The organism is Desertimonas flava, from assembly GCF_003426815.1.
Lineage (GTDB): Bacteria > Actinomycetota > Acidimicrobiia > Acidimicrobiales > Ilumatobacteraceae > Desertimonas > Desertimonas flava.
In genome coordinates this window covers 1-56,913 of the sequence record NZ_QKYK01000021.1, presented here as the reverse complement: position 1 = coordinate 56,913, position 56,913 = coordinate 1, and the positions used below count along the sequence as shown (strand labels likewise).

Genomic DNA, 56,913 nt, shown 5'->3' with positions numbered 1-56,913 from the left:
GGTCGAGGAGCGCTCGCGCCAGCCGTTCACCCTCGTCGCGGCTCGGGACGGTGCCGAAGTCGGCGCCGCTCACCAACTCGACCCCGGCGTCGCGGCACGCGTCACGGAAGCCCTCGTGGCGGGCCGTGAAGTTGCCGATGTCCATCGGGCCGCGGAGCTCGGCGAGGCGGGTGTGGCCGAGCTCGATGAGGTGACGGGCCGCCAGCGCGCCGCCGGCGCGGTCGTCGTGGAGCACGTGGGGGAGCGGACTGCCCGGCAGGCCCCGGACGGCGACGACCACCGGGGTGACCGTCGACGCGGCCTCGAGTACCCGGCGGTCGCCGAACCGCGCGCCGGCGACGATGATCGCGTCCACCCGCCGGCTGAGGAGGTGGTTCACACCCCACGCCAGGCGCTCCGAGTCGTCCTGGGTCTCGAAGATGAGCGGCAGCATCTGTTCGGCGGCGAGGGCGCGGGCGATGCCGTGGATGACCGGGGCGATGAAGGGGTTGGCGAGGTCGCCGACGACCACGCCAACGGTGGCCGTCGCCCGTCGCCGGAGCGAGCCGGCGACGTGGTCGCCGCGGTAGCCCAGGTGTTGCGCAGCGGCGCGAACCCGATCGACCGTCGCCGCGTTCACGAGGTGGGCCTTGGCGGGATCGAGGGCGCGCGACACCGTGGAGGCGTTCACGCCGAGGTGCTCGGCGACATCCTTGAGGGTCACGTCGGCGATGGTGACCCGCCTTCATCGCCTGCCGGCTCTCCCGCCGCCTGGCGGAGGTGGACGGCGACCGCACCCATGTCGGCGGGGCCCATGCCGGCCGCCGCCGCGGCGCGCATCGCCTCGCGGTTGGCCGCCACCTGTGGCAGCGGGGCGCCGACCTCGGCGCCGAGGGCGAGCACGAGGTCGAGGTCCTTGATGGCGAGGTCGATCGTGAACGTGACGGGCGCCGACTCGGGCTGCTCGAACACGGCGCGGCGGTAGTGCACCACGGGAGCGGCGACCGCTGACGAGGCGAACACGTCGTAGGCCACGGAGCGTTCGATGCCCGAACGTTCGGCCAGCACCAGCGATTCGGCGATGGCCTGATTGATGGCGAACAGCACGGAGTTGACGGCCAGCTTCATCGCCGCGCCGGCGCCGGGTCCCCCGACCGTGACCACCCGGTCGGAGATGCCCTGGAGGACCGGGAGGGCGATCTCGAGCGGCGCCTCGTCGCCGGCCGCCATGACCAGCAGCTGACGGCTCTCGGCCGCGGCGACGCTCCCCGACACGGGAGCCTCGACGAGGTGCGCTCCGACGGTACGCAACAGGTCCCGGGCCTGCCGGGTGGCGTCGCTGCCGGACGTGCCCATGTCGACGACGACATCTCCCGGCGTGAGGCCCGCCGCCAGTCCGTCGTCGCCGTCGATCAGGCCGAGCAGAGCCTGACCGTCGGCGACCATCGTGACGACCACCGAGCAGTCATCGGCCAGCTCCCGAGGCGAGGCGGCGGCGGTGGCTCCGGTGGCCGAGGCGAAGGCCTCGGCGACCGAGTGCGTGCGGTTGTAGACCGTCAGCGGGCCGGTACCGGCCAGTTGGCGTGCCATCGGGTGGCCCATGCGGCCGAGCCCGGCGAAGCCGACATGGTGCGTCGTGCGCATACGTCCCCCTGTGAGCGTGCAATCGATTGTAGCGAGGCGAAGGCGACAGAGCCAGCACTCGCGCCCCGTTGGCCCCACGGAGCGGAGGCTTTTCGGCGAGTTTCTTGCATTCGATTGCACGGATGTGTATCAATGATTCCTGAGCCGGTCGCGGGGGTGACCGACGGACGGGTCGAGCAACCCAGGGGGCGAGGCGATGATCGAACGACGCCGCGTGGCGACGGACTGACGGCTGACGATGGCCATCCGTACCTTCGGGCCGAACAACGTCGACTGGGAGGTCCGCGTCGACATGGAGCGCCTGCGGACCGGGCGCCTGGACCGCCTGCGGGCCAGTCTCGACGCGTCCGAGCTCGGCGCCCTGTTGTGCTTCGACTTCGCCAACATCCGCTACGCCACGTCGACCCACATCGGGACGTGGGCCATCGACAAGCTGATCCGCTTCGCCCTGATCCCTCGGGGCGGCGAGCCGATCGTGTGGGACTTCGGCTCGGCGGCGCGGCACCACCAGCTCTACAACCCGTGGCTCGGCCACGCCCATGACGAGAGCCACGCCCACGCGGGCGCACCGGGCGAGGGGTGCCGGGCGCACGGCTCGCGGCCCGGCCTGTCGACGCTGCGCGGCGCCATCCCACCCGGGGCCGGGCTCGCCGACGACGTGGCCACCAAGGTCTACGACGTGCTCGCCGAGCACGGCCTCGAGAACGAGCCGCTCGGCGTCGACATCGTCGAGATGCCCGTCCTCACTGCCCTCGCCGGCCGGGGCATCCGTGTCGTCGACGGTCAGCAGGTCTTCCTCGAGGCCCGCCGCATCAAGACGGCCGAGGAGATCCTCCTGCTCACGCACGCCTGCTCGATGGTCGACGCCGCGTACGAGGAGCTGTACCGGCACCTCCGACCCGGGGTGCGCGAGAACGAGTGCGTCGGGCTCGTCTCCAAGACGCTGCTCGACCTCGGGTCCGAGTACGTCGAGGGGGTCAACGCCATCTCGGGCGAGCGCTGTTCGCCCCATCCGCACGTGTACTCCGACCGCATCATCCGGCCCGGTGATCCGGCGTTCTTCGACATCCTCCACAGCTACAACGGCTACCGCACGTGCTACTACCGCACGTTCCAGGTGGGCAGCGCGTCGGTCGCCCAGCGTGACGCCTACAAGCGCTGCCGCGAGTACATCGACCGGGCGATCGCTCTGGTTCGGCCGGGAGCGACCACCGCCGACATCTGTGCGGTGTGGCCGGCGGCCACCGAGTTCGGATTCGCCGACGAGATGGCGGCGTTCGCCCTGCAGTACGGCCACGGCGTGGGCTTGTCGATCTGGGAGCGGCCGATCTTCAGTCGGATGATCTCGTTCGACCATCCCGAGGTGCTCGAGGAGGGAATGGTGTTCGCCCTCGAGACCTACTGGCCGGCGGCCGACGGCTGGTCGGCCTCGCGCATCGAGGAGGAGGTGGTCGTCACCGCCGACGGCTGCGAGGTGATCACCCGCTTCCCCGCCGAGGAACTGCTCGTGTGCGGCACTCGGTACTGGACGTTCGACGGACCCCTGTCGACACTCCGCGAGTCGCAGTCGCACCTCAACACGGCGGAAGGGCAGGGGGCCCGATGACCGCCGTGCTCCCCGAACCGTTCGATCCGGCGATCGACGACGCGGCGATCGATCTCGACGTGCGGCTCCAGCTCTACCGCTGCCAGCAGACGATCCGCCAGCTCGAGAAGCGCCTGCACGACCTCTTCCTCCAGAACCTCGTGAAGGGGACGAGCCACCTGGCGACGGGGATGGAGGCGACGGCCGCAGCGTTCGGCGCCGCCCTCCGGCCCGACGACTACACGTTCGCCACCTACCGCGGCCACGGTCACACGGTGGCGCGCGGGGTCCCGCTGGGCCCCATCGTCGCCGAGATGCTCGGCCGGGGAAGCGGCCTGCTCGGGGGCAAGGGCGGGTCGATGCACCTCACCAGCGTCGAGCACGGGATGATGGGCAGCTACGCGATCGTGGGCGCCCACCTGTGCATCGCCAACGGCGCCGCGTGGTCGGCGGCGTTGCGCGGCACCGACCAGGTGGCGGTGGCGTTCTTCGGCGACGGGGCCACCAACATCGGGGCCTTCCACGAGGCGCTCAACTTCGCCGTGGTCTACAACCTGCCGACCATCTTCGTGTGCGAGAACAACCTCTACATGGAGTACACCGCCATCAGCGCGGTCACCTCGGTGGAACACCCGGCCGCCGGTCGGGCACCGGCGTACGGGCTCGACCCGGTCGTCGTCGACGGCAACGACGCCGACGCCGTGTACCTGGCAGCCGTGGCCGCCATCGACCGGGCCCGGTCGGGCGGTGGGCCTTCGCTGATCGAGTCGATGACCTACCGGCACGGCGGCCACAGTCGGGCCGACCCCGGCACCTATCGCCCCGACGACGAGGTGGCCGCGTGGCTCTCGCACGACCCGATCCCGATGTACCACCAGCGTCTGTTGCGCCTCGGGGTGTCGGAGGAAGAGCTCGCTGGGATCGCCACGGCCGTCGCGGCCGAGGTCGACGCCGCCACGGAGGCCGCGAAGGCGGCGCCGCCGCCCGACCCGGCCGAGCTGTACACCAACGTGTGGGCGGACGGGGGGTGGCGGTGGCGGAGCTGACGTATCGAGAGGCCGTCGCCCGGGGCATCGCCCAGGAGATGCGCCGCGATCCCACCGTCGTCTTCCTCGGCGAGGACGTCGCCGGGGCGGGCGGTGTGTTCAAGACGACCAGCGGGCTGCTCGACGAGTTCGGGCCGCGGCGAGTGGTCGACACCCCGATCTCGGAACAGGCGATCCTCGGCGCGGCGATGGGCGCGGCGATGACGGGCATGCGCCCGATCGCCGAGATCATGTTCGCCGACTTCTTCGCCGTGTGCTGGGACATGGTCGCCAACGAGATCGCCAAGGCCCGGTACATGACCAACGGTCAGGTGGACTGCCCGCTGGTGATCCGGTCCGGCGGTGGGGGATCGGTGCGCTTCGGCGCTCAGCACTCCCAGAGCGTCGAGAACTGGGCGATGGCGGTGCCGGGCATCAAGGTGGTCGCACCGTCGACCCCCGCCGACGTCATCGGGCTGATGGCCGCGGCGGTCAGAGACCCCGACCCCGTGCTCTTCTTCGAGCACAAGGGCCTCTACGCCTCGAAGGCGGACGTGCCCGACGGCGACATCGTCGACGAGCTCGGCACGGCCAAGGTGCGTCGCGACGGCGGTGACTGCACCATCGTGGCGCTCGGCATGATGGCGACTCGTGCCCTCGCGGCGGCGGAGCGGCTCGCCGAGGAGGGGATCGCCGCCACCGTCATCGACCTGCGGAGCCTCGTCCCGCTCGACATGGCCACGGTGCTGTCGTCGGTAACCGCCACCGGACGGCTCTTCACGGTGGAGGAGAACCCCCAGGCGTGCGGCTGGGGCGCCGAGGTGGCATCGATCGCCGCCGACGAGGCGTTCTGGGACCTCGACGGCCCGATCGTGCGGATCACCACGCCACACCTGCCGTTACCGGCGGCGGGCGACCTCGAGGACCTGGCGATCCCGTCCGTCGAGCGCATCGTCGCCACGATCCGCGAGTCGCTGGGCTGAGGCTGGGCGCGATGTCGGCTCACGTGGTGCGCAAGGCGGCGGACATCCACTACCGCACGCCGCCCGAGTTCGTCGGCCGCAGCACCGGGTACGGCGGCGACGACGTGGTGAACGAAGCGGCCGGCGCGGTGCAGATGGGGTTCCGGGTGTCCCGGCTCGACCCCGGCGGATCCGTCGACACGCACGTGCACTCGTGGGAGGAGTCGATCTACGTGTCAGAGGGGTCCCTCACGGTGGACACCCCCGAAGGATCCGTCGCGATGGTGGCCGGCGACTACGGACTGTTGCCGGTGGGGGTCACCCACGCCTTCCGCAACACCTCGGACGCGCCGGTCTGGATCTCCGAGATGAAGGCCCCACTCCCGCGCGAGCGCTACGCGTTCGACACCCAGTTCCCCGAGCCGCTCCCAACCAGCCCGCCCCGCACGGTGGACGTCCGCGATCCACGCAACCGTCGCTTCGGCCACATCGACGCCGAGTCGATGGACCCGGCGAACCAGACGCAGGACCGCATGCAGGTCAGCGCCAGCATGCGCACCGCGCTGCTCGTCTACAGCGGCATCACGGTGAAGATGATGGTCGACTCCGACCTCGGCGCCGACCTCTCGACGATGTTCATGGTGCAGTACGAGCGCGGCGGGTTCGCCGGCGCGCACGACCACCCGCTCGAGGAGACCTACCAGATCCTCGACGGCGAGGTGGAGGCGTTCTTCGACGGCAACGCCTACCGCCTCGGGCCCGGTGACGTGGCCTGGGCCGGGGTCGGCTGCGTGCACGAGTTCCGCAACGTCGGCAGCGGCCGCGTGCGCTGGCTGGAGACCCAGGCTCCGCAGCCTCCGGGACGCCACTCGTACCGCTTCGCGAGGGACTGGAGCTACCTCGACGATCTGCTGGCGTCGGCGCATGCCGACCCCGGCCACGCCCACGGTCACCATCATCACCCGCACGGTGATCCGCCGAGCGAGGTGCGCCCGAGCGATGGGTAGCACGCTCATCAAGGGTGGCACCGTCCTGTCGCTCGATCGGGCGGTCGGCAACCACCTGACGGCCGACGTGTTGATCGACGACGGCGTCATCGCCGAGATCGGTCCGTCCCTGCGCGCCCGGGGAGCAGAGGTGATCGACGCCGGCGGGACGATCGTCATGCCCGGCTTCGTCGACGCCCATCACCGCGTGGCGCTCTCACTGCTGCGCAGCAGCGGGCTCGCCGACCGCGACGAGGGGGCGCTCTCCGCAGACGACGTCTACACCGGCACGCTCGTGGGCCTCCTGCAGGCGCTCACCGCCGGCGCGACCACGGTGGTCGACTGGAGCATCGGCGCGGATGACCCGGCGAGCCTCGCCGCGGCGCGGGCCGCCCACGTCGAGGCCGGTGTGCGCACGGTCCTGGTCGTGGACACCAGCCGGGGCGGCGACTCGCCGGGCCGCTCCGAGGCCCACCGCTCGCCGGACGTCGCTCCCGATGCGATCGACGCCATCGCCGCCGATTGGGCGCAGGCGAGGCGCCGCGGGTGCCGGATCCACGCCCGCGCCGGCACGGCGGCGGCCGATGTCGGGTCGGTGGCCGAGCTCGGTCGTCGGGGCCTGCTCGGCCCCGACATCACCCTGGCCCACTGCGTGCATCTCAGCGACGCCGACGTCGACGCCATCTCCTCGTCCTCGACCGCTGTGGTGCTCACGCCGGCGAGCGACATGGCGGCCGGCCGGGGCAACCCGCCGATGCAGCAGCTCATCGAGCGGGGCATCAGGCCCGGGCTCGGCGTCGGCGACGTCCGTCTCGCCCCCGGCGATGTCTTCGCCCAGATGCGCGCCGCGATCTCGGTGCAGCACGCCGTCCTGTTCGATCTCAAGCTGGCCGGCAAGGGCGGGATCCCCAACCTGCTCGGCACGCGCGACGTCATCCGCTACGCCACGGTGGACGGGGCGACAGCCGCTGGTCTCGGCGACGTGACCGGGTCGCTCACGCCGGGCCAGCGGGCAGACGTCGTCGTGCTGCGCGCCGACCGCCCCAACATCGCACCGGTCAACGACCCGATCGGGGCGGTGGTGTGGGGCATGGACACGTCGAACGTCGACTGGGTGTTCGTCGACGGGGTGGCGCGGGTCGCCAACGGCGAGTTGGTGGTCGATGCCGCCGACGTCCGGCTCCGCGCGTCGAGCGCCGCACGCCGTCTCGCCGGCGCCGCAGGGCTCGGAGCGATGGCATGAAGCCGTGGTCGACGTCGACGCTGCTGACGCGGTTCGTCGTCGCCTCCCGGTTCATGCCCGTGTACCTGGCGCTGATCGTGCTCGTCGTCGTCTGCGCCATCTGGGTGCCCGAGACGCTGAGCCCCGTGGCGCTCTCGGCGATCGCTCCGCTCGCCGCCCTCCTGGCGATCACGGCGATCGGTCAGATGCTCGTGATCATGACCGGCGGCATCGACCTGAGCACGCCGGGCACGTTGACGCTGTCCGCGATGATCGTCGCCGGTGTCGGCAAGCAGTCCGACGGCCGGATCTGGATCGCGATCGCGACGGCCATCGGTATCGCCGCCCTCATCGGTCTCGTCAACGGCATCCTCATCGGCGGACTCAAGCTCAACGCCCTGATCGTGACGCTGGCGTCGGGGCAGATCGTCGCCGGGATCGTCAGTCGTTACGTGAAGACGTTCCCCATCCAGAGCGCCGTGCCGCTCGGTCTCTCCGACTGGGCGTCGTCGAGGTTCCTCGGCATCAGCCCGATCTTCTGGATCGGCGCCGCGGTCACCGTGGCCAGCATCGTGATCCTTCGCTACACGACGATGGGCCGGCGCTTCCAGGTGGTCGGAGCCAACCCCGTCTCGTCGCAGGTCGTCGGCGTGCGGGTGACGTTGACGCAGACGATGGTGTACGTGGTCGCCGCCATGCTCTACGCCGTCGCCGGCATCGCCCTCGCCGGGCAGCTGCGCAACCCGGGAGTCAACATCGGCACGCCGTACCTGCTCGGCCCGATCGCCGCCGTCGTCATCGGCGGGGCGTCGCTGGCCGGCGGCCTCGCCAGCCCGCTCTCCACGTTCGCCGCGGCATTCTTCCTGACCGGGCTCAACCAGATGATGCGCTCGCTCGGCCTCGCCACGTCACTCCAGTTCCTGGTGTTCGGCCTGGTCATCATCGGCGGGATGTTGGTGTCGGGCGACCGCATCATCAAGGGCGTCGAGGCCGTCGCTCGAGAACGACGGCCGCCTGCGAGCGCCGGAGGCCTGCCGGGTCCGACAGGAGTCGGCACCGGTTGAGAGCGGTGGGGACGCGCCACACACAGACCAGCCACACACAGACCAGCCACACACAGACCAAAGGGGGAGACCATGGACATGAGGAGAATCCCGAAGGGGAGCATTTCGAGGAGGACCGGCGTCGCCGTGCTCGTCGCCATGGCGGCGGCCGTGCCCGCTGCCGTCGGCTCGGCATCGAGCCCACCCGGCTCGGGCGGCGGCGAGAGCCCGCTCGCCGCGTACGGCGAGGATCCGTCGGCGGCCGACCCGGCCCTCGTCGAGAAGGCCCTCGGTCCCGTCGAGCCGTCGGCCGCCGAGAGCTGGGACATCGTGCTCGCCGCCATCGCCCGGGCCGATCAGGACCTCGACCAGGCGACGATCGACAAGGCGATGGAGTGCTGGAGCAACCAGGAGTGCGACACCGGTTCGGGCGGTGAGCTGGTGATGGGGTACGCCGACGGCGGTGGAGACACCGTCAACGTCTGGCGGGGGGTGAGTCACATGGAGGCGATCCTCCAAGCGCTGACGTATCCGGAGATCGGAAGGATCGTCTCGACGGCAGCCGACTTCAATGCCGACCCCGAGGTGCACGCCAACGACATCAGGTTCCTCATCCAGAGTGGAGTCGACTTCATCGTCGGCTATCCCGACGTCGGCGTGGCGCTCGCTCCCGCCGTACTGGAGGCCGAGGCGGCCGGGATCCCGTACCTGTCGTTCTCGGCCGGCTACGTGGGATTGCCCGGTCAGGACGGCGCGCTCATGCCGGGCGAGGACTACACCAGCGTGATCGGCGAGGACCTGTGTGCCCTCGGCGACAGCTTCGCCGCGGTGCTCAACGAGGGCGTCGGTGAGGGCCAGGTCGGCATGCTCGGGGGGACGCCGGGCAACGCCTTGAGCCTCGGCTGGCAGCAGTGCACGGTCGCGGCACTCGGTGACGGGATCGAGCTCGTCAACCCGCCGGCCAACGAGAGCTCGACCACCGGCGACACGTATTGGGTCAACACGATGGCGCTCGACGCCGTGCGCGGTCTGCTCACGACGAACCCCGACATCAGGGGGTGGGCGTACGAGTACAGCGATGGGCTGTACACGGCCCTCCAGGCGTACGACGAGCTCAACATCCCGGTCGAGAACCTCACGATCGCCCTGCGAACGGACGAGCAGACCCTGTTCTGCGACTGGGTCGACCGCGCCGAGCCGAGCTACAACATCTGGTACTCCGCCGGTGGCAACTTCCAGTCCCGTGTCGGCGTCACCGCGGCGATGCTCGTGCTGCAAGGCGCGGCGGTGCCGGGCGAGGTGGTCGTGCCCCATGTGATGCGTCAGGTGACCGAGGCCGATTGCGATCCCGATCGCGTCAACCCGGTGGTGTCGGGCACCTCGCTGGCGCCCGACGCCGTGCTCGCGGCGATGTTCGCGGCGTGACCGGCGCCTGACCGAGCGATCGCAGGGACCCGGCGGTGACCGACGAGCTCGTGCTCGAACTGGCGGGAGTGTCCCGCCAGTTCGGCGCGGTCCGCGCCCTGCGGTCGGTGGACTTCGACTGCCGCGCCGGTGAGATCCACGCCCTCGTCGGCGAGAACGGCTCGGGGAAGTCGACGCTGCTCGGGGTGGCCTCGGGTTTCGTCGACCCCGACCGCGGCACGGTGCGCATCGGCGGCCGCCCGCTCACCCGGGACTCTCCGACGCTCGCCCGCCGGCTGGGGCTGGCCATGGCCTATCAGGACGGCTCCGCGGTCGCCGCCGAGCCGGTGAAGAACAACCTCTACGTGGCCGCGGGGAGGGGGTTGTCACATCGGCCGCCGTACCATCGCCGCAAGCAGTGGGCCCGCCAGGTGCTCGTCGATCTCGACCTCGACCTCGAGCTGTTCCCGGACGCTCCCGTCGGCTCGCTGTCGATGGCCGAGCGGCAGCTCTTCGAGGTGGCCAAGGCCCTCGTCACCGATCCCAAGGTGCTGCTCCTCGACGAGCCGACGACCGCACTCGGACCCGACGAGGTGGAGACGCTCCACCGCGCCGTGGTCGCGTGCGCGCGTCGCGGCGTCGGCGTGGTCTACGTCAGCCATCGCCTTCCCGAGGTGCTGGAGGTGGCGCATCGGATCACCGTGCTCCGCGACGGACAGACGCAGGGCACGTTCGACGCGGCGGGCACCACCGAGTCCGAACTGGTCGAGCGCATCGTCGGCCGGCCGTTCGAGGTCGCCTTCCCGACGGCTGACGAGATCTCGCCCGAGGCGGACGTGGCGCTCGACGTCGACGGCTTGCAGGGCCAGTCGTTCGGTCCCGTCAGCTTCGGGCTGCAGCGTGGCGAAGTGGTCGGCGTGGCCGGGGCCGAGGGCAACGGCCAGGCACAGCTCTTCGACTGCCTCGCCGGGCGGACTCCTCCCCGGGCCGGTCGCGTCACGTGCGCCGGCCGGGATCTCACGTTGATCTCGACCACCGAGGCGGTGCGGGCCGGGATCATGCTGCTCGCCGGCGACCGCAAGCGCGAGGCCCTGATGGGCGTGCTCGGCGTGCGCGTGAACGCGACCGTGCAGTCGCTGCGGCGCTTCAGTCGCTTCGGACTCCTGCGCCGTCGGGCCGAACGGGCCGCCGTCGAGCAGTTGATCGAGCGGCTCGAGATCCGCACGCCGTCGCTCGATCAGCCGGTCGAGTTCCTCTCGGGCGGCAACCAGCAGAAGGTGTCGATCGCCCGGACGTTCCTCACCGAGCCGGCGGTGATCCTCGCCTACGAACCGACCCAGGGCGTCGACGTCGGTTCCCGCCACGACATCTACCGCGCCCTGCGCGCCCGCGCCGCGGCCGGCGCGGCGATCCTCGTCAAGTCGAGCGACCCGATCGAGCTCTCCGGCCTCTGCGACCGCGTGTACGTGATGTCGCGCGGCACGATCGTCGAGGAGATCCCGGGCGACGAGCTCGACGAGGTGCGCATCGTCGAGGCGATCGTGCGGGGACCCGGCATGTCCAAGGCGGCGCGCTCGCCGCTCGGCGTCGCCATGCCGAAGTCCCCGGGCCGCCACGTCGACTCGCCGGAACCGTCCGTGTCGAGCGCGCGATGACGGTCGCCCTCGAACCCACCACCGTCGACCGCGCGCGGCGCTACACGCGCAAGGTCTTGCGCAACGCCCGGGACAAGAACGAGTGGCGCAAGGTGATCAAGGTCCGCCTGTGGATGCCCGTCGCCCTGCAGGTGCTGTTGATCGTCGCCCTGCTGCTCTACACCGAGGCCCGGTTCGACGGGTTCATCAATCGCGCCAACGTGACGACGATCCTGCTGCTGGCGATGCCCCTCGCCCTCGCCGCCATCGCCCAGACCCACGCCATCCTCGTCGGCTACCTCGACCTGTCGGTCGGGGCGATGATCAGCCTCGGCGTCGTGATCGGCTCGTTCCTGATCGGCGGCGACGCGTCGACCGGCGGGATCGTCGTCGGGGTCATCGTCGTCCTCGCCGCCGGTCTCGGCCTCGGCGTCGTCAACGCCGTGCTCGTCCGGGGCTTCAAGATCCCCTCGCTCATCGCCACGCTGGCCACGCTCAGCATCCTCGACGGCATCTCGCTGACCAAGCGACCGACCGCGCAGGGCGCGATCAGCGACGACCTGGTGACGTTCCTGCGCCGGAGCATCGGTCCCGTCCCCGTCGCCGTCCTGGTGATCGTCGCCGTGGCCGGGCTGCTCGACCTGTGGTTGCACGCCTCGGGCTCGGGCCTCGAGGTGCGCTCGGTCGGGTTCGACGAGCGGGCCGCCAAACGCGGCGGGATCCGCACCACCAACGTCAAGGTGCGGGCCCTGCTCCTGTCGGGCGTGCTCGCGGCGACCGCATCGCTGTTCGTCATGGCCCGCTCGCCGATCGGCAACGCCCAGATCGGCAGCTCGTTCGCCCTCAACAGCATCACTGCGGCCGTCCTCGGCGGCGCCGCCCTCACGGGCGGGCGGGCGACGTTCCTCGGCAGCACCGTCGCATCGGTGCTGCTCGCCCTCATCATCACGGCGCTGCCGTTCCTCGGTCTGTCGCCCACCGACGGGTCGATGGTGATCGGCATCCTCGTGGTGGTCGGCATCGTGCTGTTCCAGGTGGGCGACCTCAAGGAGCTGACCAAGCGCACCTTCCGGCGCGCCCGGCGCCTCGTCACCGGGAGCAAGGGTGCCGTCGCGGCCGAGCTGCCGACCTTCTACCCCGAGGGGACAGACTTCGCGGTCACGCCGACCGATCGCAAGCTCATCCGCGGCGGGCTCGTGCTGAGCCTCGACCCCGATGTCGAGCGACGGCTGGCAGGCCTCGATCGTTGCGACGTGCTGATCGACGGGTCCCGCATCGTCGCCGTCGGGCCCGACCTCGATGCCGACGCCGACGTGATCGACGCCACCGGCATGATCGTCATGCCCGGCTTCGTCGACAGCCACCGCCACATCTGGGAGGGCGTGCTGCGCAACATCGGCACCGACGTGCCGCTGGAAGGACGGGCGAGCTACATCTCTCACGTGCTGCACAAGCTGGCGCCGGCGTTCCGGCCCGAGGACGCCTACGTGGGGGACCTCGTCTCGGCGCTCGGCGCGCTCGACGCGGGCGTCACCACGTTGCTCGACTGGTCACACATCCAGGGCTCGCCCGAGCACACCGACGCCGTCGTGCAGGCGCTGCGCGACTCGGGGCTGCGCGCCGTCTTCGCCTACGGGTTCCCGTGGTGGGGCAAGTGGGAGGAGCGCCAGCCGAGCTGGTTCGTGCGGGCGGCCACCGAGCACTTCTCGTCATCGGATCAACTGCTGACCTTGGCCCTCGCCGCTCCGGGTCCCGAGTTCACCGACTTCGAGGTGACCCGCGATCACTGGAAGCTGGCGCGTGAGGCCGGGGCGCGGATCACGACCCACGTCGGTGTCGGCTCGTACGGCCTCGACGGCAAGCTCGAGCGCTTCGGGCGCGCCGGCCTGCTCGGTGCCGACACGACGTACATCCACTGCACCACGCTGAACGACACCGAGATCCAGATGATCGTCGACACCGGCGGCACCGTCTCGCTGGCCGCTCCGGTCGAGATGATGATGGGCCACGGCATGCCGCCGATCCAGAAGTTCCTCGACCGTGGGCTGGCGCCGAGCCTCAGTGTCGACGTCGAGACGAACGTGCCGAGTGACATGTTCAACCAGATGCGATCGGTGCTCGCCCTCCAGCGGTCGCTCGCCGCCGCCAGCGGCAAGGCGCCGATCACGGCGAAGGACGTGCTGCGCTACGCCACGATGGAGGGCGCACGGGCCAACGGCCTCGACACCAAGGTGGGGTCGCTGTCGCCCGGCAAGCAGGCGGACGTCATCATGCTGCGCACGGACCGGCTCAACGTGACACCGCTCGGCGATCCGGCCACGGCCGTGGTGACCAGCATGGACACGAGCAACGTCGACACCGTCTTGGTCGCCGGGCGAGTGATGAAACAGAGCGGGCGGCTGCTCCACGTCGACTGGCCCGCCGTCGCCCGCCGGGTGGCCGCGTCGCGCGACGCCGTGCTCTCCCGGTCGGGATTCAAGCCGCCGAAGCTCTAGAGCTGCGGCCGCGCTCGCGTCACATCAGCATCCAGCCACCGTCGATGGCGAGGTTGATGCCGTTCACGGACCGGTTCTCCAGCAGGAACACGGTGGCGTCCACGACGTCGGCCATCGTGACGAGGCGGCCCGTCGGTGTTCGCTGCAGCACGGCGTCGAGCGGCTTGTTCTCCCAGAACGGGCTGTCGCCGACGATGCCCGGATGGAGCGCGTTGAAGCGCACGGGCGCGAGCTCGATGGCGAGCGTGTGGATCAACGAGCTGATGCCGCCGTTGACCGTCGTGACAGTGGTCGAGCCGGGATAGGGCCGGTCCTTGGCCCGGCCCCCGAACAGCACGACCGAACTGTCGGCCGACAGGCGGTCGATCAGCGTGTGCACGACAGCCGTGTACCCGACGAGCTTCATCGTCGTGAGGTACACGGCGTCGGCCACGTGGTAGTCCCGGATGGGGTTGTTGTCGCGCGCGATCGACGCCAGCACGAGGCGGGACACGTCGCCGACGCCGCTCAGCGCGCCGGCGATCGTCTCCGGCTCGGCGAGGTCGAAGGCGATCGCGCCGACCCCCTCGCCGAGCTCGGCCGCCACCGCCTTCGTGCGTTCGGGGTCCCGCCCGGTGATCGTCACGTCGTGACCCTGCTCGTGGTAGTGCCGCGCGACCTCCTTGCCGAGCCCACCCGTGCCGCCGACGACCAGAACCGATCCGTTGCCCATCGCAGACCTCCCCCTGTGTGCATGCAGCTTAGTGCTGCGTCAGACAGCGTTCTGCCTGGTGAGAACGCTGGCCGAGCGGCCGCGAACTGTGACGTCTCGGTACCGATCTCTGCCTCGACAGCTCACAGTTCCCCGATTGGAACGCGCCCCGAGTGTCCGGTCCGGAGTCGTTCGGTCACCACAGCGCCGACGTCCCCCGCCCGCCCGACGTCGCCTACGGCTCGACGTGGGCCGCCAGGTTGGAAATGTCGGGTCCGCACCCAGCCGAGCGGCCACAGAGCGGCAGGTTGGGGGCCTCCTGCTCCGGCGCGTCGGGCACTGCCGCAGCCGGGCGCCGGCCGCCCTTGAACCAGAACGCCGATCCCGGTCTGCGGGCCTCGCGTCGCAGCGACCACAGCGTGCTCCTGCACACCGCCTCCTTGATCGGGGCGACGAGGCGACCGGTGGAGGACAGATCGATGGCGCGGTCGTCCTTGTGGGCGAACTGGACGATGCCCGATCGACGCCCGAGACTGACGCACGCACCGAACGATGCCTGGTCGATCACCGCCGGTGTGGTGCCGGCGACGCGGCTGAGGACGGTCTCGGCGGCCGTCATCCCGAGTGGGCCGGCCATCTGGCAGCTCATGCGCAACGGCACACCGGACGGAGACGCGGAGTCGCCCGCGGCCAGCACGCGGTCATCGTCGATGCTCGTCAGTGTCTCGTCGGTGAGGAGCCGCCCCACGTCGTCCGTCCGGAGCCCGCTCGCGGCGGCGAGGGCCGGGACCGCGAATCCCGCCGTCCAGATCGTCACTGACGTCGGGTGCTCGGAGCCGTCGGAGAGGACGACAGCGTCCGCCGTCACCTTGGTGACGGCCGGCGCCTCGAGGATGTGTACGCCAAGCTTGCGGAGCACCTTGGCGACAGATCGACGGCCCCGCGTGCTGAGGTACGGCCCGAGTTGCCCACCGCAGACCAATGTGACGCGATATCCGTTCTCGGCCAGCTCGGACGCCGTCTCGATGCCCGTCAGCCCGGCGCCGACGACGGTGATCGCGGCACCGGGGGGCAGGTCAGCGACTACAACGCGCAGGCGCCGGGCGTGCTCGAGCTCGGCCACCGGGTACGCGAACTCGCGGGCACCAGGGATCGATGCCGGTGGCTCGGCCGTGCTACCGACGGCGTAGATCACGAAGTCGTAGCTCAACGGCGCTCCGTACAAGAGCTCGACGACTCGGCGGTCGGTGTCGATACGGACGGCCGCGTCGACGATGAGCGCGATGCCGGCGCCGAGCAACTGGTCATAGTCGGCGACGGCGTCGTCGTTGCCGGCGACGAGTTGGTGCAAGGGGATGCGCTCGACGAACTCGGCGCGCGGATTGATCAGCGTGACGGCGATGTCCGCGCGCGTCCGGAGGCGATTGGCCGCCATCGTTCCGGCGTAGCCGCCGCCGAGGACGACGACGCGGGTGGACGCAGGGCGATCCGTCAAGTCTTCCAAGACCGGACGCAAGACGCCGATGTGACAGCAGTGGGTCAGAAGTGAGGCATCGCTGGAGCGCTCGGGTTCGCCTCGTCGAGGGCCGGATCGTCGGCCGGCAGCGTTCCGTCGAACCAGGGATCACGCTTCCAGTCCGGCACGGGCGGCGGCTGGTCGCCGCGCGGGACGAAGACCGACGGCTTGGAGTCGGCGTGCGTGTGGACGTAGCGGCGGCAGTTGGGGAACACGGCGCGTGTGCGCACGCGCACCACGAACAGCGCGCCGGGGTAGTCGGCCATCAGCGGGTCGTCGGGATCGATCGACGCGTCGCCGTTGAGTCGCAGCCGCGTGCCGTCCTCGAACGACATGAACAGCAGGCCCACGGACGGGTGCTCCACCATGTTGCCCGCCGTGAGGAACATCCCGTTGCCGTCGTAGAGCGGGAAGGCGATCGTCGACGAGTCGACGACCCGGACGAACCCGGGGTCGCCGCCCTTGTACGAGCACTGCGGCTGACCGACCGAGTCGGTCGTGGCGATGAAGAACATGTCACGCGCCTCGATGAAGTCCCGGAATCCGCTGAGATCATCTCCCGCGACGCCGGCCAGACGGTCGGCGAGGCGTCGCGTGTCGAAGCGATCCTGCAGCTGACGGTGTGAGTCCCCGTAGTCCATGCCGCCCCCTCTCGAAGTCTGGCGACCTTAGCCCTGCGCAGCGGGGGATTCGAGGGCTTTGGCGCCGTGATCGTCGTCACGGGTGGGGGAGCAGCTCGACGTTGAGCCACACCTCGTAGGGCAGCTGATCGAGGCGCTCACGGACGGCCGTTCTCACCTCGTGCTCCTGGAACACGGTGACGTCGGGTCGGACTCTGGCGTCGACCTCGACGTACAGCTTGGGACCGACCTTGGTCATCCTCACCTCGTGCTGATCGATGTCGAAGAGCCTGCGGACCTCGTCGATCGCCGCATGAACCCGGGCCTGCACGTCGGCCGATGGTGACCCTTCGAGCAGCTCGACGACGGCGTCGCGGACCATCCGCACCGGGATGCGGACGAACGCGACGCACGTGATCAGCACCATCGCCGGATCGAGGTATGCCGCGGCGCCGTCCCATCGTGAGTCGAGCAGGAGCAGCATGATCGTGAAGCCGACGACCATCCCGACGCCGCGCATCGCCCCGAGGCCCCACGCGGCCGCTTCGGCGGTGAGGAGATCGGAGTGCTCCGCTCGCCGACGGAGCCAGCGCCAGGTCACCAGCGACGCCGCCGTGGCGATGGCTCCGTAGAGGATCGCCCAGCCTGGTGTGATGTCGCTGCCGCCGGCACGCAGTGTGTAAACACCTTCGACGGCGGCATACGCAAGCGTCGCGGCGAGGACGAGACCTTGAATTCCGATCACCAGCGGCGTCGCCGCGTGCCGTCCGTAGTGGAAGTCCGTCGTCGGGCCTTGCTCAGCCAGGCTCGAGGCCCGGATGAGCAGCCACGACAGCACGATGCCGATGAATCCGTAGGCGCCGTCGAGCAGGATCATCTGCGAGCCGGCGGTGATGCCCCAGACGATGCCGAGGATGCTCAACGCCGCGGTCACCACGATCGACACGCGTAGCGCCGACCGTTCGCGCTGGGCCCGCGGTGCAGCCTCGATCACAGCAGCAGCTCCCCGGCCACGTAGCTGACCGCCATCGTCAGCACGCCCACGACGAGGGTTCGCGCCAACATCCGGCGGGTGATCAGCTGCCCGGTCCGTGACCACAGCAGCGACGACAGGATCAGGGTGATCGCCACCGCTCCAAGGATCGCCCAGGCCTCGATGGCCACGGGGGCGAAGTACGTGATCAGCAGCGGGACGAGCGCACCGAGCATGTAGGCGACTCCGGCACCGACGCCGAACCACAGCGGGAACGTCGCCGGAACCGGCTCCTCGAAGTCGTACTCCCATTCGAGCTGGGCGGCCAGGGCGTCGCGCTCGGTCAGCTGCCGAGCGACCTCCCTGGCCGTCTCGGGGGTGAGGCCCCGCCCTTCCCAATAGCGAGCCAGCTCCTCCAGCTCAACGTTGGCATCGATGCTCCACGACCGGTGCGTCGATGCGTCGCCCAGGCGCGCTCGCAGGTCCGCCCACGGCCCTGCCATCGAACTCCACGACATCGCGACCCCCGAACGTCTTCGCAGAGAGTACGGCGCGCAGCCCACCGTCCGACGGACCACCACTCTGGAGCCGAGCTCGTCAGCGGGCGTTCTGGACGTCTTCGGTGTGGACTCAGTTCGCTGCGGATACCCTAGGGGGTATGTGCAGACAGGTGACGTGCCGGAGATGTGGGAAGGCGACATGGGCAGGATGCGGCGCCCATGTCGAGCAGGTGCTCGGACACCTCGCGCCCGAGGACCGCTGTGACTGCGCGTCGGCGCGGGCGACCGCCGGCGACTCCCGGTCGTCAAGCTGGTGGCAGCGCCTGCGCGGGCGTTGAGCGTCGGTGCGCCTTGGCGGGTCGGCCGCCGGCGCTGACGGAATACGCCACGCCCACCGCTCGTTATACCCCCATAGGTATCTGATCAACATCGAAGAAGGAGTACCTCGTGACAACCGTCAACCTCACCGAGGCTGAGTTCGAAGCAACAGTGCGTGCCGAAGGCATCGTGCTCATCGATTGGTGGGCGTCCTGGTGCGGCCCGTGCCGCATGTTCGCTCCGGTGTTCGAGGCGGCCAGCGAACAGCACCCGGATGTCGTGTTCGCCAAGGTGGACACGGAGAAGGAGCAGGGCCTGGCGGCTGCCGCGGGGATCATGTCGATCCCCACGCTCATGGCCTTCCGCGACGGGGTGCTCGTCTTCTCGCAGCCTGGCGCCCTGCCTGCTGCCGCGCTGGAGCAGGTCATCGCCGCCGTGCGGGACCTCGACATGGACGAGGTGCACCGGCAGCTCGAGGAGCGGCGCACGGCGCAGTCCGCGTGAGCGACACCACGGTGGTCCCGCCGACCGGCGGGACCACCGCGCTGGACGGGGTCACCGCCGGGCACGCCGAGCGTGGCTGTTGCCGTGCATCGGGCCGAGCGGCTGCTCGCCATGTCGGCCGCCCATGCCGCTGCCGGCATGCGGTCCCATGATCTCTCCGAAGTTGTCCTCCATCGCGTCGTGGAGGCGGGTACGCAGCTCGTCTCGGAGCTCGTCCGGGTCCGTCACGCCCTCCTGCTCGAGCTGATCGAGGATCTCGGCACGGAGCTGGTCACGGACCGCCCAGTGCTCCTCCCGCTGCTCGTCGGTGCAGATGGGGTTGGGCTCCGGCGGCGAGCTCTGCGCGACGGCGAGGCCCACAGGGACGAGGATCGCCGCGGCAACGGTGCCCGCCACGAGCGCCTTGTGCAGCTTCCGCATCGTTGGCACCTCCTTCCTTTCTCGTTCTGACAAGGTCATGGTGCGCCAGACGGATGAAGCGCGCAGCGTCGCGGCAGTGAAGCTTGGATGAAGCACGTCGGCGAGCTCACGTCGCGACGGGCGGGACCGCGGCCGGGAGCCGCAGCGTGAAGGTCGCGCCCCGACCCGGTCCCTCGGAGAACGCGACCACGTCGCCGCCGTGGGCCCGTGCGAGGGAGCGGGTGATGGCAAGACCGATGCCGCTGCCGCCGGGTGGCCGCGTGACGCCCTGCACCCGGTAGAAGCGCTCGAAGACACGCTCCACGTCGTGCGCCGCGAGCCCGATGCCGGTGTCGGTGACGGTCACCGTCGCGGTCGTCGCGTCGGCGCCCACCTCGACGGTGACACGCCCGCCGGCGGGCGTGTACGTCAGCGCGTTCGAGACGAGGTTGCCGACTGCCTGGACGAGTCGGTCACGGTCGCCGCGCACCATTGCCGGCTGGCCCGCGAGGCGAAGGTCCACGCCCTGCTCCACGGCGCGACGGCGGAACGAGTTGACGACCGCAGCGGCCAGCTCGTGCATGTCCACCGGCGCGTCCGAGAACGTCAGGCGACCCTCGTCGGCGTTCGACAACGCGCTCAGGTCACCGGCCAGACGCTGGAGGCGGTCGACCTCGGACAGCATCGCGGTGAGGACAGCGCGTTCGGGCGCGATGACGCCGTCGAGCATCCCCTCGGCATAGCCACGGATGGTCGTGAGCGGGCTGCGGAGCTCGTGCGCGACGTCGCCGACGAGCTCGGCGCGACGCTGTTCGGTGTCGGCGAGCGTACGCGCCAAGAAGTTGAGATCTTCGGCGAGCGCAGCGAGCTCGGCTTCGGCGGGCGGGTCGATGCGCCCGTCGTAGTGGCCGGCCGCGAGGCGTCGCGTCGCGGCGCGCACGCGCTCGATCGGGCGGAGGATCTGGCGGGCGACGACCGCCGCGATCACCGCGGCGGTGGCGAGGCTGGCGACGAGTGCGACGAGGAGCGCCCGATCGAGCGATGCGACGAGGGCGTCGTGCGTGGCGTGCCCGGGATGGTCGCGTCCGGAGCCGAGCCCGGCGCCCATCCGGTCGTCGAACATGCGAGGGACCAGCAGCCGAATCGTGACGAGGAGCACGATGGCACCGGCGCCCGCGACCGCGGCGTAGGAGATGAACAGCCGCGTGCCGAGGCGCCGCCACCAGCTCACGCCGGGGCTGCCACGAACTTGTAGCCGACGCCGCGCACCGTGGCGACGATCGAGGGCGCCGAGGCGTCGTCGCCGAGCGCGCGGCGAAGGTTGCGGATGTGGACATCCACGACTCGGTCGTCGCCGACGTAGTCCCAACCCCACACCTGCTCGAGCAGTTGGCGGCGGGTGTACACCCGCCCGGGTGATGTGGCGAGGGCGACGAGCAGATCGAACTCCAGCGCCGTGAGGTCGACGGCTTCCCCGTCTCTCCGCACCTCCCGCCGCGCTGAGTCGATCACCAGCCCGGCGAACGACATCGTCTCGTGGTGGTTCGACGGCGGGGCGTCGCGCTGGCGGCGCAGGACGGCGCGAACGCGGGCGACCACCTCCCTGGGGCTGAAGGGCTTGGTGATGTAGTCGTCCGCGCCGATCGACAACCCGACCAGCTTGTCGAGCTCTTCGGCCTTGGCGGTGAGCAGGATGACGAAGACATCGGAGGTCGCGCGCATCCGACGCAGCACCTCGAGGCCGTCGATCCCGGGCATCATCACGTCGAGGATCACCAGGTCTGGGCACCCGCGCTCGAGCTGGCGCAGCGCATCGTCGCCGTCGGCGGCCTCTGTGACCTCGAACCCTTCGGCGGTGAGATAGCGGCGCACGATGTCACGAATCGTCGCCTCGTCGTCGACGATGAGCACGCGTGAGGCTCGCATCACCGGTCCGTCGTCATGGCTGCGCCGTGTCGCCGCGTCCGCGCCGGCGTCAACCGCGGGCACATGACGCGCCGAGTGCACGGCGATCGCCCGTCCCTGGGCTGCCGTCGAGGTGGTAGTCGCCGGTGGTCGAGTCTTGGCGGTAGGTGACCGGTGCCGGCCGCCCCGATGCGATGTCGGCCACCGCGGCGGCGAAGCGATCGATGTCCGCCAGCGAGGTGGAGATCCCGGCGCTGGCTCGGACCGCGCCGGGCATGGCGTGGCGGTCTCCGTGCCGGACGGCGTCCCAGTGCGCAGCGATCGCCTGTGGGTCCAGGCCGAGCAGGCGGACGAGGTAGGGATGGGCGCAGAAGCAGCCGTGGCGGACGCCGATGGCGTGCTCGTTGCTGAGCCGGGCGGCGACGAGTGCGTGCGGCACACCTGCGACGGTGAACGTGGCGAGTGGCAGCGCGGCGTCGGGGAGGTCGGGGCCGAGCACGGTCACGCCGGGGATCTCGGTGAGCGCGACGTGCAGACGGCGTTGGATCGCCCGGTCGTGCGTGGCGATCGCGTCCCAGCCGATGCCGCCGAGCGCGTCGATGGCGGCGTGGAGGGCGACGGCGCCGATCACGTTCGGCGAGCCGGCCTCCTCCCGGTCGGGTGGATCGGTCCACGCCACCTCGTCGAGACCGACGAGGTCGACGGCGCCGCCGCCGGCAAGGAAGGGATCGCCGTCGGTGAACGCGGCGCGAGGACCGACCAGGACGCCGGCGCCGAACGGCGCATACATCTTGTGACCGCTCCAGGCGACGAAATCGGCGCCAGACGGGAGCGGCCGGTGCGCGGCGAGCTGGGCGGCATCGACGAGCACGGGCACGTGGCGTTCGTGGGCGGCGTCGATGATCGCGTCGATCGGTGGTATCCATCCGGTGACGTTCGACGCGGCGGTGATCGCGAGCAGCCGAGGTCGCGCGGCGTCATCGAGGGCGGCGGTGACGTCCTCGATGGTGAAGGTGCCGCGTCGGTCGCACTCCACGTACCGGCGTCGGCACAGACGAGCCCACGGGAGGAGGTTGGCGTGGTGCTCGGCGACGGTCGTCACGACGACGTCGTCGGTCTCGAGGCGGAGGCGGTAGGCGAGGTGGTTGATGGCTTCGGTCGTGTTGCGGCAGATGATCGCCACGTCGTCGCCGCCGGCTGGGCGTCCGGCGAAGCACAGCGCCGCCGTGCGGGCGGCCTCGTACGCGTTCGTCGAGCGCTGCGACTTGAGGCCGGCGCCGCGGTGGACGCTCGAGTACCAGGGGAGGAACTCCTGGACGGCCTGTGCCACCGCGGGCAGCGCACTGGTCGAGGCCGCCGCGTCGAGGCTCAGGTACGGGCGTTCCCGACCGTCGATGCAGGCGCTGGGTAGACCGTCGCCTACCAGGGCGGCAAGGCCGGCTCGTGTGGTGAGCTCAGTCGTCATGGGTGGTCGCGATCGCCGATCAAGGGAGGTTGACGTAGCCGTGCTGCGCCTTCCACAGGAAGTACTTCTCGAACGCGAGCTTCATGAGGTGGTTCTGCGGCCCGGGGATCAGCACGCCGTGCTTCCGTGGCGGCAGCATCTTGTCTGCGAGGATGAGCACGCCGTTGTTGCCGGCGTCCATCACGCAGACCGCCGGGATCTCACCGAACGACTTGTGGACATTCGGCGCCTCCCCATTGATCTGGGCGACGATGTTCTTCGCCGCGACGTGCGCCTGCTGCTCGGTCGGCAGGCCGGTCTTGGGGATGCCGACCGCGTGCGCGGTCTGCCACGGCGCGGCCACCGCGGCCGCGATGCCGACCGCGTAGACGTCGTCGTACGGCTCGGTCTGGTAGGTGTCGCGGACCTTGACGTAGCCCTTCGCGTCGGCGATGTCGGTCGCTTTGGCGATCACCGGCTGGCCGAGGAACGGCGGGATGATCATGGCGTAGGCGAAGTCGATGCCCGTGCCGTCGGCGAGCACGACGCGACCGTCGTCGACGTGGCCGATGGCGGTGTCGACGACGGATGCGATGTGCTCCTTCCGCATGAACATCCCGAGCAGCGTCTCGCCGTGAGGGAGGCCGCCGATGCCGAAGTGCCCGAGCACCGGTTCCGGTGTGACGTACGTGAGCTTGACCTTGCTCTTGAGCCCTGCCTTGCGCAGCTGGTGGGACACGTTGAAGAGGTACTCGTACGCGGCGCCGAAGCAGCCGGCACCCTCGACGGCACCGACCACGACGTCGCCCGGCTCGTCGAGGAACTGCCACCACGCGCGACCGGCCCGCTCGGCGTCCGCCAGGGTCGTGATCGTGTGGGCGTTGCCGCCCGGTCCGATCCCCTCGACGGCGTCGAAGTCGTTGCGGTAGCCCGTGGCGATCACGAGGTAGTCGTAGTCGTAGGCGCCAGCGGTCGTCTCGACCTTCTTCGATCGGAGGTCGAGCTCGGTCGCTTCGGCGTGGACGAAGTCGATGCCGTGGCTGTCGAACGTCGGGGCGAGCGGGAACGTGATGTCGGCTGCGGTGCGCTTGCCGAACGGCAGCCAGATCAACGACGGGTTGAAGAGGAAGCGGTCCGAGGCCGACACGACCCGGACGTCGACGTCACCGTGCAGTTCGTGCTGCACGGCCAGCGCGGCCGTGAGCCCGCCGAAGTTGCCGCCGAGAACCAACACCTTCTTGCGCGTCATCGCACGCTCCTGTCCGTCGTCGTCACCTGTGTTGTACGCCTCGATCCGGCGGAGCGACAGGGACCTTGGCCCCTTTTGGCCGGGGCGCTACAGGAACGGAGAAGGGAAGGTCCCGACGGGCGTCCTCGATACCGGAATCATGAGGCGACGAACTCGCGGACGATCGCGGCGACCATCGGCGCGTCGGACTTGTGGGCGAAGTGGCCGTGCCCGTCGAGGACTCGGATCCTCGCGTCGGGGATCGCCGTTGCGGCTCGCTGCGTGGCCCCGACGATGTCGGCGACACTCTCTGAACCCGTGAGCAGCAGTGTCGGCGCCGCGATGCTGTCGAACTGTCGGCGACGGTATGTCCAGTCTCGCTCGACCCGACACTCGCGCGGCACGGTGGGCGCGGCCGCCAGCCGCACGGGCCACAGCGGGTCGGCGCGAAGCGCGTCCACATCCTCGGCGGTCATCTCGAGGATGTCGGTGAGCACGGTTGCGATCACCGCGTCGTGGTCGCCATGGGCGAGCGCGGTCTCGACGCGCTCGATCGAGCCGGGTGGGTAGGACAGGCCGAGGCTCGGCTCGTACACGACGAGGTGGCTGATGTTGCCGGTACGGGCGGCGCCACCGATCGCACAGTTGGCCCCGTAGGAATGGCCCCACAACACGACCGGCCCGCCCGTGCGCGCCGCCACGGCATCGACCACGGCGGCGACGTCCGCGAAGTCGAGCTCGATCGTGTAGTCGTCGACATCGGGGGTGTCGCCGAAGCCGCGGCGATCCATCGCGTAGGTGGTGAAGTGGTCGGCGAGCACGGCGACGAACGAATCGAACGTCGTGTGGTCGGCGATCGAGCCGTGGACCATCACGAACGCCGGTCCACGGCCAGTGATCCACACGGCGATCGGTGTGCCGTCGACGGCGGTGACGTCGAGTCGGTCGGTCACCATCGGAGTGCCCCCGGTGGGAACGATTCCTCGAGGAGGCCGACGGCGTCCTCGGCTCGGCTGTCGGGTCCCGTGTCGGCGGTCTCGTCGTACAGGTCCACACCGTTCAGCTGCGCAGTCGCCATGGTCGCTCCTCTCGACTCGTCGAGGACCACCATGACCAACGCCGCTTGTTCCCGCATCGGGTGTTTGCCCGATGCGCCGTCGGCGCAACGGCTCGCGGTGGGATCAGCCGACGAGGTCGTGCTGCATGGCGAACAAGGTCGCGGCCGCCCGGGAACGGACATCTGCCTTGACATAGATGTGTTCGATGTGAGCGCCCACGGTCTTGACCGAGACGCGCAGCGCGCTGGCGATCTGTCGGTTGGTGAGACCGCGCGCGAGCAGGCCCAGCACCTCGCGTTCTCGCTCGGTGAGGCCCGCCGGGCGATCGTTCCGCGTCCGCGGTGCCTCGAGTCCGGCTGCCTCGAGAACCGAGTGCACGTCGCGCCGGCCGAGTGCCCCGGCGTCAGCGAGGGTGGCCAGTTCGGCGGCCGCGCCCGCCGTCTGGCGTGGATCGTCGATCGCCGCGATCTCGTCGAACAGGACGGCGCACGCGAGCAGCCCGGAAACCCGGCCCTGGTCTCCGATCAGCCCGAACGGGTAGCCCGAGCCGTCCCACCGCTCGTGATGCTGGCCGGCGACCAGCGCGACGCGCCCGAGGCCCACACAGCGACCGAGCACCCTCGCGCTCCAGTGTGGATGGAGCCGCACCAACTCCGATTCCGCATCGCCTGCTCGCACTCCGCCCCGCCAGACACCCACTGGTACCGCGACCATCCCGACGTCGTGGACGAGCGCGGCCCGGACCAGGTCCTCGGCCTCGTCGCCGTCGAGACCGGCGACCTCCGCCGCCGCAGACGCGAGTCGGGCGACCCGCCGGGCGTGTCCGGTGCGCTCGGGCAGTTTCAGATCCGCATAGTCACCGAGGGCGGCGAATGCCCGGCGCAATGGCGGACCCGAGAGCCACCGCACCGCTCCCGGCTCCCGGTCCAGAACCGCTTGCCAGAGCCCGCCGCCGAGGTCGCACAGACGGTCGACGCCGACGCCGAGCGCGGCGTCGATCACCGCCGGGTCGTAGGCGCGGCCCCGCCGCTGCGCGAGAACCTGGCGGGCGGCGTCGTGTCCGGTCTCGCGAGCCCACAGCTCGATGTCACGGGCCACGATGGAGACACGGATCGAGACGGGGATGTCGTCGCCGGCGAGCCCCGCTGGTACGCCACGTCCGTCCCACCGCGCGTAGGCGGCCTCGAGCGCCGTCGGAACGCGTTCGGGCAGGCTCATCTCCGTCGCCAGACGGGCTCCGACCTCGCAGTGCGCGCTCAGCAGTCGCTCACCGCCCTTCGGGTCGGTCAGCGCCCTCGCCAGCGTGCGCAGGCGCCGCGGCCACCGCTGGCCGGAGCCGACGAGACGGACCATCCGCGCGATCTCCTCCCGTGGCGAGCCCATCGCCACAGGAGCCATGCCGGCCAGGAACCGGACGTCGTCGCCGCCGGCCATCGCCGCCAGCTCCCCAGCGTCGGCCGTGCAGCCGAGGAAGCGCAGCAACGACACGTAGAACACCTCACCACGGGCCGCCGCATCGAGGTCCAGCGCATCGGCCAGCCGCATCGCCACGAGGCACGCGCGCAGGCCGTGCTCGGTCGGCTGCCCGGTCCCCAGGTCGGTGAACAGCGACGTCGCCGCACACAACTCGGCCAAGCGCACACGCTCCACGACGAAACGCTAACGACATGGCGACGGCCCCGAATCGTGAGCTTCTCTCTCCGCTGGTCGTGTCGCCATCATGCCGGCTCGACGCGATGTGCCTGGAGCTCACCGATCGGATCGCTGCCGATCACGTGCGAGGGGCGGACGTGACGTCCCAGGGGGTCGGAATCTCGGGTCGGTAGCTGCAGTACGTACCGGTGTTGACGGCATGCGTCAGGTGGGCGCCGAGCTGGGGATGGAGCTTGGCGACCTGGCGGAGCGTGGCCTTCACGCGGTGCGTCACAGCGGAGCGGGCGCGTTCGGCGGAACCGCCTGCACGCCGGGTACGCCCACCGTGGCCGGTCGCCGCGGAAAGGTGTTCGATCAGTTGATCGAGCTCGGCCTGATGACGGTACGCACGCTCGAAGTCCGAGTTGGCCTCCGCCTCGTCGATGTCGCCCTGCAGGTCGCGGATCCGCTGCTCGTAGCGGCGGCGAGCCGTGGCGTCGATCGTCTCACCGGTCGACGGCTCCTGGACCGTCGCCCCGGCGAGGTCGAGGCAGTGCACTTCGGCTCCGTCCGCCTGGATCAGGCGCACGATGTTGGCCAGCCCCTTCGTCGCTCGAACTGCGACGGTCCGGCCGAGGTAGGCGAACTCCCAGACGTCGCCCAGCTGCCTGATCGAGGCCGGCTGCGCGGCGACCGCGGCAGTGGCTCGCGCCGGTGCGGCCGCGGCTCCGGTGGCTCGCAAGTCGTCGACGACGTGCCGGACGGTCGCGACCACGGCGTGTCGTGGCCACGGCTCGGTCGACGTGGCCGGCAGCGGCACCAACTCGTAGTGTGCGGCGACCAGCGTGGTGATCGGTAGGGCGCGAGCCGTGGACGTGAGGCGTTCCCACGACGGGTGGCCACACCGGTAGGCGGCTGCTGCGGCGACGTCGGCGAGCAGGCGGAGGTTCGACAACGCACCCCGACGCACCAGCTCGTCGGTCAGCTCGCCGATCGTCGCGACGGCGTCGTCGAAGCGACCTTCGAGCAGGTCGGCGAATGCCCGCGAGCGCACGCCGACAGCGATGCCGATCGGATAGTCGATGCCACGGGCTTCCCCCAGCGCCTGGTCGATCACAGCCCGAGCGGCTGTCACATCGCTGCGGAGCAGAATCCAGCCGAGTGAGGTGCGGGCCCAGCTGGTGCTGACGACCGACGCCATCTCCTCGGCTCGTTCGAGCACGGCTCTGACCTCGTCGATGGCCTGGTCGACGTCGCCGAGGTCCGCGGTGACCAGTGCCGCCGCGACGTCGAGCTCGAGGGCCATCGCCGTCATCCCGAGCCGATGCCCGATGCTGGAGCCCGCCCGGAAGGCGGTGAGCGCGCCCTCGTGGTCGCGCAACGCTCGGCGGGCCTGCCCGAGCGAGCGGCGCAGCGTGATCGACGCGACGCTGGGCCGCTCCTCGGCGGCGATCGCCGCCTCGGTGAGTTGGACGGCCACGGCAGGGTGACCCGTCGCGTACTCGGCCGTGGCCAGAGCAGCCACCGTGCGGGCGGCGGCCGACGAGCCGTCGGCCGGCCACCGACGCAGCGTCCGGCGGCACAGCCCCACGATGTCGTCGGCGTGGCCCTGATGGACGATGGCCCACAAGATCCCGCAGAGCCGATAGGCGCGGTCGGGGGTCTCGTCATGGGCGATCACGTGAGACAGCGCCTCGGCCATGTCGAAGTACTCGGCCTCGAGGTCACGCACGAGCGTGGGCCGCCAGGTCGAGGTGGAACCTTCGAGCATGGTCCGGACCGACGCGAGGACGTGCTCGACGAACTGGTCGTACGCCAGCTCGAGCGTGCCGTCTCGCCGTAGCTGCTCGATCCCGAAGCGGCGGATCGTGTCGAGCAGGCGGTACCCGGTGGTGGTCGACCGCTCGTCGATCACGACGAGAGACGCGTTGACGAGCTCGTCGAGATCCGTGTCGAACGCCACGGGATCGACGGCGATCGCGCGCCCGCCTTCCGCGGTGAACGGGCCGGTGAACACGGCGAGGCGTTCGAGCAGCCGAGCCGGGCCCGGAGCGAGCAGATCGTGGGACCACCGGATCGTCTCGGCGATGCTGCGATGCCGGGGGTCGCCACGAAAGCGCGGCCGCTCGAGCACGTCGATCGCCTCGTCGAGGCGGGCGACGATCTCGTTGACCGCCAGCGCGCGAGTTCGAGCGGCGGCGATCTCGATCGCCAACGGAAGTCCGTCGAGTCGCCGGCACAGCTCTGCAGCCACGTCGAGCTCGTCGTCGCTCACCTCGCCGCCGGCGTCGCGGACGCGTTGCCGGAACAACTGCACCGACGGCGATGCCGCCGGATCGCCATGGGGTGAGGGCAGGGCCAGGGGAGCGAGCGACACGATCGACTCGCCGGGGAGCTCCAGAGGAGCCCGGCTCGTCGCCACCACCACGGGTTGTCGACAGGAGCCGAGGATCTGGGCGACGGTCACGGCACAGGCGTCGAGCACGTGCTCGCAGTTGTCCACGATGAGCATCATCGGACGCTCGCTCGGCGAGCTCAGCAAGGCATCGAACGAGTCGAAGCCGAGCTGCGCCGCCAGCGCCCCGCGGACCGCCTCGTCGTCGTCGATCCGGGCCAGGTCGACCTCGTTCACGCCGAGTGGGTACACCGACTCGACGCGCGCCGCGAGCGCCCGGGCCAGCGCGGTCTTGCCCACACCCCCCGGACCCACGATGGTGACGAGGCGGTTGGTCTTCGTCCGCCTCTCGACCTCGTCGAGCTCCGCCTCACGGCCGACGAGAACCCCCGACAGCATGCGGTCACCATATGCCAGGGTTCCGGCGTCGTTCAGCGGAGATCGCCGCGGAGGCCGTGACTCCGACCTCACGACGTGAGTCCTCTCCTCACGCCGACCGGGTCAGGCGTCGACGAACGACGTGCCGACCGAAAGGCTCCCCAATGACTGCAACGACACTTCCCCAGCTGACCTCCGCCCGACCGTTCCTGACCGATGGTGGTCTCGAGACGACACTCGTCTACGTCAACGAGATCGACTTGCCCGACTTCGCCGCGTTTCCACTGCTCGATTCGGACGAAGGACGCGGCGCCATGCGGAGCTACTACGACCCCTACCTGGACCTTGCCGAGGATCAGGGTGTGGGCTTCGTGTTCGACACCCCCACCTGGCGCGCCAGTCTCGACTGGGGCGCACGCCGGGGCTTCGACGCGATTCGGCTCGCCGCGATCAACCGGCGCGCCGTGGAGTTCGTGGCCGCTCTCGCCGCTGAACGTCCTGGTCTCCAGGCCATCGTGAACGGTGTGATCGGCCCGCGCGGCGACGGTTACATCGTCGGCTCCGCGATGTCTGCCGCCGAGGCGGCCGCGCACCACGGTCTGCAGGCCAGGGCGTTCGCCGAAGCCGGCGCGGAGATGATCAGCGCCGTCACGATGACGTACGCCGACGAGGCGATCGGGATCACTCGGGCTGCCGATGCGGTGTCGCTCCCCGCCGTCATCTCGCTGACCGTCGAGACGGACGGACGCTTGCCGTCCGGTCAGACGCTCGGCGACGCGATCGCCCAGATCGACACGGCCGCGCCAACGGCACCGGCCTACTACATGGTCAACTGCGCGCATCCCACTCACTTCATCGACCACCTCGACGCGTCGGCCGGGTGGGCCGGCCGCATCCGGGGGGTGCGGGCCAACGCCTCGACGATGAGCCATGCAGAGCTCGACGCGGCCACTGAGCTCGATCGCGGCGACATCGCAGAACTGGCCGACACCTATGCGCAGTTGGACGAGGTGCTCGACCTCCGGGTGATCGGCGGTTGCTGTGGCACCGACCACGAGCACGTCCGCACGGTCTACGACCGGCTCGCCGGCGGCCGCGTCGGGCGCTGAGCGTGGCGGGCGGCGGGGCGGTCGGGCGATGTTCAAGCGGGTCATCGTTCGCCGGCCAGGTTCAACGCGTCAGGAACGAGGCGATCGCCATCGTCACGGTTCGCTCGGCCGCGACGGCGGGGTCCCAGCGGTGGGCCCGGCGCATGTGGAGGTACGTCCACGCGACGCAGTTCGCGAGCAAGGTCGCATCGGGCATCGGATCGCCCGCGGTGAGCGAGCCGTCGGTCTGGCCGTCGCCGAGGAGTTTGGCGAATGGTTCGATGAACTCGAGGCTGGTCGTTCGTCCGGGTCGACCGGGAAGGTCGCGAGGCGGCACCCCGAACATGGCCGTCATGATTCCGGTGTGCCGCTCGCAGACCTCGCAGAGGATGGTGAGAGCTGATCGGAGGCGTTCGGAGGCAGGCTCCGATGAGGTGAGCATCGGCCACAGCGAGCTGCGGAGGTCGTCGCTCGCCCGGGCGAGGACCGCAACGATGTAGTCGTCCACCGTCGCCCCGCGACGGTGGACCGTCACGCGCGACACTCCGGCCGCCTCGGCGATCGCGCTGAGCGTGAGGCCGACGGCGCCCGCGGCGTCGAGCACGTTGGCGGCGGCATCGATCAGGTGGGGGTCGAGTTGCAGGTTTGGTTCGGGGGGACGCATCGGCGATGACAATATCATGTTGCATGGATGATACATGGATGTATCATCATCCTGACTCTTACGTTTCAGCACGTACGGTGGGGCCGGACCCAGAAGGGCTTCTATGAGAACCAGCACGATGGAGACCGACGTTCGTGTTCACCCAGGCGGGTGGTCGGCGGACGTCAGCGGCCGGTCGCAGGGCCGAACGGATGTCGGCGTGGAGGTTCGGACCCCGGCCGACGAGTGGGAGTGGCGGCAGGCCTCCGCCCTACTGCACGACTTTGCCGAGTGGGTCCGCGGCGTCGCCGGCGTCGATCTGAGCGCAGAGCAGCCATCCTTCGCCCGGGAGCTCGACGACCTGGAGGCGGTGTACACGGCGGACGACGCCGACATGTTCGTCGCCGTCGAGCGCGGGCTCGCCGTCGGGATCGTCGCCGCTCGCTACCACCGGGACCGCTCGGCCGAGCTGAAGCGGATGTACGTCCGTCGAATGGCTCGCGGCAAGGGGATCGCCGACCGGCTCGCCTCGGAGGTGGTGAACGCCGCCGCATCGCGTGGTTGCGCCAGCGTCTGGCTCGAGACGCTTCCCGGGCCGATGGATCCGGCGATCGGCGTGTACCACCGGTGCGGCTTCGTCCAGACGCGACGTCGCGGCACGCTCGACCGCGCCGGCATCATCGTCATGGAGCGCTCGGTCGACGGCAAGGCCGGGCAGCCGTGACCGCCATCGAACTGCGGCTGGCGCAGCGCGATGACCTGCCGGAGCTGGAGAGGTTGGCGTCGGCTGCGATCGATCGCCTCCTCAGACCGTTCCTCGACGAGTTGCAGTTGGCGGCCAGTTCGGCGATCATGGGCATCGACGCCAAGCTGATCGACGACGGCACCTACGTCGTCGCCGAGTGCGCCGGCACAGCGGTCGGGTGCGGAGGGTGGAGCCGACGGCGCACGCTGTACGGCGGCAACCACGTCGCCGGACGAGATGACGGTTCGCTCGACCCACGCCTCGAGGCAGCCCGTGTCCGGGCCATGTACACCCATCCCGACGCCGCTCGGCGCGGCATCGGGCGACGCATCCTCGAGTGGTGTGAGGAGGCGGCCGCCGGTGAGGGCTTCGGCCGGCTCGAGCTGGTGGCCACGATGGCCGGCGCTCCTCTCTACGCGGCGGCCGGATTCGGCGTCGACTCGTCCTTCGACGACACCTCGACCGGCGTCGCCATTCCGCTGTTGCGGATGTCCAAGGCGATCGGGCGCAGCCGTCGGCATCACCCGGACCGAAGGCGCCGGGGCGCCCTGACCATCTCCTGGTCGCCCCATTAGGGCAGACCCGCTGGATCTTCGTGGAGCTGGGGGGAATCGAACCCCCGTCCATCAGCCGGTGGACGAACCCGCTACGACCGTTCCCGTCACTGGAGCTGACGCTGCCCCTCCGGCGGGTCGGATGACGATCGGTATCGCTACCTCACGTCAGCGCCGGGTCTTTCCCCGGGGCCAGTGGTCTTTCTCACCGTCAGTGGTCTTTCCCACCGTCATCTTCCGCTTCTGTTGCCGGGCTGCGGGAGATTGGCCCCGTGTGGCATTTCTGCTCACGATGTCTCTTCACTCACCTGAGATCAGGCGGCGAGAGCGAACTGCTCATCGGCAATTCTTTTGGTTGCCCCGTTTAGCGAGTCTGAGCAACTCGGGTCGCGTTCTCGCCCCTCGTTACTGACGTCGAATCCTGTCAGCCCCGTTGGGTGAGCACATTCAGCCTACGTGCACTTCCTTCCAGAAAGCGACGTAGTTGCTGTAGTCCTTGCCGACCACATCGAGCGACGCCGGGATCGGCTCGGGGTAGCTCCACGCCCGGTCGGGGAGCGTCTCGTCGCCGTTGCCGGTGCGGACGTCGAAGTACTGGCAGTCGCCTTTCCAGGAGCAGTGGTACGGGGTCGTGCTCGCGTGGAGGACGCCGTCGGTCACCGAGTCGGGCGGGAAGTACGCATTGCCCTCGATCAGGATGATCTCGTCGTCGGGAGCGTCGGCCAGCACCAATCCGTTCAGCGTTGCCTGCATGCCTTGTGCCAACGTTGGCGACGTGGCCCGGCATTCCCTTACCATCGCCGTCGCCCAGCCGGCGTGCATCGCCGGCGACGTGGCGACGAATGCCCAGGCACATGCCGAGGCCGTGCGGTCGGCTGGTGCCCGGGTCGTCGTGTTCCCCGAGATGTCACTGACGGGTTACGAGCTGGCAGCCGCCGTGGTGGATGTCGACGACTCCCGCCTGAGGCCGCTCCTTGCCGCCTGCGTGGAGTCGGGCACGCTGGCCCTGGCCGGCGCAGCAGTGGTCGGACCCGACGGCAACGGACGCTCGATCGGCACCCTCGGGTTCGATCCCGGCGGATCGGTCGCGGTCGTGTACCGCAAGCTGTGGCTCGGCCCGAGCGAGGTCGATGCCGGCTTCGAGCCAGGCACGACTCCCGTGGCGATCGACATCGACGGCTGGCGGCTCGGCCTGGCCATCTGCAAGGACACCCGGCACCCGGAGCACTCGACGGCCACGGCAGCGCTCGGCATCGACGTCTATGTGGCCGGCATCGTGCACGGCGCCGACGAGCCCGACGAGCACGAGATCCGTGCCCGGCGGGTCATCGCCGACCACGGCGTCGCCGTCGCCACCGCCAGCTTCGCCGGACCGACCGGCGGCGGCTACGACGACACGGCCGGCAACTCGGCGATCTGGGCAGCCGACGGCACCGAGCTGGCCCGGGCCGGAACGCGCCCCGGTGAGATCGCCGTCGCCACGCTCACCGTGTCGCCGTGAGTTCGAGGCTCAGGCGCCGTACTTGCGCTGGCGGCCGAGCGCCCGCTCGATCTCGCGCTTCGAGTCCCGCTCGGCGATCGCCTGGCGCTTGTCGGCCTTCTGGCGACCCTTCGCCAACGCCAGTTCCACCTTGGCCCGGCCGTCCTTGAAATAGAGGCTGAGCGGGACCAGCGTCAGCTGCTCGCCGACGACGCGCGCCTGGAGGCGGTCGATCTCGCTGCGATGGAGCAACAGTTTGCGACGACGCTCCGGCACGTGCGATCCGAACCCCTGGGCGAAGGCGTACGGGGCGATGTGGACGCCTTCGAGCCACGCCTCGCCATCGGAGATGCGGGCGTAGGCGTCGGCGAGCTGCACCAGGCCGTGGCGCAGGCTCTTCACCTCGCTGCCGCTGAGCACCATGCCCGCCTCGACGGTGTCGAGGATGGCGTAGGTGTGGCGGGCGCGCCGGTTGCTGGCGATCACGCGGTTCGCCGCATCCGCCTTCGTAGCGCCCTTCGCCTTCGTGCTCGACTTCGCCATGACCGGGCGAACCCTACCGGCGCCGTCCCGGGCTGACCGCCGCCGGTTCGACCGGTCTGCGCTGGCGGCGGGCGTTAGCGTTCGGCGGGTGCTGGAGCTGCCGCAGGCCGTCATCGACGAGATCGCCGCCCTCGCCTACGAGGCGTATCCGTACGAGTGCTGCGGCCTGATCGCCGCCGCGCCGGGGCCCGACACGGCGTCGGCCACCGTCAGCCGCTTCTACCGCTGCCGCAACGCGGCCGAGTCGGCCAAGGTCTACACGATCGACCCGATGGACCACCTGCGATCGGAACGCGACGCCGAGGCCAACGGCTGGGACATCGTGGGAGTGGTGCACAGCCACACCCACACCGAGCCGTACCCGAGCCCTACCGACATCGGCCAGGCCCCGGACCCGGGCTGGCACTACGTCATCGTCAGCCTCAAGCGGGAGAGCCCGGAGCTGCGCAGCTACCGGATCGTGGACGGCGCCGTGACCGAGGAAGCCGTCGTCGTCGCCGGGTAGGGCGATGGTGGCAGTCCAGAGGTTCGGGACGCCGAACGTCCGAGTAGAATCCTGACGTACCGGATCGGAGTAGTAGCTGATCCCTGGACTCCTCGGAGGAGGTGGCGCGGATGTTGGGACTGGCCACGATCAACGACAGCGTCCTCGACCTCATCGGCAACACGCCGATGGTGGACGTCTCCAACCTGTCACCCCATCGCGACGTGCGCATCCTCGCCAAGCTCGAGAGCCAGAACCCGTTCGGGTCGGTGAAGGACCGCATCGCCAAGAACATGATCGAGGACGCCGAGAAGTCCGGTCGCCTCCACCCCGGCCAGACCATCCTCGAACCGTCGTCGGGCAACACCGGCATCGCCCTGGCCGCCATCGCCCGCCTCAAGGGCTATCCGATCAAGATCCTCCTGCCGTCGAACGTGTCGATCGAGCGTCGCCAGATGCTCGAGGTGTTCGGCGCCGAGATCATCCTCACGCCCGGCGAGGAGGGGTCGAACGGCGCCGTGCGGAGGGCCCACGAGCTGGCCGCCGAGCATCCCGAGTGGTGCTTCATCTACCAATACGGCAACGACGCCAACCCCCGGGCCCACTACGAGGGGACCGGCCCCGAGATCTGGCGGGACTGCCCCGACATCACCCACTTCGTCGCCGGCCTCGGCACGAGCGGCACGCTGATGGGCACGGGACGGTTCCTCAAGGAGCGCAATCCCGACATCAAGATCGTCGCCATCGAGCCGCCGCAGGGCGAGCGCGTCGAAGGGCTGCGCAGTCTCGCCGACGGCTACATCCCGCCGGTCTTCGACGAGTGGAACGGGGCCGAGCTGCTCGACCGCAAGCGGGTGGTGCGGCCTCGCGAGTCGATCGAGTGGACCCGCCGGCTCGTCGCCGAGTGCGGCGTGTTCGCCGGGCTGTCGGCCGGTGCCGCCCTCGCCGGCGCCGTGAAGGTGGCCACCGAGCTGGCCGCGGCGGGGGAGAGTGGGACGATCGTGTTCATCGTGTCCGACGGCGGGTGGAAGTACCTGTCGACCGGCGCCTACACCGACGACCTCGACGCCGCCGCAGCCTCGGCCGAGCAGGTCATCTACTTCTAGCGCTGCTCGTCGGGCCGGCTCTCGCTTCTGCTGGAGCAGGAACGCCGTGCCACGGCCTTTGCGCGCCAGCAGAACATCGGGCGGCGTTCTGGTGGAGCAGGAAGGCTGTGCGACGGCCTTTGTGCTCCAGCAGAAGGTCGGGGCGACGTGCGGCGGGTGTCGAGCGGATGAGGGCGGCGGCGAGGGAGTGGTTCGCCGGCTCTTGCGTCTGCTGGAGCCACAAGGCCGTGTCGTGGCCTTTGTGCTCCAGCAGAACATCGGGCGGCGTTCTGGTGGAGCAGGAAGGCTGTGCGACGGCCTTTGTGCTCCAGCAGAGTGACCGACGAGCCACGTGGCGTGCCCGGTCTGAGCGAGGGGGCGGCCGTAGTATCTCGGCCAGTGAGCGACCGTGGCGAACCCGATCCCACCGAGGGCTACCCCAGCATCTGGGAACAACCTCCTTCCGGCAGCACGCCACCGGTGCCGCCCGCGCCCGGGGGTGAGCCCACCCAAGCGATGTACGGCGGCCCGGCGGGTGAGCCCACGGCCGTGAACCCCCAGGCCGGCGCCGGCCTCGGCGGCGGGGGAGACGAGCCGCCGTTGCCGCCCGACGGTGACTGGCTCTACGAGCCGGAGTACGAACCGCCGCCCGGCCCGTGGTGGTCGCAGCCCGGCGCCATCGTGGCCATCGCTGCGGGAGCCGCAGCTGTCGTGCTCGGCATCATCGCCCTCGTCGTGTTCACCGGCGGTGACAGCGACAACACCGGCCCCAGCCTGCCCGAGCAGGGCAACACCACCACCTCGGCGCCCCGGCAGACCTCGGAGGTGGTGCTCACCACCACCACCCGGCCCCCGACGCAGCCGTCGATCACGGTCGACCAGAACACGCCGCTGCCGACGTCGGTGACCACGCAGCCGCAGCCGACCAACCCGCCCGCCACGACCGCTGCACCCACGACGGCAGCCCCCACCACAACCGCGGCGCCGGCCACCACCACGACGACGGTGGCGCCCACGACGACCGTGGAACGCACCACGACGACCGAGGCCACGACGACCACGACCGAAGCGCCCGAGACGACGGAGCCGCCCACCACGACGACCGAGGCGCCCGAGACGACGGAGCCGCCCACCACGACCACCGAGGCGCCCGAAACCACCGAGGCGCCCACGACGACCGAGCCACCGACGACGACCGAGGCGCCCACGACGACCGAGGCCACCACGACGACCGAGGCGCCCACCACGACCACGACGACGACGACCGAGCCGCCCACCACCACGACGTCCACGACGTCCACGACGACGTCGACGACGTCGACGACGACCACGACGACGTCCACCACGACGACGACCGTGGCGCCGACCCGTCCGGTCACCGAGATCGTGGGTGGCGACATCGCCCGGATCGCCACGGACTGCTCGCTGTCGCTCGGCAACACGTTCTTCGCTCCCCCCCAGGCGACGTTCCTCGCCGCGGTGCAGCCGGACGCCACTCAACCGCCGAACTGCGAACTGGCCGGCACCATCATCAACACGCACACCCTCGGCGGTTCGCTCTCGCCCGAGCAGCTGGCGCCGCCGCAGACGATCGAGGATCTGATCTTCGACGGCGCCGGCAACGTCACCGGCCCGAGCGGCACGCCGATGCCGTTCACCGAGGTCGAGCACGCCACCGACGGCTGGGTCTACAGCGTCGGCAGTCTGCTCCTGACGCCGCCCTGATCGACCTGGTGTCATGCCTGCTCGAGCCCGGCGACCTAGAGTCGCCGGGCAGTGAGTGACGAAGGACCACTCGGGCCCTCGGGTCCCACCGATCCCACGGCGGAGTATCCGCCGTTCCCCAACGCCGATCCAGGTGGCGTTGGCGAGGGCGGCGCGGCCACCGGTAGCGACGTCGGCGGTGCCAGCGCGGGCGGTGGCGGTTCGGGCACCGGGGCAGGCGGCGACTGGGCGTACGACGCCGAGTACGAGCCGCCGCCCGGTGGCTGGTGGACACAGCCCGGTGCGTTGGTCGCCCTCGCCGCCGGTGCGGTGGCCGTGGTCCTGGGCGTGATCGCCCTCGTCGTGTTCACCGGTGACGACGACGGCGGAACCGGCAGCGACAACTCCGTGCCGTTGCCGACGGCGGTGTCCACCAGTTCGCCCGTGCAGCGCTCGACGTCCACGGGCCCCGGCCCTTCGTCCACGAATCCGCAGGCATCGATCACGGTGCCCCAGGTGCTGCCGACGTCGGTGACCACCCAGCCGGGACAGACCGAGGCGCCGACCACTCTGGCTCCCACGACCAGCGCGGCCACGACCACCACGACCACGACGCCCGCCACGACCACGACCACCACGTCGACCACGGTCGCCCCGACGACGACGACCACCACCACCACGATCGCCCCCACGACCACCGTCGAGCAGGCCGTGCCCACCGAGCCCGACGCCGAGACGACCGAGACGCCCGAGACGACCGAAGCGCCGACCACCACCACCACCACGACGACCGAACCGCCGACGACGACGACCGAACCGCCGACCACGACGACGACCGAACCGCCGACGACCACGACCGAGCCGCCGACGACGACCACGACCACGACGACGACGGAGCCGCCGGAGACGACCGAGGCGCCGGAGACGACCGAGGCGCCGGAGACGACCGAGCCGCCGACGACGACCACGACGACGACGGAGCCGCCGGAGACGACCGAGGTACCGGAGACGACGGAGCCGCCGACGACGACCACGACGACGACGGAGCCGCCGGAGACGACCGAGGTACCGGAGACGACGGAGCCGCCGACCACGACGACGACGACGGAGCCGCCGGAGACGACCGAGGTACCGGAGACGACGGAGCCGCCGACCACGACGACCACGACGACGACGACGGAGCCGCCGGAGAGGACCGAGGCGCCGGAGACCACGGAGCCGCCGACCACGACCACGACGACCACGGAAGCGCCGACGACGACCACGTCGACCACGACGACGACCACCGAGCCGCCGACGACCACCACGGAGGCGCCGACCACGACGACGTCGACGACCACGACGCTGCCGCCGACGACGACCACGGAACCGCCGACGACAACGACCGAGCCGCCGACGACGACGACGTCGACCACGACGACAACCACGACGCTGCCGCCGACGACGACCACGTCGACGACGACAACGACCGAGCCGCCGACCACGACGACGGAAGCGCCGACGACGACCACGTCCACCACCACCACCACCACGACGACGACGTTGCCGCCGACCACGACGCTGCCGCCGACGACGACCACGTCCACCACCACGACGACGACGTTGCCGCCGACCACGACCACGGAAGCACCGACGACGACGACCACGACGACGTTGCCGCCGACGACCACCACGACGACCACGACGACGTTGCCGCCGACCACGACGACCGAAGCTCCGACGACGACCACGTCGACCACGACCACCACGACGACGTTGCCGCCAACGACGACGACCGAAGCTCCGACGACGACCACGTCGACGACGACCACGACCACCACGACGACGACGTCGACCACGACGACGACCACGATTCCGGCCCCGACCGAGTCGGGGTGGGAGCTGATTCAGGCCGATCCGCAGCTCGCCACGTTCACCAGTGCCGTCACGGCGAGCCCGGAGGCGGTCGCCATCGTCGACGGCGATGCACCGGTCACCGTGTTCGCCCCGAACCAGGCCGCTCTGGCCGCCGATCCGAACTGGTCAGCGGTGGCGAGTGACCCTGACGCCGTGGCGGCGTTCGTGCGGGCCAACACGGTGAACGGCGCTTACACGCTCGCCGAGCTCTGCGCGGCGACCCCGCCGGTGAACAACCTCGACGGTGACCCGCTGGAGATCCTCCCGGCTCCGGGCGATCCCACAACGTGCACCATCAACGGCGTCACCGTCGTCGCGTCCCAGCAGGGGACCAACGGCTACGTGCACACCGTCAGTGCCCCGGTGGTGGCACCGACGCCGACGACCGAGCCGCCGGCGGGGACCGACGCACCGCCGACGTCGTGAACGCGAACGATCGGGAGGCCGGCCGCGACGGGATCCGTCACGACCGACGCACGACCGGTCCCGATCGTCGAAGTGCGGTGAGTCGGGTTACGAGTTCGAGGTGAGCCACGCGGGTCGCGTGGCCTCGTAGGAATCGATGTCGTCGGCGTGGGCGAGCGTGAGGCCGATGTCGTCGAGTCCGTTGACGAATCGGTGCTGCGTCAACGGGTCGAGGGGGAACGACTCGACGAGGCCGATCGCCGGGACCTCGACCACCAGGCGCTCGACGTCGACGACGATCGTCGTCTGCGGGTCGCTCTCGATGGCCTGCCAGATCCGTTCCACCGCGGCTTCCGGCAGCACCACCGGGACGAGCCCGTTCTTGGTGCAGTTGTTGCGGAAAATGTCCGAGTAGCTCGGCGCGATCACGGCGTCGAAGCCGTACTGCTGGATGGCCCACACGGCGTGTTCACGCGACGAGCCGACGCCGAACGCCGGGCCGGCCACGAGGACCGAGGCGCCGGCGAAGCGCTCGTCGTTGAGCACGAAGTCGCGATCGTCGCGCCACGTGGCGAACAGCCCCTTCTCGAAGCCTGTGCGCTCGATGCGCTTCAACCACTCGGCAGGGATGATCTGGTCGGTGTCGACGTCGGAGCGCCGCAGCGGCAGACCCGAACCCGAAATGACGGAGACAGCTTTCATTGCGATCCTTCCTTGCGCCGTCAGAGGTCGGCCGGGGTGGCGAAGTGGCCGGCCACGGCGGTGGCGGCGGCGACGGCGGGCGACACCAGATGGGTCCGGCCGCCCCGGCCCTGCCGCCCTTCGAAGTTGCGGTTGCTGGTGCTGGCCGCCCGCTCGCCGGGGGCGAGCTTGTCGGGGTTCATGGCCAGGCACATGGAGCAGCCGGGCTCGCGCCAGTCGGCGCCGGCGGCCCGGAAGATGCGATCGAGACCCTCGGCCTCGGCGGCCGCCTTCACGGCGTGGCTGCCCGGCACCACCATCACTCGCTTCGCCGTCACGTGGCGACCGTCGAGCACCTTGGCGGCAGCCCGCAGGTCCTCGATCCGGCTGTTGGTGCACGAGCCGATGAACACGGTGTCGACGTCGATCGAACGGAGCGCCTGACCGGCCTGCAGGCCCATGTACTCGAGGGCGCGGGCGACGTTGTCGCGGACGGTCGCGTCGGCGAAGTCGTCGGGCGACGGCACGACGCCGTCGATCGGCAGCACCTGGGCGGGGTTCGTGCCCCACGACACGTACGGGGTGAGGGCCGACGCGTCGATGTTCACCTGGCGGTCCCACACGGCGTCGTCGTCGCTGTACAGGGTGCGCCAGTCGTCGAGCGCCGCCTCCCAGGCCGCGCCCTTGGGGGCGTGGGCCCGACCCTCGAGGTAGGCGAACGTCGTGTCGTCGGGAGCGACGAGGCCGGCCTTGGCGCCCGCCTCGATCGACATGTTGCACACCGTCATCCGCCCCTCCATCGACAGGGCGCGGATGGCCGAGCCGCGGTACTCGATCACGTGGCCGATGCCGCCGCCGGTGCCGATCTCGCCGATGACGGCGAGGATGATGTCCTTGGCGGACACGTCGTCGGAGAGCTCACCCTCGACGTTGACGGCCATCCACTTGGGGCGCGACTGGGGCAGCGTCTGCGTGGCCAGCACGTGCTCGACCTCGCTCGTGCCGATGCCGAAGGCGAGGGCGCCGAACGCGCCGTGGGTGGCCGTGTGGCTGTCGCCGCACACGATCGTCATGCCGGGGAGCGTGCGGCCCTGCTCGGGGCCGATCACGTGGACGATGCCCTGGCCGGGATCGCCCATCGGATAGTTGACGATGCCGAACTCGGCGGTGTTCGCGCGGAGGGCGTCGACCTGGCGGGCCGACACCGCGTCGGCGATCGGCTTGTCGATGTCGGCCGTCGGCACGTTGTGGTCCTCCGTGGCCACGGTGAGGTCGGGTCGGCGGACCCGGCGGCCGGAGATGCGCAGCCCGTCGAACGCCTGGGGGCTGGTGACCTCGTGGACGAGGTGGAGGTCGATGTACAGCAGGTCGGGCTCGCCGGGCGTGGTCCGGACCACGTGACGGTCCCAGACCTTGCCCGGCAGGGTGGACGGTCCCGGGCTGGCCGATGATGCGGACGCTGAGGCAGGCATGTCCGAATACGCTCCTTCGACGGCGAATCCCAGCTACTGAGACGTTGATCCGACTCAGAATGTGAGATATCGTTCTTATCTCATGGACAGCGTATCGAGTGTGGGGGTGCTGGACAAGGCGATCAGGGTATTGCGCGCCGTCGAGGAGTCCGGGCCTCAGACGCTGCTCGAGCTCCAGGGCGCCACCGGTCTGCCGCGGGCGACGTCGCATCGCATCGCCGTGGCCCTCGAGATGCACGGCCTCCTGCGCCGTGAGGAGTCCGGGCGGTTCTGCCTGGGACTCGGTCTCGTCGCCCTCGGCGCCGCCGCGGCCGATTCCTTCCCGATCTCCGGACTCGCCCGCCCGCGGCTGCAGCAACTGTGTGCGGAGACCGGCGAGAGCGTGCAGCTGTACGTCCGTGAAGGCGACCGTCGCCGCTGCGCCGTGTCGCTCCCGTCGCCACACGGATTGCGCTGGATCGTGGCGGAGGGGTCGCTCCTGCCGCTCAATCTCGGTTCGGCGGGCCGCGTGCTGTCCGGCGAGGTCGGGCCGCAGGGCTGGGTGGAGACGGTCGAGGAGCGCGAGGCCGGCGTGGCGTCGGTGAGCGCGCCCGTGTACGCGGCACGATCGGCCCTCGGCGGTCAGCGGTCCGATGTCGTGCTGGCGGCCGTCAGCGTCGGCGGCCCGATCGGCCGCATGGCGCCGTCACCCGGCGAGCACTTCGGCCAGGCGGTCATCGCGGCCGCCGCCGACATCCAAGCCACGCTGTAGCGCGGGCCGATCGCGGGCCCGTACGTCCGGGGCCTCGGCCGTACAGTGGTGCCCGTGACCGACATCTCCCTGGCGGCTCCCGACGAATCCCTCCCCGACGATTGGCGCGAGCGCGTGCTCGCCCTCGCCGCCGAGCGAGACGCCGTCATCCTCGCCCACAACTACCAGCTCCCCGAGATCCAGGACGTCGCCCACCACGTCGGCGACTCGCTCGGGCTGTCCCGCGTGGCGGCCGCCGCCGAGGCGTCCACCATCGTGTTCTGTGGCGTGCATTTCATGGCCGAGACGGCCAAGATCCTCGGCTACGACAAGACGGTGCTGATCCCCGACGAGCGCGCCGGCTGCAGCCTCGCCGACACCATCACCGCCGACCAGCTGCGGGCGTGGAAGGCCGAGCACCCCGGCGCCGTGGTGGTCAGCTACGTCAACACGACGGCCGCCGTGAAGGCCGAGACCGACATCTGCTGCACATCGTCGAACGCCGTCGACGTCGTGGCCTCGATCCCCGCCGACACCGAGGTGCTGTTCTGCCCCGACCAGTTCCTCGGCGCCCACGTGCAGCGCAGCCTGCAACGGGAGAACATGCACATCTGGATGGGTGAGTGCCACGTCCACGCCGGGATCAACGGTGCCGACCTCAAGGCCCGCGTCGCCGAGGATCCCGACGCCGAACTGTTCATCCACCCCGAGTGCGGGTGCGCCACCAGCGCCCTGTACCTGGTCGGTGCCGGGGTGGTGCCCGAGGCGCGCACGAAGATCCTGTCGACGAGCGGGATGGTCGACGCGGCGCGCGACACCACGGCGAAGCGGGTGCTCGTCGCCACCGAGACGGGCATGCTGCACCAGCTGACCAAGGCCAACCCGCTCGTGCTGTTCGAGCCGGTGAACCGGGCGGCCGTGTGCAAGTACATGAAGATGATCACCCCGGCCAAGCTCCTGCGATGCCTGGAGGAGGGCACCGACGAGGTCACCGTGCCCGCCGACGTGGCCGAGCGGGCGAAGGCGTCCGTCGAGCGGATGATCGCCATCGGGACCCCGTCGCCGACCGCCGAATGAGGCCGGCCACGCTCCCGCGGCGGCTCGCCGCGCCCGCGCCGACGTGGGAACGCACCGTCGACGTCGTCGTCCTCGGCTCCGGAGCCGCCGGCCTCGCTGCGGCGTTGGCCGCCCGGCCGGTGCGCAGCGTTCTGATCGTCACCAAGGGCACGCTCGATGCCGGATCGACGGCGTGGGCCCAAGGCGGGCTGGCCGGTGTGCTCGACCCGACCGACTCGCTGGAGAACCACGTCCGCGACACGCTGGCCGCCGGTGCCGGATTGTGCGACGAGGACGTCGTCCGGGAGCTGGTCGCAGAGGCGCCCAAGGCGATCCGCTACCTGATGCGCCTCGGCGCGGCGTTCGACCCTGCGGGCCCCGGCGTGGAGAGCCCGGCGCTCACCCGCGAGGGCGGCCACAGCCACAACCGCATCGTTCACGCCGGGGGAGACCGCAGCGGCGCCGAGGTGCAGCGGACGCTCGACGAGTCGACCGTCGCGGCCGGTGTCGACGTCCTCAACAAGGCGTTCGCCCTCGACGTGGTCATCGGCACGACGGCCACGGGGGAGCGGCAGGCAGCAGGTGTCACCGTCGCCGTCCTCGACGACGACGGCGACGTCACCTCCGTCGGCACGATCCGGGCCCGCGCCACGGTGCTCGCCACCGGCGGCTACGGCCAGGTGTTCGCGTCGACGTCGAACCCCCCGGCCGTCACCGGCGACGGCGTGGCGATGGCGCTGCGCGCCGGCCTGGCGGTGAGCGACGTCGAGTTCGTGCAGTTCCACCCGACGGTCATGTGGAACGGGGCCGACGCCGCCGGGCAGCAGGCCCTGGTGTCCGAAGCCGTGCGCGGTGAGGGCGCGATCCTGTTCGACGCCGCCGGGGAGCGGGTGATGGCCGGCGTGCACCCCCAGGAGGACCTGGCGCCCCGCGACGTCGTCGCCGCAGCCATCAGCCGCCGCATGGCCGAGGCGCCCGCCGGCGTGTCCGACCACGTGTTCCTCGACGCCACGCACATGGGTGAGCGCTTCTACACGCGTTTCCCCAGCATCACCGCGGCCTGCCGGAGCATCGGCGTCGACCCGGCCGTCGACCGCATCCCGGTGGCCCCCGCCTCGCACTACGCCTGCGGCGGCATCCCCGCCCGGCTCGACGGCACGACCGCCCTCCCCGGCCTGTTCGCGGTGGGTGAGGTGTCACGCACGGGTGTGCACGGCGCCAACCGCCTGGCGTCGAACAGCCTCACCGAGAGCATCGTCGCCGGCACTCATCTCGGTCGCGACCTCGCCTGGGAGCTGCCCGACGCCGTCGAGTCCGTGGACAGCGATGCGGTGGAGACGGGGCTCGTCGATCCAGCGGTCGCCTCGGTCGTCCGCACGGCGATGTCCCGTCACGTGGGTGTGTTGCGGGACGCCGCGTCGTTGGCGGCTGCTGCACGCGTCATCGACGAGGCCCTCGCCGCCCACGCCGGCGTCACGGCGACGCCGGGCCGGGCTGCCTTCGAGGCGAGCAATCTGGCGACGGTCGCCCGGGCGATGGTCGGAGCGGCCGCGGCCCGCACCGAGAGTCGCGGTTGCCACCGGCGAACCGATCACGACAGTCCACGCGACGAGTGGCTGACCCATCTGTACGTGTCGCTGGCCGGTGACGGCGACGACGCGCCGGTCGTCGTGTCCGGCGGCCCCGCTCACTGATCCCGGAGGTTCGATCGTGTTCCAGTTCCACCCGTTGTCGTCGGCCACCCGTGAGCGCCTCGTCGCCGCAGGGCTCGATCCCGACGCCGTCGCCGGGCTCGTGCGCATGGCGGTCACCGAGGACCTGATGGGCGGCGTCGACGTGACGTCGGTGGCCACCGTGCCGTCCGACCAGCGGAGTGTCGGCACGTTCGGATCTCGCGGCGACGGCGTCATCGCCGGATTGCCCGTCGCCGCAGCGGTCATCGACGCCGTCTGCGGCGACGCCGCCAGCGAGTTCGAGTACCTCGTCGCCGACGGCGATCGGGTCGCGCCGGGCATCGAGGTGGCGCGGGTGACCGCTCCGACGCAGCTGCTGCTCACCGCCGAGCGCTCGGCCCTCAACCTGTTGTGCCATCTGTCCGGCGTGGCCACCCTCACCAGGCGGTGGGCCGATGCCCTCGAGGGCACGGCAGCGGTGGTGCGCGACACGCGCAAGACGACGCCGGGGCTCCGGGCACTGGAGAAGTACGCCGTGCGGATGGGCGGCGGCCAGAACCATCGCATGGGTCTGTCGGACGCCGCCCTCGTGAAGGACAACCACGTGCTCGCGGCCGGCGGCGTCCGCGAGGCGTTCGACAAGGTTCGGGCCCTCGAGGGTGCAATTCCCGTCGAGATCGAGGTCGACTCGCTCGACGGCCTGGCCGAGGCGATCGAGGCCGGTGCCGACGTCGTGCTGCTCGACAACTTCGACCCCGACGGCATGCGGGCTGCCGTGAAGCTGCGCGACGAGACCGGCCCGTCGGTGGTGCTCGAGGCCAGTGGCGGCCTGACCCTGGAGACGGCGCGCGTGGTGGGCGAGACCGGTGTCGACTTCATCGCCGTCGGCGAGCTCACCCACTCGGCCAAGGTGCTCGACCTCGGTCTCGATCTCCACGCCATCGTCTGACCTGACGGTTGGTGCCTGGGGGGCGAGCTGAAAGGCCGTGCGAGGCGGAGGGCCGTCCGCTGGTCGCCGTCCCAACCGGAGGGTAGATACCGGACGCTTCGGTGGGGTATGTACCCTCCCGTCCGCACGTGGCGGTGACCGGTCACCCGGCTCGCCCGACCGGAGGGTAAATACCGGACGCTTCGGTGGGGTATTTACCCTCCCGTTCGTACCTGAGGTGTCCCCGCGGCGAGAGAGTGCCCGGGAGATCCACCGGTCGTGTGTACCCGACGGGGAAGGCCACCGTCATGATCCACAACCGTTAGGTCGCGGCGGATGATCAGGCGATGCCGTAGAGCTCGACGACGAAGATCAGGTCGCGGTTGGGGCCGATGCCCAGCTCCTCGCTGCCGCGGTCGGCGTAGGCGAGGGCGGCGGGCACCTGGATCGTGCGGAGCCCGCCGATCATCATGCCCTCCAACTCGGCACCACCGGAGAGACCGTCGGCGAAGCCGTCGATGATCGAGCTGGTCGACACCGGGATGAACTGTCGGAGGTCGTCACCCCACGTGTTCTGCAGGACGGCGCCGTTGCTGGCGCACACGGCGTAGACGTTGACGATGGCGGTCTGGCCGGTGGTGAGTGCGTCGCCCTCGCCCACGACGATGTCGGTGATGACGACCTCGGGCTGAGCCTCCGGCGCGGTGGCGTCGGGGTCGCTCTCCAACGTCGCCTCGTCGACCGTGACCGGCGGCGGTGTCATCGGCGTCGACGACAGCGGGAGCTCGAGGTCGGTCGGGGCGTCGGCGTCGGACGTCGCCGGGATGACGGCCACCACGTCCACGAGGAAGCTCAGTGCGGCGTCGGCCGGGATGCTGGCCGACGGCACGCTGTCGGCGCCGTAGGCCTGATCGGCGGGGATGTCGATCTGCAGCTGGGCCCCGGCCTGGGCGCCGATGAGACCGTCCTCGAACCCGACGATGTAGGTGTCGTCGCCGAGCACGAGGGGATCGGGCGAGCCTTCCCAGTTGCTGTCGATGCGCCGGTTGGTGTCGGTGAGGACACCGATGTAGCGCACGAGGACGGTGTCGCCCTCGGCCGCCTCGACGCCCGTGCCCTCCTCGAGGGTGGTGACCGTGAGGTCGGTGGGGGCCACCTCGGGCACCTCGATGGATGGCTGGGCGGCGACGTCGACGACCTCGACGTACACCACCGTGGTGGCGTTCTCGGGCAGGCCGAGTCCGGCACCGGCGGCGCCGAGGCCCTGGTCGCCGGGAATGGTGAGCAGGAACTTGTCGCCGGGCCGGGCGCCTTCGAGGCCGTCCTCGAGGCCCGGGTACGACACGCCGAGACCGCCGCGGACGAGCTGGGCGACGACCGGCTGGGGCGGAGACTGCTGTCCCGTCGACGGGTCGGTCTGCCCGTCGAACGTGTTGACCACGGCGAAGCCGGGTGCCGAGGAGGCCTCGTCGGGCTCACTGGACGGCGTGTCGCTGTCCTCCGGCACGGTCGACTCGGTCGGCTCGGTCGAGTCGCTGGGTTCGGTGGATTCGGCCGGCGTGGTCGAGTCGCTCGGTTCGGTCGAGTCGCTGGGCTCCGTGGACTCGGCGGGCGTGGTCGAGTCGCTGGGCTCGGTCGACTCCGCCGGCGTGGTGGACGCACCGGGCTCCGTGGATGAACCGGGCTCCGTGGATGAACCGGGCTCGCTCGACTCGGGCACGCTCGAGTCGCTCGGCGTCTCGGTGGCGAACTCGGGCACGCCGATGACCATGTTGAACGTGATCGTGTCGAAGAACTGGGCGGCGGTGCCCTCCGGGTCGCCCTCCTCGATCATCGACTTCTCCACCTCGTCGGGCTCCGACTCGGGGTACACCATCGGGATCAGATCGACGACCTCGATGACAAAGGTCAGGGCGCTGTCGGGCGGGATGCTCCCGCTGCCCTCCTCGCCGTAGGCGAGATCGGACGGGATGTCGAGCTGGATGCGGTCGCCCACCCGGACACCGTGCAGGCCCTGGTTCCAGCCCTCGATGACACCGTTGGCCGTGGGAGCGAGCTCGACCTTGAACGGGGTCCCGGTCGGTCCGAAGTTGCTGTCGAACACGGCGCCGCTGTCGCTGAACACGCCGAGGTAGTTGACGTAGAGGATGGTGCCGTCGCCGGCCACCGCGCCGTCCTCGGGCCCCTCGACCTGCACGGTCTTGACGAGCTCGGTGGGCGTCTCCTCGGGCAGTTCCGGCTTGATGACGTCGACGACGTCGACGATGAACGTGAGGTCGGCGTCGGGCGGGATCGACGTGTTGCCGGCCTCGCCGTAGGCGAGCTCGGAGGGGATGTCGAGCTGGATGCGGTCACCCTTGCGGGCGCCGACCAGGCCCTCGTTCCAGCCCTCGATCACCGAGGGCTGCTCGCCCTCGCCGGCGAGGACCACCTCGAGCGGCGTGTCGGTGCCGTAGTTGGAGTCGAACACCTGGCCGTCGGCGGTGAGCTCACCCGAGTAATAGACGCGGACCACGTCACCCGGTGCGGCCTCGGGACCCTCGCCCTCCTCGAGCACGGTGCGAACGAGCTCCTCCGGCGCTGAGTCCACGGGCTCCACGTCGGGAGCTGTGGCGTAGGGGCCGGTGTCGGCCGGCTCGGTGGTGGCCACCGGCTCGGTCGACTCGGCGGTCTCGCTGCCGTCGGCCGCGGAATCGTCGGCGGTGCTGCCCTCGGTGGTGGACTCCTCGGGTGACGAGTCGTCGGCGTCGCTCGAGGCGGGCACGGCCGAGGCGGGACCCTCCGAGCCGTCGGTGGCGCTGTCACCCGTCGTCGACTCGGTCACGACGATGTCACCCGTGGTCGATTCCGTCGTGCTGTCGCCCGTCGCACCGGCGGTGTCGCCCGTCGACGTCGCGTCGCTCGACGCCGACGGCTCGGTGGCGCATGTGTCGTCGATCGGCACCTCCGTCGAACCGATCTCGACCAGCGACAGCTCGGTCACCGAGTCGGTGTCGTCGTCGCTACACGCAGCCAGCGCGATCGCGGCCGTGACCAGAAGGGGCAGAACTCGACGCATCGGGGCCGCAACCTAGCGGGCAACGGGCCCGGAACGAGCGCGAGAACGCTCCCGCACGGTGGTTCTCAGCCGGCGCTCAGCGTGGTCCGACCGACTCGCCGGCGCTGCGAGCGGACAACCACGCCGCCTCCGCCTCGCCGAGACGCGTCGACGGTGGGCCCTGTGTGAACGGCCACAGCTCCTCGGCGATCCGCCGGTAGTTGCCACGCGCCCCGAGATCGCCGAGCAACGCGTACAGCCCGAGGTTGATGCGCTGGATCAGCACGAACGTCCGCGGCACCGTGGTGTACTGGGTGACCGGGCTCGTGTTGTCGAACGTGTGGCGCACGATGCGGCTGGCGTAGTCCTTGGTCCACGTCATCGTGGCGTCGGCGCCGCTCGTGCTGTAGAAGTCGGCGAAGTACTCACGGACCTGCTCGGTGGTCACCGGCGCGCCGGCCCGCAGCAGCCCGGCCTCCTCGACGACCGCACGGAACGCCGCAGGATCGTTGTCGTGTACGGCCGCCCGCACCATGCGGACGAACACGTCCACCTCGGGCTCGGAGAAGTGGCGGACCAGCCCGAAGTCGAGGAACGTCACGGTGCCGTCGCGCTGGAACAGATAGTTCCCGGGATGCGGGTCACCGTTGAACGCCCGCAAGAGGTACAGGCTGCGGAAGACGAACCGGAACAGCGTCTCGCCAATGCGATCGCGGTCCTCCTGCGGCCAAGTGAGCGCTTCGGACCACGTCGCTCCCGTGGCCAGCTCGGTGGTGAGCACCCGCGACGAGCTGAGGGCCGGCACCGGCGCCGGCACATGGATGAACGGGTGATCGCGGTAGAAGTCGGCGAAGCGCTGCTGGTTGGCCTGCTCGAGCGAGTAGTCGAGCTCCTCGGTGAGGCGTTCCTTGATCTCGGCGACCATCTCGCTCGGATCGAGGCCCGAGAAGTTGTAGGCCAGCAGCCCGCCGAGCAGGTCGGTGTTGCGCAGGTCGGCGGCGATCGCCTCGCCGACGCCCGGGTACTGCACTTTGACGGCGACCGCCACCTCCTCGCCGGTGTCGGGGTCCCGCCACAGGGCCCGGTGCACCTGCCCGATCGACGCCGCGGCGATCGGCTCGGGATCCCACTCCACGAACAGCTCGTCGGGATGCCGGCCGAGTTCCTCGGTGATCACGCCGGCGGCCAGCTCGGCGCTCATCGGCGGGGCGTTCGACTGCAGTTGGGCGAGCGCGAGGCGGACCGGCTCGGGCAACCCGTCGTCCAGATAGCTCGCCATCTGGCCGATCTTCATCAGTGCGCCCTTCATTTGCCCGAGGCGCTCGGCGATCTGCTCGGCCGTGCGCAGCTTGAGCTGCTCGTCGAGCTCGACGCGGCGTTCGGCGCTGGCGAACAGCTTGCGGGCGCTGGTGGCGGCGAACCGGGTGCCCACGCCCATGCCGAGCCTGGCCAGCTCGAGGTTGCGTGACGAACGGGTGAGGTTGGACACCGGGTGACGTCGGGGAGCCGTGCCACGCCGGCGCCTCCGACGGGCCCTTCCGGCGGCGACGATCGCCGTCGCCGCGGCGACAGCTGCGGCGACCGCGGCGGCGTTGCGTCGCACCGTCCTCATGACGCCATCCCTCCCGCGCCGACGCGGCCATTGACCATCGCGACGGCGGCGGCGAGCGCCGGGGCGAACGTCGTGGCCGACGTCACGGCAGCGAGATGGTTGCCTGGCGTCGGGATGGCGACGGCGCCGGGGATCGCTGCGGCCAATCGGCGCTGGCGAACCGGCGCGACGATGTGGTCCTCGTCCGGGATGAGGACGGCGGTCGGCACGTCGACGCGTCCGATCCACCAGTCGGAGCGGAACGTGCCGAGGGCGGCGCCGGCCTCGAGGACCATCCGCCAGTCGTGACGCGTCGCCGACTCGATGGCCGACGGCTCCCAGTAGCCCTGCTTGCGGTCGAGGTAGGCCCGGCCGCTGATCCAGCGCTGGGCCGGCGGCGGCGTGACACGAGCGAGGGCGGCCAGGCCGCCGAGGCCGACGGTGCGGGCAGTGGCCGCCGGACGAGTGCCGAACTCGGCGGCCGTGGCGCACAGAACGAGTCCCGACACGCGGTGGGCGTGACGGCGCCAGACGAGCTGGGCGATGGCCCCGCCCATCGAGTAGCCGACCGGGATGAAGCGGTCGACGCCGAGGGCGGTGGCCACGTCGGCCACGTCGTCGGCGCAGTCGCTGAGCCGGAACGGTCGCCGGGTCCGCACGCCGGAGCCGTGCCCGCGCTGGTCGAATGCCAGGACACGCGCGTGCGCGGACAACGCCCCGTAGCACCGGCCGAAGTTGGAGTCGGCCGTTGCCGTCCAGCCGTGGATGAGCACCACGGTCGGGGCACCCGTCGGCCCCTCGATGTCCCGCACGGACACGCGGCCGGCCGGGATGTCGACGGTACGCAGGTGACCGCCGGGCGCGACGCTCACTGCCGGAGTCAGACCGTCTCGACCTTGAGGACCTGCACGCGGAGCTGACCGTTGGGGGCGTCGTAGGCCACCCAATCGCCCTCGTTGGCGCCGATCAGGGCGGCTCCGAGCGGGGCGGTGGGACTGACGACGTCGAGATCGCCGACCTTCTCCTCGATGTGGCCGACGAGGTAGCGCTCGGCATCGGATTCGGCGTCGCCCTCGTACACGATCGTGACGACACTGCCCGGGCCCACGACCCCAGCCGGCGGTGGAGCGATGATCTCGGCGTTCTCGAGCAGGTGCTCGAGCTGGCGGATCCTGCCCTCCATGTGGCCCTGCTCGTCCTTGGCGGCGTGGTAGTCGCCGTTCTCCGACAGGTCGCCCAGTTCGCGGGCCCGTTCGATCTTGTCGGCGACTTCGATGCGCCCCCGCGTCGAGAGATCCTCGAACTCGGCTTTGAGGCGGTCGAACGCCTGTTGTGACAGCTGGTGCGAAGCCATCGACCGAACACTACCCAGAGTGTGTTCGGGTGAGACGGTGTTGTCAGTCGTGGCACTCGCTGTCGCACGTCGTTACCCGAGACGTCATCGACGCCGTGTGGCCGGATGGCGCACCATCGAGGCATGACGACGACCACGAACCCATCGACGTCCACTCAGGACCTCGTCCCCGGCTACGCCATCGCCCACTTGCGCACACCCCAGCTCAACGACGAGGTGCTCGACTACATCGAGCGAATCCAAGCGACACTCGACCCCTTCGGCGGCCGCTTTCTCATCCATGGTGCCGAGGTCGAGGTCCGGGAGGGGGACTGGCCGGGCACGATCGTGGTGATCGCTTTCCCGAGCGTCGACGCCGCCAGGGCGTGGTACGACTCGGACGAGTACCAGGCCATCCTCCCGCTGCGCACCCGCAACATCGACGGGGCGGCGATCATCGTCCCCGGCGTCGCCGCCGGCTACGACCCGGCCGGGCTGGTCGCCGCCGCGCGAGCGGGTGCCTGACCGGCGTCGGGACGGGACGAACCCCTTGACTCCGGACCGTGGTACGGGGCGTACGTTGCCGGCATGATCGCAGTCGACGCCTCCACGCTTCCCGAGACCCTCGCCGCCGCCGATGGGGTGGTGATCGTCGAGTTCGGCGCCGAGTGGTGCCCCCCGTGCCGCCTGATCGAACCGGTGCTCGCCGAGCTCGCCCTGCGCCATCCGGACGTCTCCGTGGTGGAGGTCGACACCGACGCCTCGCCGGACCTGGCGCAGGCGTTCGGCGTGATGAGCGTTCCCACGCTGATCTTCTTCGCCGGCGGGCGACCGGTGCGCCGCCTCGTGGGTGCTCGCGGCCTGACCGCTCTCGAGGACGAGCTGGCGCAGGTCGTCGCCGACATCACCGTCACCGCGTGAACCCGACGGAATCAGCGGGGGCTGCCGCTGGTTGCACGATCCGATGACGACGGCGGAGCGCACGTTCACGATCGGCGAGTTGGCCGCCGAGGCCGGCGTCGGGGTGGAGACGATTCGCTTCTACGAGCGCCAGGGAATCCTCCCGGAACCGCCGCGTTCGGCGTCCGGCTACCGCCGCTATGGCGATGTCGACCGCTGGCGGCTGGCGTTCATCCTCCGTGGCAAGGCGCTCGGGTTCAGCCTCCGCGACATCGGCGAGCTGCTCGGCGCAGAGTCGGAGCGGTCGATCGCCGACGTCCTGCGGGTCACGGCCGCTCGCCTGGAGCGGGTGGAGCAGGAGCTCGCCGAGCTGGCGTCCCACCGCGATCGCCTCCGCTCGCTCCTGCGCACCTGTGAGAACGGCGACGGCGAGGCCTGCCTCGCCCTCGCCACCCCCGACCCCCCCACCATCTGACGTAACAGATGGTGCCAGGCACCATCTGTTACTCGGAGAGCACGGTGTACGTGACGCGAGGCCTCGCGGGGGGATGGACGAACGCCAGCAGGGCGCGTGCCTCCGCGTCGACCGCAGCGGCGTCTCCGTCGGACAGGGCGTGCAGCAGCTGGATGTGCACGGACGCGACGTCCGCGTCGGGCAGCTTGGCGCCGGGGAGTGCCGGCTCCATCCGCCAGCCACCGATGAGGCGGCCGTCGAGCAGGATCGACCCGCGCACCGGCTCGGGCGCGGCGCCGAGACGCCTGCGCTCGGCATCGTCGACGAATCGGCTGCGGTCGTCGTGGGACAGGAGCACGTTGTCGTACTCGGGCAGCAACCGCACCGGCGCCGGGGTCTCGGGATCGACCAGCTGGGCGTCGGCGACGTCGAACAGCTCGCGGCCGGTCTCGTCGCGATACACGGCGAGCCGGGGCCGCAGTCGCTCGAACACCTCGCGTAAACCGGTGAGCCGCGACCACGCGGCGGCGTCGGCGACGCTCGACGGCCCGAAGGCGGCCAGGTAGCGGAGGATCACGCCGTCGAGTTCGGGAGCATCGGCGGGGGAGCGGCCGAGCCACGCCTCGGCGGTGGTGCCGGCCACCTCGCCGCTCGACGACCACAGGCCGCGCGGCGGCGTCTGGATGAAGGCCAGCCGGTTGCGGGTGGCGAGGACGAGTGTCGACGCGTCGACATCGGGAAACTCGGCGGCGAACGCAGCACGGAGCCGCCGGTTGCTGATCGGCCCGTCCGCCAGCACGCGCCGGGCGAAGTCCAGCGCGGGGGCGAGGTCCAGCGTCGTCAGCACTTCGCGGTGGTCGGGGTGCATCGCCATCTCCCGGTCGAGCACCGGCTGCGACAGCGGACGCAAGGTGAGGCAGTCGTCGGCCGTCAGCAGGTGGACCGTTCCCCGCAGCGACACGATGCGGACGAGCCGTCGTTCGATCAGTTCCTGTTCCAGCCGGAACGGCTCGAAGGCGACCAGTCGGGACCACAGCCCGACATAGGGGTTCTGGGGGATCTGGGCCTGCATCCCGACGAGGCGTTCCACGGCGTCGACGACGCCGATCGGTGACCGTTCCAGGAGGAGCTGACGGGCCAACGTGGTGCGACCCAGCGTCCGGCGATCCACGGTGGTCGGGCTCATCGGTTCATCTTGGCCGCCGTCGATCGAGCGAGTTCGTCGGTCGCTTCCTTGGGGGCGAATCGGCGGGGCTCACTAGATTCTGGCGCCATGAGCACTCCCCATCGCATCGCCGTGATCGGCGGCGACGGCATCGGCCCCGAGGTCACCGCTGTCGCCCTCGACGTGTTGCGGGCCGCCGGCGCCTCGATCGACCCCACCGAGTTCGACCTCGGCGCCGAGCGCTACCTCCGCGACGGCGAGGTGCTCTCGGACGCGACGCTCGACGAACTGAGGGGCTTCGACGCCATCCTGTTCGGCGCGGTCGGCGGCGTGCCCGGCGACCAGCGCCTGCCCCCCGGCATCATCGAGCGCGGGATCATCCTCAAGATGCGGTTCGGGCTCGACCTGTACATCAACCTCCGGCCGTTCGTGGGCGACGGTTCGTCGACGCTGTCGGGCGAGCCGCACGAGTTCGTCGTCATCCGCGAGAACACCGAAGGCCCCTACGTCGGTGAGGGCGGCACCTTGCGCAAGGGCACGCCGCACGAGGTGGCGACGCAGGGGAGCGTCAACACCCGCTTCGGCGTCGAGCGCTGCGTCCGGTATGCCTTCGAGCTGGCCCAGAGCCGCCCCCGCAAGCACCTCACACTCGTGCACAAGACGAACGTGCTGACGTTCGCCGGCGATCTGTGGGAGCGCACGTTCAACGAGGTCGCTGCCGAGTTCCCCGACGTCACCACGGCGTACAACCACGTCGACGCGGCGACGATCTACTTCGTGCAGGACCCGCAGCGCTACGACGTCATCGTCACCGACAACCTCTTCGGCGACATCCTCACCGACCTGGGTGGCGCGGTGTCGGGTGGCGTCGGCCTGGCGTCGTCGGCCAACCTCAACCCCGCCCGCACCGGCCCGAGCATGTTCGAGCCCGTGCACGGCTCGGCACCCGACATCGCCGGCCAGGGCCTGGCCAACCCGACGGCCGCGATCCTGTCGGCGGCGCTGATGCTCGACTTCCTGGGAGACGGCGAGATCGCCGAGCGCATCCGTGCCGCGTGCACCCCGACGTCCGACGGGCCGGCGGAGGGCAAGACCGCCGAGATCGCCGCCACCATCATCGGCCGCCTCACCTGATCTGGGCGCGGATCGTGCCATCTCCGCTTCTGGGCGCGGCCCGTGACGCTCACCGTCCTTGGCCTCAACCGGTGGTCGCGACATCACAGCCTTGGAGGTGTTGTGATGGGAGCTATTGGGCGTCCGAGGATTCCTCGGTCGAGGGTTGCTGTGGCGTTGTCGGCGGTCGCTCGTGGGGTCCCCTGCCGGAGGCGGCAGCGATGGCGGGGATCTCGAGAAACACGTTGCAGCGTCGTATCAACGAGGAAGCTGTTGTCGTGTTGAGACAACGCACAGCACGTCCGAACGCGCTCACGCTCGCTGAGCGTGAGGAGATCCGCGTTGGCATCGAGCGTCACGAGACCGACGCGCAGATGGCCCGCCGACTCGGCCGACATCGCGGAACAATCGGCCGTGAGATCGCGGCTGGTGGTGGCCGTGAGCACTACCGGGCCTATGTCGCTCAGGACCAGGCCGACGCACGGGCTGAGCGGCCCAAGCCGTCGTGGATCGAGGATCGGCCGTGGCTGTGGGACGAAGTCGTCACCTTGCTGCGCATGAAGAAGTGGTCGCCCGAACAGATCGCCAAGCGGCTCCGCAAGGAGCATCCCGA

Annotated in this window: 54 protein-coding genes and 1 other RNA gene (1 of these 55 only partly in view); 27 read left to right on the top strand and 28 right to left on the bottom strand. The window is 70.5% G+C overall.

What is annotated here, in order from left to right; all coding sequences use genetic code 11:
- Together DN771_RS20380 and DN771_RS20375 are read right to left on the bottom strand one after the other, a co-directional pair.
- A protein-coding gene (locus tag DN771_RS20380) for a LacI family DNA-binding transcriptional regulator (protein ID WP_116999400.1) crosses the window boundary here: on the bottom strand, positions 1-703 show its 5' portion. 314 nt of this gene lie to the left of the window's left edge; only the first 703 of its 1,017 coding nucleotides appear in the window; it begins with the start codon at positions 701-703; its stop codon lies beyond the left edge, outside the window.
- A complete protein-coding gene (locus tag DN771_RS20375) occupies positions 700-1,623 on the bottom strand; it encodes an NAD(P)-dependent oxidoreductase (protein WP_116999399.1) in 924 nt (307 codons plus the stop codon). The genes DN771_RS20380 and DN771_RS20375 overlap by 4 nt, the downstream gene beginning before the upstream one ends.
- Before the next feature lie 238 nt (positions 1,624-1,861).
- On the opposite strand from DN771_RS20375, the gene DN771_RS20370 reads away from it, so the two are divergent.
- The 9 genes from DN771_RS20370 to DN771_RS29700 all read left to right on the top strand — a co-directional run bounded on the left by DN771_RS20370 (position 1,862) and on the right by DN771_RS29700 (position 13,979).
- The gene (locus DN771_RS20370; RefSeq protein WP_116999398.1) at positions 1,862-3,229 is read left to right on the top strand and encodes a M24 family metallopeptidase; all 1,368 of its coding nucleotides are present in this window, start codon (positions 1,862-1,864) and stop codon (positions 3,227-3,229) included.
- Positions 3,226-4,254, top strand: coding sequence for a thiamine pyrophosphate-dependent dehydrogenase E1 component subunit alpha (locus tag DN771_RS20365; protein WP_116999397.1), 1,029 nt, complete (start codon positions 3,226-3,228; stop codon positions 4,252-4,254). The genes DN771_RS20370 and DN771_RS20365 overlap by 4 nt, the downstream gene beginning before the upstream one ends.
- Entirely contained in the window at positions 4,242-5,216 is a 975-nt protein-coding gene (locus tag DN771_RS20360) for an alpha-ketoacid dehydrogenase subunit beta (RefSeq protein WP_116999439.1), read from the top strand. The genes DN771_RS20365 and DN771_RS20360 overlap by 13 nt, the downstream gene beginning before the upstream one ends.
- A gap of 11 nt (positions 5,217-5,227) precedes the next feature.
- Positions 5,228-6,202, top strand: coding sequence for a cupin domain-containing protein (locus DN771_RS20355; RefSeq protein ID WP_116999396.1), 975 nt, complete (start codon positions 5,228-5,230; stop codon positions 6,200-6,202).
- The gene (locus DN771_RS20350) at positions 6,195-7,424 is read left to right on the top strand and encodes an amidohydrolase family protein (RefSeq protein ID WP_162942187.1); all 1,230 of its coding nucleotides are present in this window, start codon (positions 6,195-6,197) and stop codon (positions 7,422-7,424) included. Before DN771_RS20355 ends, DN771_RS20350 begins: the two co-directional genes overlap by 8 nt.
- On the top strand, positions 7,421-8,467 hold the full coding sequence (locus DN771_RS20345) for an ABC transporter permease (protein WP_116999394.1): 1,047 nt from the start codon (positions 7,421-7,423) through the stop codon (positions 8,465-8,467). The genes DN771_RS20350 and DN771_RS20345 overlap by 4 nt, the downstream gene beginning before the upstream one ends.
- A gap of 78 nt (positions 8,468-8,545) precedes the next feature.
- A complete protein-coding gene (locus DN771_RS20340) occupies positions 8,546-9,871 on the top strand; it encodes a substrate-binding domain-containing protein (protein ID WP_162942186.1) in 1,326 nt (441 codons plus the stop codon).
- 35 nt (positions 9,872-9,906) lie between these two features.
- A complete protein-coding gene (locus tag DN771_RS20335; protein ID WP_116999392.1) occupies positions 9,907-11,505 on the top strand; it encodes a sugar ABC transporter ATP-binding protein in 1,599 nt (532 codons plus the stop codon).
- Positions 11,502-13,979 carry an amidohydrolase family protein gene (locus DN771_RS29700; RefSeq protein WP_162942185.1) on the top strand — a complete coding sequence of 826 codons (2,478 nt, stop codon included), beginning with the start codon at positions 11,502-11,504 and terminating at the stop codon, positions 13,977-13,979. The genes DN771_RS20335 and DN771_RS29700 overlap by 4 nt, the downstream gene beginning before the upstream one ends.
- Before the next feature lie 19 nt (positions 13,980-13,998).
- Here DN771_RS29700 and DN771_RS20325 read toward each other — a convergent pair whose 3' ends face one another.
- The 5 genes from DN771_RS20325 to DN771_RS20305 all read right to left on the bottom strand — a co-directional run bounded on the left by DN771_RS20325 (position 13,999) and on the right by DN771_RS20305 (position 18,282).
- Complete coding sequence (locus tag DN771_RS20325; protein WP_116999391.1) at positions 13,999-14,691, bottom strand: SDR family oxidoreductase; 693 nt, start codon at positions 14,689-14,691, stop codon at positions 13,999-14,001.
- Between the two features lie 214 nt (positions 14,692-14,905).
- Positions 14,906-16,165, bottom strand: a complete 1,260-nt coding sequence (locus DN771_RS20320) for an NAD(P)/FAD-dependent oxidoreductase (protein ID WP_116999390.1) — start codon at positions 16,163-16,165, stop codon at positions 14,906-14,908.
- A gap of 44 nt (positions 16,166-16,209) precedes the next feature.
- Positions 16,210-16,827 carry a pyridoxamine 5'-phosphate oxidase family protein gene (locus DN771_RS20315; RefSeq protein WP_116999389.1) on the bottom strand — a complete coding sequence of 206 codons (618 nt, stop codon included), beginning with the start codon at positions 16,825-16,827 and terminating at the stop codon, positions 16,210-16,212.
- Between the two features lie 76 nt (positions 16,828-16,903).
- Positions 16,904-17,800, bottom strand: coding sequence for a cation efflux transmembrane domain-containing protein (locus tag DN771_RS20310; protein ID WP_162942184.1), 897 nt, complete (start codon positions 17,798-17,800; stop codon positions 16,904-16,906).
- Positions 17,797-18,282, bottom strand: coding sequence for a VIT1/CCC1 transporter family protein (locus tag DN771_RS20305; protein ID WP_162942183.1), 486 nt, complete (start codon positions 18,280-18,282; stop codon positions 17,797-17,799). The genes DN771_RS20310 and DN771_RS20305 overlap by 4 nt, the downstream gene beginning before the upstream one ends.
- A gap of 444 nt (positions 18,283-18,726) precedes the next feature.
- Here DN771_RS20305 and trxA point away from each other — a divergent pair, with 444 nt between their 5' ends.
- Complete coding sequence (gene trxA / locus DN771_RS20300; RefSeq protein WP_116999386.1) at positions 18,727-19,101, top strand: thioredoxin; 375 nt, start codon at positions 18,727-18,729, stop codon at positions 19,099-19,101.
- Positions 19,102-19,152: 51 nt separating this feature from the next.
- Here the strand turns inward: trxA and DN771_RS20295 are convergent, their stop codons facing one another.
- From DN771_RS20295 to DN771_RS20260, 9 genes are all read right to left on the bottom strand, one after another.
- Positions 19,153-19,521, bottom strand: a complete 369-nt coding sequence (locus DN771_RS20295; protein ID WP_116999385.1) for a hypothetical protein — start codon at positions 19,519-19,521, stop codon at positions 19,153-19,155.
- A gap of 106 nt (positions 19,522-19,627) precedes the next feature.
- On the bottom strand, positions 19,628-20,731 hold the full coding sequence (locus DN771_RS20290) for a sensor histidine kinase (RefSeq protein WP_116999384.1): 1,104 nt from the start codon (positions 20,729-20,731) through the stop codon (positions 19,628-19,630).
- Positions 20,728-21,426, bottom strand: coding sequence for a response regulator transcription factor (locus tag DN771_RS20285; RefSeq protein WP_116999437.1), 699 nt, complete (start codon positions 21,424-21,426; stop codon positions 20,728-20,730). Before DN771_RS20285 ends, DN771_RS20290 begins: the two co-directional genes overlap by 4 nt.
- A gap of 49 nt (positions 21,427-21,475) precedes the next feature.
- Entirely contained in the window at positions 21,476-22,870 is a 1,395-nt protein-coding gene (locus DN771_RS20280; RefSeq protein ID WP_116999383.1) for an aminotransferase class V-fold PLP-dependent enzyme, read from the bottom strand.
- Positions 22,871-22,889: 19 nt separating this feature from the next.
- On the bottom strand, positions 22,890-24,098 hold the full coding sequence (locus DN771_RS20275) for an NAD(P)/FAD-dependent oxidoreductase (protein WP_116999382.1): 1,209 nt from the start codon (positions 24,096-24,098) through the stop codon (positions 22,890-22,892).
- A gap of 137 nt (positions 24,099-24,235) precedes the next feature.
- The gene (locus tag DN771_RS20270; RefSeq protein WP_116999381.1) at positions 24,236-25,033 is read right to left on the bottom strand and encodes an alpha/beta fold hydrolase; all 798 of its coding nucleotides are present in this window, start codon (positions 25,031-25,033) and stop codon (positions 24,236-24,238) included.
- Positions 25,027-25,155, bottom strand: a complete 129-nt coding sequence (locus DN771_RS30725) for a hypothetical protein (RefSeq protein ID WP_276113923.1) — start codon at positions 25,153-25,155, stop codon at positions 25,027-25,029. The genes DN771_RS20270 and DN771_RS30725 overlap by 7 nt, the downstream gene beginning before the upstream one ends.
- A 103-nt stretch (positions 25,156-25,258) precedes the next feature.
- Complete coding sequence (locus DN771_RS30720) at positions 25,259-26,785, bottom strand: HD domain-containing phosphohydrolase (protein ID WP_116999380.1); 1,527 nt, start codon at positions 26,783-26,785, stop codon at positions 25,259-25,261.
- Between the two features lie 121 nt (positions 26,786-26,906).
- Positions 26,907-29,561 (bottom strand): ATP-binding protein, encoded by a 2,655-nt coding sequence (locus DN771_RS20260; protein WP_116999379.1) that lies wholly within the window; start codon positions 29,559-29,561, stop codon positions 26,907-26,909.
- Between the two features lie 143 nt (positions 29,562-29,704).
- Here DN771_RS20260 and DN771_RS20255 point away from each other — a divergent pair, with 143 nt between their 5' ends.
- Positions 29,705-30,649 carry a homocysteine S-methyltransferase family protein gene (locus DN771_RS20255; RefSeq protein WP_116999378.1) on the top strand — a complete coding sequence of 315 codons (945 nt, stop codon included), beginning with the start codon at positions 29,705-29,707 and terminating at the stop codon, positions 30,647-30,649.
- A 61-nt stretch (positions 30,650-30,710) separates the two neighbouring features.
- Here the strand turns inward: DN771_RS20255 and DN771_RS20250 are convergent, their stop codons facing one another.
- Complete coding sequence (locus tag DN771_RS20250; protein ID WP_162942182.1) at positions 30,711-31,292, bottom strand: TetR/AcrR family transcriptional regulator; 582 nt, start codon at positions 31,290-31,292, stop codon at positions 30,711-30,713.
- A 199-nt stretch (positions 31,293-31,491) separates the two neighbouring features.
- On the opposite strand from DN771_RS20250, the gene DN771_RS20245 reads away from it, so the two are divergent.
- Positions 31,492-31,995, top strand: coding sequence for a GNAT family N-acetyltransferase (locus tag DN771_RS20245; protein WP_162942181.1), 504 nt, complete (start codon positions 31,492-31,494; stop codon positions 31,993-31,995).
- The gene (locus tag DN771_RS20240; RefSeq protein ID WP_116999375.1) at positions 31,992-32,591 is read left to right on the top strand and encodes a GNAT family N-acetyltransferase; all 600 of its coding nucleotides are present in this window, start codon (positions 31,992-31,994) and stop codon (positions 32,589-32,591) included. The genes DN771_RS20245 and DN771_RS20240 overlap by 4 nt, the downstream gene beginning before the upstream one ends.
- Positions 32,592-32,609: 18 nt before the next feature.
- Here the strand turns inward: DN771_RS20240 and ssrA are convergent.
- Both ssrA and DN771_RS20230 read right to left on the bottom strand, forming a co-directional pair.
- Positions 32,610-33,002, bottom strand: a transfer-messenger RNA (tmRNA) gene (gene ssrA, locus DN771_RS20235).
- A 15-nt stretch (positions 33,003-33,017) separates the two neighbouring features.
- Positions 33,018-33,323, bottom strand: a complete 306-nt coding sequence (locus tag DN771_RS20230; protein WP_116999374.1) for a DUF427 domain-containing protein — start codon at positions 33,321-33,323, stop codon at positions 33,018-33,020.
- Between DN771_RS20230 and DN771_RS20225 the strand changes: the two genes are divergently transcribed.
- The gene (locus DN771_RS20225; protein WP_116999373.1) at positions 33,322-34,071 is read left to right on the top strand and encodes a carbon-nitrogen hydrolase family protein; all 750 of its coding nucleotides are present in this window, start codon (positions 33,322-33,324) and stop codon (positions 34,069-34,071) included. The genes DN771_RS20230 and DN771_RS20225 overlap by 2 nt on opposite strands.
- A gap of 9 nt (positions 34,072-34,080) precedes the next feature.
- Here DN771_RS20225 and smpB read toward each other — a convergent pair whose 3' ends face one another.
- Positions 34,081-34,593, bottom strand: a complete 513-nt coding sequence (gene smpB, locus DN771_RS20220) for an SsrA-binding protein SmpB (RefSeq protein ID WP_116999372.1) — start codon at positions 34,591-34,593, stop codon at positions 34,081-34,083.
- Positions 34,594-34,681: 88 nt separating this feature from the next.
- Between smpB and DN771_RS20215 the strand changes: the two genes are divergently transcribed.
- The 3 genes from DN771_RS20215 (at position 34,682) to DN771_RS30135 (ending at position 37,887) form a co-directional block, all read left to right on the top strand.
- Positions 34,682-35,098: a M67 family metallopeptidase gene (locus tag DN771_RS20215; RefSeq protein WP_162942180.1), complete on the top strand. Its 417-nt coding sequence runs from the start codon at positions 34,682-34,684 to the stop codon at positions 35,096-35,098.
- A gap of 110 nt (positions 35,099-35,208) precedes the next feature.
- The gene (locus DN771_RS20210) at positions 35,209-36,183 is read left to right on the top strand and encodes a PLP-dependent cysteine synthase family protein (RefSeq protein WP_116999370.1); all 975 of its coding nucleotides are present in this window, start codon (positions 35,209-35,211) and stop codon (positions 36,181-36,183) included.
- A 378-nt stretch (positions 36,184-36,561) separates the two neighbouring features.
- Positions 36,562-37,887 carry a hypothetical protein gene (locus DN771_RS30135; RefSeq protein WP_193615392.1) on the top strand — a complete coding sequence of 442 codons (1,326 nt, stop codon included), beginning with the start codon at positions 36,562-36,564 and terminating at the stop codon, positions 37,885-37,887.
- Between the two features lie 35 nt (positions 37,888-37,922).
- On the opposite strand, the gene DN771_RS30130 is transcribed toward DN771_RS30135, so the two are convergent.
- Positions 37,923-39,704 (bottom strand): hypothetical protein, encoded by a 1,782-nt coding sequence (locus DN771_RS30130; protein ID WP_193615391.1) that lies wholly within the window; start codon positions 39,702-39,704, stop codon positions 37,923-37,925.
- On the opposite strand from DN771_RS30130, the gene DN771_RS29695 reads away from it, so the two are divergent.
- Positions 39,622-40,188 (top strand): fasciclin domain-containing protein, encoded by a 567-nt coding sequence (locus DN771_RS29695; RefSeq protein ID WP_162942178.1) that lies wholly within the window; start codon positions 39,622-39,624, stop codon positions 40,186-40,188. The genes DN771_RS30130 and DN771_RS29695 overlap by 83 nt on opposite strands.
- Positions 40,189-40,275: 87 nt before the next feature.
- On the opposite strand, the gene leuD is transcribed toward DN771_RS29695, so the two are convergent.
- Together leuD and leuC are read right to left on the bottom strand one after the other, a co-directional pair.
- A complete protein-coding gene (leuD, locus tag DN771_RS20180) occupies positions 40,276-40,869 on the bottom strand; it encodes a 3-isopropylmalate dehydratase small subunit (protein ID WP_116999367.1) in 594 nt (197 codons plus the stop codon).
- Positions 40,870-40,889: 20 nt separating this feature from the next.
- Positions 40,890-42,320 (bottom strand): 3-isopropylmalate dehydratase large subunit, encoded by a 1,431-nt coding sequence (gene leuC / locus DN771_RS20175; RefSeq protein WP_116999366.1) that lies wholly within the window; start codon positions 42,318-42,320, stop codon positions 40,890-40,892.
- A gap of 82 nt (positions 42,321-42,402) precedes the next feature.
- Here leuC and DN771_RS20170 point away from each other — a divergent pair, with 82 nt between their 5' ends.
- From DN771_RS20170 to nadC, 4 genes are read left to right on the top strand one after another with little or no spacing between them, the layout of a single operon-like run.
- On the top strand, positions 42,403-43,071 hold the full coding sequence (locus tag DN771_RS20170) for an IclR family transcriptional regulator (RefSeq protein ID WP_116999365.1): 669 nt from the start codon (positions 42,403-42,405) through the stop codon (positions 43,069-43,071).
- Between the two features lie 54 nt (positions 43,072-43,125).
- The gene (nadA, locus tag DN771_RS20165; protein ID WP_227462421.1) at positions 43,126-44,127 is read left to right on the top strand and encodes a quinolinate synthase NadA; all 1,002 of its coding nucleotides are present in this window, start codon (positions 43,126-43,128) and stop codon (positions 44,125-44,127) included.
- On the top strand, positions 44,124-45,800 hold the full coding sequence (locus tag DN771_RS20160) for an L-aspartate oxidase (protein WP_116999363.1): 1,677 nt from the start codon (positions 44,124-44,126) through the stop codon (positions 45,798-45,800). Before nadA ends, DN771_RS20160 begins: the two co-directional genes overlap by 4 nt.
- 16 nt (positions 45,801-45,816) lie before the next feature.
- On the top strand, positions 45,817-46,728 hold the full coding sequence (gene nadC / locus DN771_RS20155; protein WP_116999436.1) for a carboxylating nicotinate-nucleotide diphosphorylase: 912 nt from the start codon (positions 45,817-45,819) through the stop codon (positions 46,726-46,728).
- Positions 46,729-47,047: 319 nt separating this feature from the next.
- Here nadC and DN771_RS20150 read toward each other — a convergent pair whose 3' ends face one another.
- The 4 genes from DN771_RS20150 to greA all read right to left on the bottom strand — a co-directional run bounded on the left by DN771_RS20150 (position 47,048) and on the right by greA (position 52,689).
- Positions 47,048-49,765 (bottom strand): FKBP-type peptidyl-prolyl cis-trans isomerase, encoded by a 2,718-nt coding sequence (locus DN771_RS20150; protein WP_116999362.1) that lies wholly within the window; start codon positions 49,763-49,765, stop codon positions 47,048-47,050.
- Positions 49,766-49,841: 76 nt separating this feature from the next.
- Complete coding sequence (locus DN771_RS20145; RefSeq protein WP_162942177.1) at positions 49,842-51,356, bottom strand: ABC1 kinase family protein; 1,515 nt, start codon at positions 51,354-51,356, stop codon at positions 49,842-49,844.
- Entirely contained in the window at positions 51,353-52,207 is an 855-nt protein-coding gene (locus DN771_RS20140; protein WP_162942176.1) for an alpha/beta fold hydrolase, read from the bottom strand. The genes DN771_RS20145 and DN771_RS20140 overlap by 4 nt, the downstream gene beginning before the upstream one ends.
- 8 nt (positions 52,208-52,215) lie before the next feature.
- Positions 52,216-52,689: a transcription elongation factor GreA gene (gene greA / locus DN771_RS20135; protein WP_116999359.1), complete on the bottom strand. Its 474-nt coding sequence runs from the start codon at positions 52,687-52,689 to the stop codon at positions 52,216-52,218.
- Positions 52,690-52,812: 123 nt separating this feature from the next.
- On the opposite strand from greA, the gene DN771_RS20130 reads away from it, so the two are divergent.
- The 3 genes from DN771_RS20130 (at position 52,813) to DN771_RS20120 (ending at position 54,043) form a co-directional block, all read left to right on the top strand.
- Entirely contained in the window at positions 52,813-53,193 is a 381-nt protein-coding gene (locus tag DN771_RS20130; RefSeq protein WP_116999358.1) for a DUF1330 domain-containing protein, read from the top strand.
- 63 nt (positions 53,194-53,256) lie between these two features.
- Entirely contained in the window at positions 53,257-53,589 is a 333-nt protein-coding gene (locus DN771_RS20125) for a thioredoxin family protein (protein WP_116999357.1), read from the top strand.
- A gap of 43 nt (positions 53,590-53,632) precedes the next feature.
- A complete protein-coding gene (locus DN771_RS20120) occupies positions 53,633-54,043 on the top strand; it encodes a MerR family DNA-binding transcriptional regulator (protein ID WP_116999356.1) in 411 nt (136 codons plus the stop codon).
- A gap of 28 nt (positions 54,044-54,071) precedes the next feature.
- On the opposite strand, the gene DN771_RS20115 is transcribed toward DN771_RS20120, so the two are convergent.
- Positions 54,072-55,208: a winged helix DNA-binding domain-containing protein gene (locus DN771_RS20115; protein ID WP_116999355.1), complete on the bottom strand. Its 1,137-nt coding sequence runs from the start codon at positions 55,206-55,208 to the stop codon at positions 54,072-54,074.
- Positions 55,209-55,295: 87 nt separating this feature from the next.
- Between DN771_RS20115 and DN771_RS20110 the strand changes: the two genes are divergently transcribed.
- The gene (locus DN771_RS20110) at positions 55,296-56,321 is read left to right on the top strand and encodes a 3-isopropylmalate dehydrogenase (RefSeq protein ID WP_116999354.1); all 1,026 of its coding nucleotides are present in this window, start codon (positions 55,296-55,298) and stop codon (positions 56,319-56,321) included.
- A 200-nt stretch (positions 56,322-56,521) separates the two neighbouring features.
- A partial coding sequence (locus DN771_RS20105) for a helix-turn-helix domain-containing protein (RefSeq protein ID WP_162942175.1) occupies positions 56,522-56,913 on the top strand: 392 nt, incomplete at its 3' end.

Excerpts from the sequence above, each read along its gene's own strand:
- DN771_RS20375 (WP_116999399.1), bottom strand. The coding sequence starts at position 1,623 with ATGCGCACGACGCACCATGTCGGCTTCGCCGGGCTCGGCCGCATGGGC.
- DN771_RS20370 (WP_116999398.1), top strand. The coding sequence starts at position 1,862 with ATGGCCATCCGTACCTTCGGGCCGAACAACGTCGACTGGGAGGTCCGC.
- DN771_RS20365 (WP_116999397.1), top strand. The coding sequence starts at position 3,226 with ATGACCGCCGTGCTCCCCGAACCGTTCGATCCGGCGATCGACGACGCG.
- DN771_RS20355 (WP_116999396.1), top strand. The coding sequence starts at position 5,228 with ATGTCGGCTCACGTGGTGCGCAAGGCGGCGGACATCCACTACCGCACG.
- DN771_RS20350 (WP_162942187.1), top strand. The coding sequence starts at position 6,195 with ATGGGTAGCACGCTCATCAAGGGTGGCACCGTCCTGTCGCTCGATCGG.
- DN771_RS20345 (WP_116999394.1), top strand. The coding sequence starts at position 7,421 with ATGAAGCCGTGGTCGACGTCGACGCTGCTGACGCGGTTCGTCGTCGCC.
- DN771_RS20340 (WP_162942186.1), top strand. The coding sequence starts at position 8,546 with ATGAGGAGAATCCCGAAGGGGAGCATTTCGAGGAGGACCGGCGTCGCC.
- DN771_RS29700 (WP_162942185.1), top strand. The coding sequence starts at position 11,502 with ATGACGGTCGCCCTCGAACCCACCACCGTCGACCGCGCGCGGCGCTAC.
- DN771_RS20325 (WP_116999391.1), bottom strand. The coding sequence starts at position 14,691 with ATGGGCAACGGATCGGTTCTGGTCGTCGGCGGCACGGGTGGGCTCGGC.
- DN771_RS20315 (WP_116999389.1), bottom strand. The coding sequence starts at position 16,827 with ATGGACTACGGGGACTCACACCGTCAGCTGCAGGATCGCTTCGACACG.
- DN771_RS20305 (WP_162942183.1), bottom strand. The coding sequence starts at position 18,282 with ATGGCAGGGCCGTGGGCGGACCTGCGAGCGCGCCTGGGCGACGCATCG.
- DN771_RS20295 (WP_116999385.1), bottom strand. The coding sequence starts at position 19,521 with ATGCGGAAGCTGCACAAGGCGCTCGTGGCGGGCACCGTTGCCGCGGCG.
- DN771_RS20285 (WP_116999437.1), bottom strand. The coding sequence starts at position 21,426 with ATGCGAGCCTCACGCGTGCTCATCGTCGACGACGAGGCGACGATTCGT.
- DN771_RS20280 (WP_116999383.1), bottom strand. The coding sequence starts at position 22,870 with ATGACGACTGAGCTCACCACACGAGCCGGCCTTGCCGCCCTGGTAGGC.
- DN771_RS20275 (WP_116999382.1), bottom strand. The coding sequence starts at position 24,098 with ATGACGCGCAAGAAGGTGTTGGTTCTCGGCGGCAACTTCGGCGGGCTC.
- DN771_RS20270 (WP_116999381.1), bottom strand. The coding sequence starts at position 25,033 with ATGGTGACCGACCGACTCGACGTCACCGCCGTCGACGGCACACCGATC.
- DN771_RS30725 (WP_276113923.1), bottom strand. The coding sequence starts at position 25,155 with ATGGCGACTGCGCAGCTGAACGGTGTGGACCTGTACGACGAGACCGCC.
- DN771_RS20260 (WP_116999379.1), bottom strand. The coding sequence starts at position 29,561 with ATGCTGTCGGGGGTTCTCGTCGGCCGTGAGGCGGAGCTCGACGAGGTC.
- DN771_RS20255 (WP_116999378.1), top strand. The coding sequence starts at position 29,705 with ATGACTGCAACGACACTTCCCCAGCTGACCTCCGCCCGACCGTTCCTG.
- DN771_RS20250 (WP_162942182.1), bottom strand. The coding sequence starts at position 31,292 with ATGCGTCCCCCCGAACCAAACCTGCAACTCGACCCCCACCTGATCGAT.
- DN771_RS20225 (WP_116999373.1), top strand. The coding sequence starts at position 33,322 with ATGCCTTGTGCCAACGTTGGCGACGTGGCCCGGCATTCCCTTACCATC.
- DN771_RS20230 (WP_116999374.1), bottom strand. The coding sequence starts at position 33,323 with ATGCAGGCAACGCTGAACGGATTGGTGCTGGCCGACGCTCCCGACGAC.
- smpB (WP_116999372.1), bottom strand. The coding sequence starts at position 34,593 with ATGGCGAAGTCGAGCACGAAGGCGAAGGGCGCTACGAAGGCGGATGCG.
- DN771_RS20210 (WP_116999370.1), top strand. The coding sequence starts at position 35,209 with ATGTTGGGACTGGCCACGATCAACGACAGCGTCCTCGACCTCATCGGC.
- leuD (WP_116999367.1), bottom strand. The coding sequence starts at position 40,869 with ATGAAAGCTGTCTCCGTCATTTCGGGTTCGGGTCTGCCGCTGCGGCGC.
- leuC (WP_116999366.1), bottom strand. The coding sequence starts at position 42,320 with ATGCCTGCCTCAGCGTCCGCATCATCGGCCAGCCCGGGACCGTCCACC.
- DN771_RS20170 (WP_116999365.1), top strand. The coding sequence starts at position 42,403 with ATGGACAGCGTATCGAGTGTGGGGGTGCTGGACAAGGCGATCAGGGTA.
- DN771_RS20160 (WP_116999363.1), top strand. The coding sequence starts at position 44,124 with ATGAGGCCGGCCACGCTCCCGCGGCGGCTCGCCGCGCCCGCGCCGACG.
- DN771_RS20150 (WP_116999362.1), bottom strand. The coding sequence starts at position 49,765 with ATGCGTCGAGTTCTGCCCCTTCTGGTCACGGCCGCGATCGCGCTGGCT.
- DN771_RS20145 (WP_162942177.1), bottom strand. The coding sequence starts at position 51,356 with ATGAGGACGGTGCGACGCAACGCCGCCGCGGTCGCCGCAGCTGTCGCC.
- greA (WP_116999359.1), bottom strand. The coding sequence starts at position 52,689 with ATGGCTTCGCACCAGCTGTCACAACAGGCGTTCGACCGCCTCAAAGCC.
- DN771_RS20130 (WP_116999358.1), top strand. The coding sequence starts at position 52,813 with ATGACGACGACCACGAACCCATCGACGTCCACTCAGGACCTCGTCCCC.
- DN771_RS20125 (WP_116999357.1), top strand. The coding sequence starts at position 53,257 with ATGATCGCAGTCGACGCCTCCACGCTTCCCGAGACCCTCGCCGCCGCC.
- DN771_RS20120 (WP_116999356.1), top strand. The coding sequence starts at position 53,633 with ATGACGACGGCGGAGCGCACGTTCACGATCGGCGAGTTGGCCGCCGAG.
- DN771_RS20115 (WP_116999355.1), bottom strand. The coding sequence starts at position 55,208 with ATGAGCCCGACCACCGTGGATCGCCGGACGCTGGGTCGCACCACGTTG.
- DN771_RS20110 (WP_116999354.1), top strand. The coding sequence starts at position 55,296 with ATGAGCACTCCCCATCGCATCGCCGTGATCGGCGGCGACGGCATCGGC.